Annotated in this window: 53 protein-coding genes and 7 tRNA genes (2 of these 60 running past the window's edge); 46 read left to right on the forward strand and 14 right to left on the reverse strand. The window is 73.7% G+C overall.

Annotated features, from left to right (window positions below; translation table 11 throughout):
• From ABD358_RS09880 to ABD358_RS09920, 9 genes are all read left to right on the forward strand, one after another.
• Positions 1-929, forward strand: the 3' portion of a protein-coding gene (locus ABD358_RS09880; RefSeq protein WP_344630514.1) for a methionine ABC transporter ATP-binding protein. It extends 136 nt beyond the left edge of the window; 929 of the gene's 1,065 nt are visible here — the last part of the coding sequence; its start codon lies off the left edge, out of view; it ends in the stop codon at positions 927-929.
• Entirely contained in the window at positions 926-1,597 is a 672-nt protein-coding gene (locus tag ABD358_RS09885) for a methionine ABC transporter permease (protein ID WP_344630515.1), read from the forward strand. The genes ABD358_RS09880 and ABD358_RS09885 overlap by 4 nt, the downstream gene beginning before the upstream one ends.
• Positions 1,598-1,687: 90 nt before the next feature.
• Entirely contained in the window at positions 1,688-2,539 is an 852-nt protein-coding gene (locus tag ABD358_RS09890) for a MetQ/NlpA family ABC transporter substrate-binding protein (protein ID WP_344630516.1), read from the forward strand.
• A gap of 111 nt (positions 2,540-2,650) precedes the next feature.
• Positions 2,651-3,286 (forward strand): GNAT family N-acetyltransferase, encoded by a 636-nt coding sequence (locus tag ABD358_RS09895; RefSeq protein ID WP_344630517.1) that lies wholly within the window; start codon positions 2,651-2,653, stop codon positions 3,284-3,286.
• A 144-nt stretch (positions 3,287-3,430) separates the two neighbouring features.
• Positions 3,431-4,666 carry a precorrin-6y C5,15-methyltransferase (decarboxylating) subunit CbiE gene (gene cbiE / locus ABD358_RS09900; protein WP_344630518.1) on the forward strand — a complete coding sequence of 412 codons (1,236 nt, stop codon included), beginning with the start codon at positions 3,431-3,433 and terminating at the stop codon, positions 4,664-4,666.
• Between the two features lie 255 nt (positions 4,667-4,921).
• On the forward strand, positions 4,922-8,362 hold the full coding sequence (gene cobT / locus ABD358_RS09905; protein ID WP_344630519.1) for a nicotinate-nucleotide--dimethylbenzimidazole phosphoribosyltransferase: 3,441 nt from the start codon (positions 4,922-4,924) through the stop codon (positions 8,360-8,362).
• Positions 8,363-8,584: 222 nt separating this feature from the next.
• Entirely contained in the window at positions 8,585-9,820 is a 1,236-nt protein-coding gene (gene cobA, locus ABD358_RS09910; protein WP_344630520.1) for a uroporphyrinogen-III C-methyltransferase, read from the forward strand.
• A gap of 49 nt (positions 9,821-9,869) precedes the next feature.
• Positions 9,870-10,685, forward strand: a complete 816-nt coding sequence (locus ABD358_RS09915) for a TrmH family RNA methyltransferase (protein ID WP_344630521.1) — start codon at positions 9,870-9,872, stop codon at positions 10,683-10,685.
• 251 nt (positions 10,686-10,936) lie between these two features.
• A complete protein-coding gene (locus tag ABD358_RS09920; RefSeq protein ID WP_344630522.1) occupies positions 10,937-11,149 on the forward strand; it encodes a hypothetical protein in 213 nt (70 codons plus the stop codon).
• 20 nt (positions 11,150-11,169) lie between these two features.
• Here the strand turns inward: ABD358_RS09920 and ABD358_RS09925 are convergent, their stop codons facing one another.
• The gene (locus ABD358_RS09925) at positions 11,170-12,531 is read right to left on the reverse strand and encodes a serine/threonine-protein kinase (RefSeq protein ID WP_344630523.1); all 1,362 of its coding nucleotides are present in this window, start codon (positions 12,529-12,531) and stop codon (positions 11,170-11,172) included.
• A 248-nt stretch (positions 12,532-12,779) separates the two neighbouring features.
• Here ABD358_RS09925 and ABD358_RS09930 point away from each other — a divergent pair, with 248 nt between their 5' ends.
• The 4 genes from ABD358_RS09930 to ABD358_RS09945 all read left to right on the forward strand — a co-directional run bounded on the left by ABD358_RS09930 (position 12,780) and on the right by ABD358_RS09945 (position 15,094).
• On the forward strand, positions 12,780-13,022 hold the full coding sequence (locus ABD358_RS09930; RefSeq protein WP_344630524.1) for a hypothetical protein: 243 nt from the start codon (positions 12,780-12,782) through the stop codon (positions 13,020-13,022).
• Positions 13,023-13,256: 234 nt separating this feature from the next.
• On the forward strand, positions 13,257-13,466 hold the full coding sequence (locus ABD358_RS09935; RefSeq protein ID WP_344630525.1) for a hypothetical protein: 210 nt from the start codon (positions 13,257-13,259) through the stop codon (positions 13,464-13,466).
• A 223-nt stretch (positions 13,467-13,689) separates the two neighbouring features.
• A complete protein-coding gene (locus tag ABD358_RS09940; RefSeq protein WP_344630526.1) occupies positions 13,690-14,667 on the forward strand; it encodes a phosphotransferase family protein in 978 nt (325 codons plus the stop codon).
• 148 nt (positions 14,668-14,815) lie between these two features.
• Complete coding sequence (locus tag ABD358_RS09945; protein ID WP_344630527.1) at positions 14,816-15,094, forward strand: TFIIB-type zinc ribbon-containing protein; 279 nt, start codon at positions 14,816-14,818, stop codon at positions 15,092-15,094.
• A 64-nt stretch (positions 15,095-15,158) separates the two neighbouring features.
• Here the strand turns inward: ABD358_RS09945 and ABD358_RS09950 are convergent.
• The 5 genes from ABD358_RS09950 to ABD358_RS09970 all read right to left on the reverse strand — a co-directional run bounded on the left by ABD358_RS09950 (position 15,159) and on the right by ABD358_RS09970 (position 15,592).
• Positions 15,159-15,230 (reverse strand) — tRNA-Val (locus tag ABD358_RS09950).
• A gap of 19 nt (positions 15,231-15,249) precedes the next feature.
• Positions 15,250-15,321: transfer RNA gene (locus tag ABD358_RS09955), tRNA-Val, on the reverse strand.
• A gap of 27 nt (positions 15,322-15,348) precedes the next feature.
• A tRNA-Val gene (locus ABD358_RS09960) sits at positions 15,349-15,420 on the reverse strand.
• Position 15,421: 1 nt separating this feature from the next.
• Positions 15,422-15,492, reverse strand: a tRNA-Cys gene (locus tag ABD358_RS09965).
• 27 nt (positions 15,493-15,519) lie between these two features.
• Positions 15,520-15,592: transfer RNA gene (locus ABD358_RS09970), tRNA-Gly, on the reverse strand.
• Between the two features lie 134 nt (positions 15,593-15,726).
• Between ABD358_RS09970 and ABD358_RS09975 the strand changes: the two genes are divergently transcribed.
• From ABD358_RS09975 to ABD358_RS09985, 3 genes are all read left to right on the forward strand, one after another.
• The gene (locus ABD358_RS09975) at positions 15,727-16,833 is read left to right on the forward strand and encodes a chorismate-binding protein (RefSeq protein ID WP_344630528.1); all 1,107 of its coding nucleotides are present in this window, start codon (positions 15,727-15,729) and stop codon (positions 16,831-16,833) included.
• On the forward strand, positions 16,830-17,651 hold the full coding sequence (locus tag ABD358_RS09980; RefSeq protein ID WP_344630529.1) for an aminotransferase class IV: 822 nt from the start codon (positions 16,830-16,832) through the stop codon (positions 17,649-17,651). The genes ABD358_RS09975 and ABD358_RS09980 overlap by 4 nt, the downstream gene beginning before the upstream one ends.
• Before the next feature lie 129 nt (positions 17,652-17,780).
• Positions 17,781-18,611, forward strand: a complete 831-nt coding sequence (locus ABD358_RS09985) for a GNAT family N-acetyltransferase (protein WP_344630530.1) — start codon at positions 17,781-17,783, stop codon at positions 18,609-18,611.
• A gap of 13 nt (positions 18,612-18,624) precedes the next feature.
• Here the strand turns inward: ABD358_RS09985 and ABD358_RS09990 are convergent, their stop codons facing one another.
• Positions 18,625-19,158 (reverse strand): DsbA family protein, encoded by a 534-nt coding sequence (locus tag ABD358_RS09990; protein WP_344630531.1) that lies wholly within the window; start codon positions 19,156-19,158, stop codon positions 18,625-18,627.
• A 142-nt stretch (positions 19,159-19,300) separates the two neighbouring features.
• Between ABD358_RS09990 and ABD358_RS09995 the strand changes: the two genes are divergently transcribed.
• Entirely contained in the window at positions 19,301-19,759 is a 459-nt protein-coding gene (locus ABD358_RS09995; protein ID WP_344630532.1) for a hypothetical protein, read from the forward strand.
• A gap of 75 nt (positions 19,760-19,834) precedes the next feature.
• Positions 19,835-20,035, forward strand: coding sequence for a hypothetical protein (locus tag ABD358_RS10000; RefSeq protein ID WP_344630533.1), 201 nt, complete (start codon positions 19,835-19,837; stop codon positions 20,033-20,035).
• Between the two features lie 55 nt (positions 20,036-20,090).
• On the opposite strand, the gene ABD358_RS10005 is transcribed toward ABD358_RS10000, so the two are convergent.
• Positions 20,091-20,651, reverse strand: coding sequence for a CGNR zinc finger domain-containing protein (locus tag ABD358_RS10005; protein ID WP_344630534.1), 561 nt, complete (start codon positions 20,649-20,651; stop codon positions 20,091-20,093).
• A gap of 192 nt (positions 20,652-20,843) precedes the next feature.
• Positions 20,844-21,257 (reverse strand): SsgA family sporulation/cell division regulator, encoded by a 414-nt coding sequence (locus tag ABD358_RS10010; protein WP_003959770.1) that lies wholly within the window; start codon positions 21,255-21,257, stop codon positions 20,844-20,846.
• A 121-nt stretch (positions 21,258-21,378) separates the two neighbouring features.
• On the opposite strand from ABD358_RS10010, the gene ABD358_RS10015 reads away from it, so the two are divergent.
• The 9 genes from ABD358_RS10015 (at position 21,379) to ABD358_RS10055 (ending at position 29,877) form a co-directional block, all read left to right on the forward strand.
• Complete coding sequence (locus tag ABD358_RS10015) at positions 21,379-21,843, forward strand: TIGR02611 family protein (RefSeq protein ID WP_344630535.1); 465 nt, start codon at positions 21,379-21,381, stop codon at positions 21,841-21,843.
• A 74-nt stretch (positions 21,844-21,917) separates the two neighbouring features.
• A tRNA-Val gene (locus ABD358_RS10020) sits at positions 21,918-21,989 on the forward strand.
• A gap of 232 nt (positions 21,990-22,221) precedes the next feature.
• Positions 22,222-23,493 (forward strand): ABC transporter substrate-binding protein, encoded by a 1,272-nt coding sequence (locus ABD358_RS10025; protein WP_344630536.1) that lies wholly within the window; start codon positions 22,222-22,224, stop codon positions 23,491-23,493.
• 16 nt (positions 23,494-23,509) lie between these two features.
• Positions 23,510-24,514 carry a carbohydrate ABC transporter permease gene (locus ABD358_RS10030; protein ID WP_425576289.1) on the forward strand — a complete coding sequence of 335 codons (1,005 nt, stop codon included), beginning with the start codon at positions 23,510-23,512 and terminating at the stop codon, positions 24,512-24,514.
• Positions 24,511-25,392, forward strand: coding sequence for a carbohydrate ABC transporter permease (locus ABD358_RS10035; RefSeq protein ID WP_344630537.1), 882 nt, complete (start codon positions 24,511-24,513; stop codon positions 25,390-25,392). Before ABD358_RS10030 ends, ABD358_RS10035 begins: the two co-directional genes overlap by 4 nt.
• A gap of 10 nt (positions 25,393-25,402) precedes the next feature.
• The gene (locus ABD358_RS10040; protein WP_344630538.1) at positions 25,403-26,065 is read left to right on the forward strand and encodes a hypothetical protein; all 663 of its coding nucleotides are present in this window, start codon (positions 25,403-25,405) and stop codon (positions 26,063-26,065) included.
• Between the two features lie 120 nt (positions 26,066-26,185).
• Complete coding sequence (locus ABD358_RS10045) at positions 26,186-28,942, forward strand: exo-rhamnogalacturonan lyase family protein (RefSeq protein WP_344630539.1); 2,757 nt, start codon at positions 26,186-26,188, stop codon at positions 28,940-28,942.
• A 305-nt stretch (positions 28,943-29,247) separates the two neighbouring features.
• Entirely contained in the window at positions 29,248-29,727 is a 480-nt protein-coding gene (locus ABD358_RS10050; protein ID WP_344630540.1) for an SRPBCC family protein, read from the forward strand.
• Positions 29,728-29,805: 78 nt separating this feature from the next.
• Positions 29,806-29,877 (forward strand) — tRNA-Val (locus ABD358_RS10055).
• 62 nt (positions 29,878-29,939) lie between these two features.
• Here the strand turns inward: ABD358_RS10055 and ABD358_RS10060 are convergent.
• Positions 29,940-30,665: a 3'-5' exonuclease gene (locus ABD358_RS10060; RefSeq protein ID WP_344630541.1), complete on the reverse strand. Its 726-nt coding sequence runs from the start codon at positions 30,663-30,665 to the stop codon at positions 29,940-29,942.
• A gap of 210 nt (positions 30,666-30,875) precedes the next feature.
• Here ABD358_RS10060 and thrS point away from each other — a divergent pair, with 210 nt between their 5' ends.
• A complete protein-coding gene (thrS, locus tag ABD358_RS10065) occupies positions 30,876-32,855 on the forward strand; it encodes a threonine--tRNA ligase (RefSeq protein WP_344630542.1) in 1,980 nt (659 codons plus the stop codon).
• Between the two features lie 109 nt (positions 32,856-32,964).
• Complete coding sequence (locus tag ABD358_RS10070; RefSeq protein WP_344630543.1) at positions 32,965-33,525, forward strand: HIT family protein; 561 nt, start codon at positions 32,965-32,967, stop codon at positions 33,523-33,525.
• A gap of 92 nt (positions 33,526-33,617) precedes the next feature.
• Here ABD358_RS10070 and ABD358_RS10075 read toward each other — a convergent pair whose 3' ends face one another.
• Positions 33,618-35,282, reverse strand: coding sequence for a hypothetical protein (locus ABD358_RS10075; protein ID WP_344630544.1), 1,665 nt, complete (start codon positions 35,280-35,282; stop codon positions 33,618-33,620).
• A gap of 131 nt (positions 35,283-35,413) precedes the next feature.
• A complete protein-coding gene (locus ABD358_RS10080; RefSeq protein ID WP_344630545.1) occupies positions 35,414-37,666 on the reverse strand; it encodes an elongation factor G-like protein EF-G2 in 2,253 nt (750 codons plus the stop codon).
• 305 nt (positions 37,667-37,971) lie between these two features.
• Here ABD358_RS10080 and pgsA point away from each other — a divergent pair, with 305 nt between their 5' ends.
• The 13 genes from pgsA to ABD358_RS10145 all read left to right on the forward strand — a co-directional run bounded on the left by pgsA (position 37,972) and on the right by ABD358_RS10145 (position 50,843).
• On the forward strand, positions 37,972-38,685 hold the full coding sequence (gene pgsA, locus ABD358_RS10085) for a phosphatidylinositol phosphate synthase (protein ID WP_344630546.1): 714 nt from the start codon (positions 37,972-37,974) through the stop codon (positions 38,683-38,685).
• Positions 38,682-39,614, forward strand: a complete 933-nt coding sequence (locus ABD358_RS10090; RefSeq protein ID WP_344630547.1) for a phosphatidylinositol mannoside acyltransferase — start codon at positions 38,682-38,684, stop codon at positions 39,612-39,614. Before pgsA ends, ABD358_RS10090 begins: the two co-directional genes overlap by 4 nt.
• A complete protein-coding gene (locus tag ABD358_RS10095) occupies positions 39,611-40,783 on the forward strand; it encodes a glycosyltransferase family 4 protein (protein WP_344630548.1) in 1,173 nt (390 codons plus the stop codon). Before ABD358_RS10090 ends, ABD358_RS10095 begins: the two co-directional genes overlap by 4 nt.
• A gap of 48 nt (positions 40,784-40,831) precedes the next feature.
• On the forward strand, positions 40,832-41,389 hold the full coding sequence (locus tag ABD358_RS10100; protein WP_344630585.1) for a hypothetical protein: 558 nt from the start codon (positions 40,832-40,834) through the stop codon (positions 41,387-41,389).
• Positions 41,390-41,620: 231 nt separating this feature from the next.
• Positions 41,621-42,550, forward strand: a complete 930-nt coding sequence (gene pdxS, locus ABD358_RS10105; RefSeq protein ID WP_344630549.1) for a pyridoxal 5'-phosphate synthase lyase subunit PdxS — start codon at positions 41,621-41,623, stop codon at positions 42,548-42,550.
• Between the two features lie 170 nt (positions 42,551-42,720).
• A complete protein-coding gene (gene pdxT, locus ABD358_RS10110) occupies positions 42,721-43,338 on the forward strand; it encodes a pyridoxal 5'-phosphate synthase glutaminase subunit PdxT (RefSeq protein ID WP_344630550.1) in 618 nt (205 codons plus the stop codon).
• Positions 43,339-43,396: 58 nt separating this feature from the next.
• Positions 43,397-44,149 (forward strand): YebC/PmpR family DNA-binding transcriptional regulator, encoded by a 753-nt coding sequence (locus ABD358_RS10115; protein ID WP_344630551.1) that lies wholly within the window; start codon positions 43,397-43,399, stop codon positions 44,147-44,149.
• A 136-nt stretch (positions 44,150-44,285) separates the two neighbouring features.
• Positions 44,286-44,855: a crossover junction endodeoxyribonuclease RuvC gene (gene ruvC, locus ABD358_RS10120; RefSeq protein WP_344630586.1), complete on the forward strand. Its 570-nt coding sequence runs from the start codon at positions 44,286-44,288 to the stop codon at positions 44,853-44,855.
• Complete coding sequence (gene ruvA / locus ABD358_RS10125; RefSeq protein WP_344630552.1) at positions 44,852-45,475, forward strand: Holliday junction branch migration protein RuvA; 624 nt, start codon at positions 44,852-44,854, stop codon at positions 45,473-45,475. Before ruvC ends, ruvA begins: the two co-directional genes overlap by 4 nt.
• A gap of 148 nt (positions 45,476-45,623) precedes the next feature.
• Complete coding sequence (gene ruvB, locus ABD358_RS10130) at positions 45,624-46,712, forward strand: Holliday junction branch migration DNA helicase RuvB (RefSeq protein WP_344630553.1); 1,089 nt, start codon at positions 45,624-45,626, stop codon at positions 46,710-46,712.
• 172 nt (positions 46,713-46,884) lie between these two features.
• Positions 46,885-47,325, forward strand: a complete 441-nt coding sequence (yajC, locus tag ABD358_RS10135; RefSeq protein WP_344630554.1) for a preprotein translocase subunit YajC — start codon at positions 46,885-46,887, stop codon at positions 47,323-47,325.
• A gap of 180 nt (positions 47,326-47,505) precedes the next feature.
• Positions 47,506-48,057, forward strand: coding sequence for an adenine phosphoribosyltransferase (locus tag ABD358_RS10140; RefSeq protein ID WP_344630587.1), 552 nt, complete (start codon positions 47,506-47,508; stop codon positions 48,055-48,057).
• A 260-nt stretch (positions 48,058-48,317) separates the two neighbouring features.
• A complete protein-coding gene (locus ABD358_RS10145; protein ID WP_344630555.1) occupies positions 48,318-50,843 on the forward strand; it encodes a RelA/SpoT family protein in 2,526 nt (841 codons plus the stop codon).
• Between the two features lie 113 nt (positions 50,844-50,956).
• On the opposite strand, the gene ABD358_RS10150 is transcribed toward ABD358_RS10145, so the two are convergent.
• Both ABD358_RS10150 and ABD358_RS10155 read right to left on the reverse strand, forming a co-directional pair.
• Positions 50,957-52,186 carry a DUF349 domain-containing protein gene (locus tag ABD358_RS10150; RefSeq protein WP_344630556.1) on the reverse strand — a complete coding sequence of 410 codons (1,230 nt, stop codon included), beginning with the start codon at positions 52,184-52,186 and terminating at the stop codon, positions 50,957-50,959.
• Between the two features lie 247 nt (positions 52,187-52,433).
• Positions 52,434-53,255, reverse strand: coding sequence for a peptidylprolyl isomerase (locus ABD358_RS10155; protein ID WP_344630557.1), 822 nt, complete (start codon positions 53,253-53,255; stop codon positions 52,434-52,436).
• A 181-nt stretch (positions 53,256-53,436) separates the two neighbouring features.
• On the opposite strand from ABD358_RS10155, the gene ABD358_RS10160 reads away from it, so the two are divergent.
• From ABD358_RS10160 to ABD358_RS10175, 4 genes are all read left to right on the forward strand, one after another.
• Entirely contained in the window at positions 53,437-54,159 is a 723-nt protein-coding gene (locus ABD358_RS10160) for an MBL fold metallo-hydrolase (protein WP_344630558.1), read from the forward strand.
• An 11-nt stretch (positions 54,160-54,170) separates the two neighbouring features.
• On the forward strand, positions 54,171-55,430 hold the full coding sequence (gene hisS / locus ABD358_RS10165) for a histidine--tRNA ligase (protein WP_344630588.1): 1,260 nt from the start codon (positions 54,171-54,173) through the stop codon (positions 55,428-55,430).
• A 55-nt stretch (positions 55,431-55,485) separates the two neighbouring features.
• The gene (locus ABD358_RS10170; RefSeq protein ID WP_344630559.1) at positions 55,486-56,142 is read left to right on the forward strand and encodes a vitamin K epoxide reductase family protein; all 657 of its coding nucleotides are present in this window, start codon (positions 55,486-55,488) and stop codon (positions 56,140-56,142) included.
• Between the two features lie 138 nt (positions 56,143-56,280).
• On the forward strand, positions 56,281-56,396 hold the 5' end (the start) of the coding sequence (locus ABD358_RS10175) for a replication-associated recombination protein A (protein ID WP_344630560.1). 1,279 nt of this gene lie beyond the right edge of the window; only the first 116 of its 1,395 coding nucleotides appear in the window; its start codon is at positions 56,281-56,283; the stop codon falls past the right edge of the window.

Here is a 56,396-nt window from a genome sequence, read left to right on the forward strand (position 1 = left end):
CCCTGATCCGCTGCGTCAACCTGCTGGAGAGACCCACCTCCGGCACGGTCGTCGTCGACGGGCAGGACCTCACCGCGCTGGCCGGACGCGGACCGCGGGCCGGCGCCGAACTGCGCCGGGCGCGCAGCCGCATCGGCATGGTCTTCCAGCACTTCAACCTGCTGTCCTCCCGGACCGTCCAGGGCAACGTCGAACTGCCCCTGGAGATCCTGGGGGTGCCCGGCCGGGAACGCGCCCGCAAGGCGCGGGAACTCCTCGGCCTGGTCGGCCTCGCCGACCACGCCCGCGCCTGGCCCGCGCAGCTGTCGGGCGGGCAGAAGCAGCGCGTCGGCATCGCCCGGGCGCTCGCCGGCGACCCCAAGGTGCTGCTGTCGGACGAGGCGACCTCCGCCCTCGACCCGGAGACCACCCGCTCGGTGCTGGAGCTGCTGCGCGACCTCAACCGGCAGCTCGGCCTGACCGTCCTGCTCATCACGCACGAGATGGACGTCGTCAAGTCGGTCTGCGACTCGGCGGCCCTGATGCGCGACGGGAGGATCGCCGAGTCCGGCACCGTCTCCGAACTGCTGGCCACCCCCGGCTCGGAACTGGCCCGCGAACTGTTCCCCCTCGGCGACCCGCCCCCCGCGCGGGACCGCACCGTCGTGGACGTCACCTTCCACGGCGACAGCACCGCCCGGCCGCTGATCTCCCGGCTGTCGCGCACCTACGACATCGACGTGTCGATCCTCGGCGCCGCCATGGACACCATCGGCGGCCGGCAGGTCGGCCGGATGCGGATCGAGCTGCCGGGCCGGTTCGAGGACAACGTCGTGCCGATCGGCTTCCTGCGCGAGCAGGGCCTGACCGTGGAGATCGCCGGAACCGGAGAGGACGCCGCCGCGGCCGCCGGCGCCGCGGCCCTCACGACAGCGGAGGAGGCCCGATGACCTGGCCGGAGATGCAGCCCATCCTGATCCAGGGCACCGTCGACACGCTCTACATGGTCGGCTGGTCCACCCTCGTCACCGTCCTGGGCGGACTCCCGCTGGGCGTGCTGCTGGTCCTCACCGACCGCGGCGGACTCCTGGCCAACCGGGCGGTCAGCAAGGTCCTGGGAGCCGTGGTCAACGTCGGCCGCTCCCTGCCCTTCATCGTCCTCGTCGTCGCCCTGATCCCCTTCACCCGCATGCTGGTCGGCACCTCCATCGGCCCGACGGCCGCCGTGGTGCCGCTGGCCATCGGCGCCATCCCCTTCTTCGCGCGGCTGGTGGAGACCGCCGTGCGGGAGGTGGACCACGGCCTGGTCGAGGCCGTCCTCGCCATGGGCGGCGGCACCGGCACGGTCGTCTTCAAGGCCCTGCTGCCGCAGGCCCTCCCCTCGCTCGTGGCCGGCCTGACCACCACCGTCATCACCCTCGTCGGCTACTCCGCGATGGCCGGGGCGGTGGGCGCCGAGGGACTGGGCAGCAAGGCCATCACCTACGGCTACCAGCGCTTCGAGACCGGCTTCATGGTCGCCACCGTCGTGGTGCTGCTCGCCATCGTCACCGCCGTACAGCTCCTGGGCGACGGCGTGGTGCGGCTGCTCTCCCGCCGGGAGCGCGCCGCCTCCTGAGACTTCCGCGTCCCGCGGAGACCCCCACACGAAGCCGGACACCTTGTCCGGCGCCACAGGAAACACGGAAACCGGAAAGAGGCACTCTTCGTGCACACCATCGCCAAGACCACCGCCGCCGCCGCGGCAGCCGCCGCCCTCACCCTGGGCCTGGCCGGCTGCGGCACCGACTCCGACCCCGCCGCCTCCACCGGAAAGGGCGACGCCGACGCGCCGCTGACCGTCGCCGCCTCCCCGGTCCCGCACGCCGACATCCTCGCCTTCGTCAAGGAGAACCTGGCCGAGGACGCGGGACTGAAGCTGGAGATCAAGGAGTTCACCGACTACGTCCTGCCCAACACCGCCACCGAGAACGGCGAGGTCGACGCCAACTACTTCCAGCACAAGCCGTACCTGGACGACTTCAACGCCAAGCAGGGCACCCACATCGTGCCCGTGGTGGACGTCCACCTGGAGCCGCTGGGCCTGTACTCCTCCACGCTGAAGAAGGCCTCCGACCTCGGCGCCGGCGACACCGTCGCGGTGCCCAACGACACCACCAACGAGGGCCGGGCCCTGCGGCTCCTGGACGAGCACGGCCTGATCGAGCTGAAGGAAGGCGCCGGGAACGACGCCACCCTCGCCGACATCGCCGACGCCAAGGGCCTGAAGTTCAAGGAGCTGGAGGCCGCCGCCCTGCCCCGCTCCCTGGAGGACGTGGACGCCGCCGTCGTCAACGGCAACTACGCCATCGAGGCCGACCTGGAGCCCTCGAAGGACGCCCTCGCCCTGGAGAAGGCGGAGGGCAACCCCTACGCCAACTTCCTCGCCGTCAAGGAGGGCAACGAGGACGACCCGCGGGTGGAGAAGCTCGCGAAGCTCCTCACCTCCGACGAGGTGAAGAAGTTCATCGAGGAGAAGTACCGCGGTTCGGTCGTCTCCGCCGCGGGCGCCGGGTCCTGACACGGGCGCACCGCGCCGGGCCCCGGCCGCAGCGGCCGGGGCCCGGCGCTGCACACCGTCCGGACGATGCTGCATGCTGGGGACCCGACCCCCTTCAGGCTGGAGCGGCGCATGACATCCACCTTCCCGGAGACCTCGATCAGTACGGAGCGGCTCGTGCTGCGTCCCCTCGAGGAGGCGGACATCCCCGCGTTCGCGGAGATGATGAACGACGAACTCGTCGCCGCCTGGACCTCCGTACCCGCCCCCTACACCGAGGACGACGCCCGGGAGTGGATCACCCGCCGGGCCCCCGCCGAGCGGACCGGGGGACGCGGCATCGTCTTCGCCGTCACCGAGTTCCTCACCCAGCGCCTGGTCGGCACCGTCCACCTGGGCGGGGTGGACTGGCGGGTGCGGTCCGCGGAGGCGGCGTACGTGATCGCCCCCTGGGCGCGCGGCGAGGGGTACGCCGCCGAGTCCGTGCTGGCCGCGGCCCAGTGGCTCTTCCAGGACCAGCGGTTCGAGCGGCTGGAGATCCGCACCGCCGCCGACAACACCGCCTCCCAGCGGGTGGCCCAGAAGATCGGCTGCGTCAGCGAGGGCGTGCTGCGCAACGCCTGGATAGCCCGCAGCCGCACCGAGGACGGCGGCTGGACCGACGTCCGCACCGACCTGATCGTGTGGAGCCTCCTGCCGGAGGACCTGGACGGAATGCCCGAGGAGACGGCCGAGGCCGGCTACTCCTCCTACGCGGAGTGGCGCTGACCGCCCGGCCCTCCCCTCACGGACGCGCCCGGCCCCGGGCGCGGTAACCTCCCTGCGGCGGACCCGCCGCCCCTCCCCGCCTCCGCAGACCCCGGTCTGCCCCGCTCCGTCCCCGCCCCCGCGACGCGCCCAGGAGACCCGCCGATGGCCGACCGTGTCACCGTGATCGGGTGGGACGGCTCGCCGCTGACGGAGGCCGCCCGGGCCGCCCTCGGGGCGGCCACCCTCGTCGCCGGCGCCGCCCACCACCTGGCCCTGCCCGAAGTCCCGCCCGGCGCCGAACGCATCCGTCTGGGCAGCGTGGCGCTGGCCGCCCGCCGCATCGCCGGGCACCGCGGCACCGCGGTCGTCCTCGCCGACGGGGACCCCGGCTTCTTCGGCGTCGTCCGCACCCTGCGCGCGCCCGAGTACGGCCTGGAGGTCGAGGTCGTCCCCGCGGTCTCCTCCGTCGCCGCCGCCTTCGCCCGCGCCGGGATGCCCTGGGACGACGCCCAGATCGTCGTCGCCCACGGCCGCACGCTCCGCCGCGCCGTCAACGTCTGCCGCGCGTACCCCAAGGTCGCCGTCCTCACCTCGCCCGGCGCCGGCCCCGCCGAACTGGCCCTGCTGCTGGAGGGCGTGCACCGGACCTTCGTCATCTGCGAGGCGCTGGGCACCGAACGCGAGCAGGTCACCGTCCTGACCTCCGACAGGGTCGCCGACCACGTCTGGCGCGACCCCAACGTCGTGATCGTCGTGGGCGGCCCGGGCTCCGGGACCGAGGCCGGCACCGACCGGGACGGCTGGCTGGCCGGACGCGGGCCCGCCTACCCGCCCCCCGTGCGCGGCTGGGCGCTGCCGGCCGCCGAGTACACCGGGCAGGACCCCGCCGCGCCCCCGCCCGGAAGCCGGGACTCGGCCCAGCTCCGCGCCGCCCAGCTCGCCCGGCTCGGGCCGCGCCCCGGCGACCTGCTGTGGGACGTCGGCGCGGGCAGCGGAGCCGTCGCCGTGGAGGCCGCCCGCTTCGGCGCCGCCGTCCTCGCCGTGGAACGCGACGCCGCCGCCTGCGCCCGGACGGCCGCCGCGGCACGGCGCTTCGGCGTCCAGCTCCAGATCGTGCGGGGAACGGCGCCCCTGGCCCTGGAGGACCTCCCCGAACCCGATCTGGTGCGCGTCGGCGGCGGAGGGGTGCGCACGGTCGCCGCGTGCGCCGACCGCAGGCCCGAGAGGATCGTCACGCACGCCGCCACCCGCGACGAGGCCGAGGCCGTCGGCAGGGTCCTGGCGGACGCCGGATACGCCGTGGAGTGCGCGCTGCTGCAGTCCGTCGAACTGGACACCGGGGCCTGGACGGAGCGGGAGCGCTCGGTCGTGTTCCTGCTGTCCGGCAGCCGGATGTGATCTCTTCCGGAAGGAACCATGACCAACCGGGGCCAGTCGTCCACCCCCGGCCCCCGCGGCGCGCGGTGCCGGGTAGGCTGATGGATCGTTGTGCCGCCACCGGGGTTGACGCTTCGTCCGTCAATGTCCGGATGGTTCAGGCGGGGGTGCGCACCGCACCGTGCCCACGCTCGTTGTTCCCGACGGGGTTCCCGGCGGGAGGGCGCGGCACCCGCTGGGGCTGGAAGGAGCACTACCGATGGGCGAGGGGTACGCATGACTGACACCGGCCAGGTCCCGGGCGAGGGACAGCCGGAGAACGCAGGCGGACAGCCGGAGCAGCCGGGCGCACCGGCTCCCGGCACGTACACCTTCGCGGGCCCGGTGGACGGTGTGGCGGCGGGCGACGAGGACGACCTGCTGCTGCCCGGCGCCCAGGGCGCGTGGAGCGAGGCGGCGGTGTCCGCGCAGCACGCGCACGCGGCGGGCCCGCACGGGACGGACGGCCACGGCGCGGCACAGTACCCGGCGCCTCCCGCGCGGCCGGAGCCGCCGCGGCCCGCCGCGGACCCGCAGGCGACCCACGTCCAGACGTCCCAGGCGCAGGCCGGGGCCGGCCAGACTCCGCCCCGGCCGCTGCACCTGGGCCCGCCCGTACCGGAGCAGTCGGGCGCGGTGCGCTCCCTCGCCGACCGGGGCCCGGCCCCGGCCCCCGGCACGGGAGTCCCGGTCACCCCGGTCGGGCCGATGCACACGCCTCCGCACGCCATGCCCGTCCGGCAGCCGGGGCCGCCCACCATGGGCCCCGAGTACTTCGACGTGGCCCACGAGGAGCCCGCCGCGCCCGCCGCGCCCGCGGCCCCTGCCGCCGAGGACCCCTCCTCGCTGCCCGGCCCCCAGCTCGCCGCGTTCCCCCAGGAGCCCGTCCAGCCGGGCGCCTGGGCGGCCGCCCCCGTCCAGGACTCCCCGCAGGCGTCCGTGGAGACGGCCGCCGGGCAGGCCGGGGCGGCGCCGCAGGAACCCGGTCTCGTCGCGGCCCCGGCCCCGGCTCAGGAGGCCGGCGGGGAGGCGTTCCCGGCGCCGCATCCGGCGCAGGAGCCGGGCCACGAGCAGGACGGGGCGCAGGCCCCCGCCGCCCCGGAGCCCGGGCAGCCGCACCAGGCCCCCGTCCCGGCGCCCGAGGGCGGGACGGCCGTGCCCGCGGGCGAGGCGTCTCCCACCGGGACGTCTCCCGTTGAGGCGTCCCCTGTTGAGGCGTCTCCCGTCGAGGCGGCTCCCGCCGGGGCTCCCGCGGCCGAATCCGTTCCGTCCGCCGAATCCGTTCCGCCCGCCGAGCCCGTTCCGTCGGCCGAGCCCGTCCCGTCGGCCGAGCCCGGGCAGCAGGGCGCGGCGCCGGAGGAGGGCACCGCGCAGCCGTACGCTCCGGCGGCCGAGCCGCAGGCCGGACACGAGGTCCCCACCGCGCAGGAGGAGACCGCCGTGGCCGCCGTTCCGCAGGCCGTGGCCGATGGGACGGGAGAGGCCGTCGCCGCCCCCGAACAGGACTCCGCCGAGCCCCGGCCCGAGCCGGTGGCCGAAACCGTGGCCGAGCCGGTGGCCGAAACCGTGGCCGAGCCGGTGGCCGAGCCGGTGGCCGAGACTCGCCCCGAGCCCGAGCCCGCCGGGGAGCCCTCCGCGCCGGAACCGGCCGCGCCCGAGCAGCAGCTCGCCGTGGCGGCGGTGCCCGGCGCCGGACCGCAGGTGATGGAGGCCGTGCCGGCCGCCGACCTCGCCGCCGCACAGGTCCCCTCGCAGGCTCCCGCCGAGACCCCGGCCCCCGCACCGGAGGACGGGACTCCGCCCGCCGCCGGTGCGGAGCACGAGGAGCGGCCCGCGTCCGACGGACAGAACGAGGAGGAACCGCGGCCGCAGGAGCCCGCCGGGGAGGCGTCCGCCGACCGGACCCCCGACCAGGCCCCTGCCCCGGCCCCCGCCGACAGCGGCCCCGCACCCGCCTACGGCGAGGCCGAGCGCGAGGCGCTCCACCGCGTCATGCGCGAGCGGCGCGACATCCGCAACGGCTTCCGTCCCGACCCGATCCCCGACGAGGTGCTGCTGCGCGTCCTGGAGGCGGCCCACACCGCCCCCAGCGTCGGCCACTCCCAGCCGTGGGACTTCGTCCTCATCCGCTCCGAGGAGACCCGCAGGACGATGCACGAGCTGGCCATGCGCCAGCGGGACGCGTACGCCCGGTCGCTGCCCAGGGCACGCGCCAAGCAGTTCAAGGAGATGAAGGTCGAGGCGATCCTCGACACCCCGGTCAACATCGTCGTCACCGCCGACCCCACCCGCGGCGGCCGCCACACCCTCGGCCGCCACACCCAGCCGCAGATGGCGCCGTACTCCTCCGCGCTCGCCGTGGAGAACCTGTGGCTCGCCGCGCGCGCGGAGGGACTGGGCGTGGGCTGGGTCAGCTTCTTCGACGAGCGCGAGCTGGTCCGGACGCTGGGCCTCCCCGAGCACCTGGAGGTGGTCGCCTACCTGTGCATCGGGTACGTGGACGCCTTCCCCGACGAGCCCGAGCTGGTGCAGGCGGGCTGGTCCAAGCGCCGCCCCCTGTCGTGGGTCGTCCACGAGGAGGCCTACGGCCGCCGTGTGCTGCCGGGCGCGGAGGAGCCGCACGACCTCCTCACCGAGACGCTGGGCGGCATCCGCCCGCTGGACGCCAAGGCGCTCGGCGAGGCCTGGGAGCGGCAGAAGCGGATGACCAAGCCGTCCGGCGCGCTCGGCATGCTGGAGATCATCTCCGCCCAGCTCAGCGGACTGGCCCGGCAGTGCCCCCCGCCGATCCCCGAACCCGCGGCCGTCGCCGTCTTCGCCGGCGACCACGGGGTGCACGCCCAGGGCGTCACGGCCTGGCCGCAGGAGGTCACGGCGCAGATGGTCGCCAACTTCCTCTCCGGCGGCGCGGTCTGCAACGCCTTCGCCAACCAGGTCGGCGCCGAGGTGTGCGTGGTGGACGTGGGCGTGGCGGGCGAACTGCCCAGCACGCCGGGGCTGCTGCCGCGCAAGGTGCGGCCCGGCACGGCGGACTTCACAGCCGGCCCCGCGCTCACGCGGGAGGAGGTGGTGCGCGCGGTCGAGGTGGGCATCGAGACCGCCCGCGACCTGGTCGCGGCGGGCAACAAGGCGCTGCTCACCGGCGAGATGGGCATCGCCAACACCACCGCGTCCGCCGCGCTGATCGCCGTCTTCACCGGCGCCGACCCGGCAGAGGTCACCGGCCGGGGGACCGGCGTCAGCGACGAGATGCACGCCCACAAGGTCGACGTCGTGCGCCGCGCGCTGGAGTTGCACCGGCCCGACGCCGCCGATCCCCTCGGCGTCCTGGCCGCGGTCGGCGGGCTGGAGCACGCCGCGATGGTCGGCCTGATCCTCGGCGGCGCCTCGCTGCGCACCCCCGTGATCCTCGACGGGGTGAGCGCGGGCGCGGCGGCCCTGGTCGCCCGGGCCATCGCCCCCGAGTCCCTGGCGGCCTGCATCGCGGGCCACCGCAGCGCGGAGCCCGGCCACGTCGCCGCGCTGACCAAGCTGGGCCTGCGCCCGCTGATCGACCTCGACCTGAGGCTCGGCGAGGGCACGGGCGCGCTGCTGGCCCTGCCGGTGGTGCAGAGCGCGGCCCGGGCCATGCACGAGGTCGCCACCTTCGACTCGGCGGGCGTCACCGAGAAGAGCTGACGCGGACGACGCCGCCCCGCGGGTCACCGGGAGCCACCGCTCCCGGTGACCCGCGGCACAGCGTGCCGGGCCGCCGCGTCGTAGGCTGCTCGTGCCCGCACCTCCCGTTCGCCGCTCCACCGCCGCAGCGGCGCAGGGCCCCTCCCGGCCGGTCAGGCCGCGGCGGGGCGCCTCCACCGTCCCCGCCAGGCCGGGGATCACCCTCCAAGGAGCCGCACAGCCATGTCCGACCGCCCCGAGCACCCCGCCTACCCCGTGGGACTGCGCCTGACCGGGCGCCGCGTGGTCGTCCTCGGCGGCGGCACCGTCGCCCAGCGGCGGCTGCCCGCGCTGCTGGCGGCGGGTGCCGACGTGCTGCTGATCGCCCCCTCCGCCACCCCCTCGGTGGAGGCCATGGCCGAGGCGGGCGAACTGCGCTGGGAACGCCGCGCCTACCGCCCCGGGGACCTGGACGGCGCCTGGTACGCGGTCGTCGCCACCGACGACGCGGAGGCCAACGCCGCCGCCTCCGCCGAGGCCGAGGAGCGCCGGGTGTGGTGCGTCCGCAGCGACGACGCCGGGGCCGCCACCGCCTGGACCCCGGCCACCGGCCGCAGCGAGGGCGTCACCGTGGCCGTGCTCACCGGCCGCGACCCGCGCCGCTCGGCCGCTGTGCGCGACGCCGTGGTCGAGGGCCTGCGCGACGGCACCCTGTCCGCGCCCCGGCACCGGGCCCGCAGGGCCGGTGTCGCACTGGTCGGCGGCGGGCCCGGCGACCCGGACCTGATCACCGTGCGCGGCCGCCGTCTGCTGGCCGAGGCGGACGTGGTGATCGCCGACCGGCTCGGCCCGCGCGACCTGCTGGACGAACTGCCGCCGCACGTCGAGGTGATCGACGCGGCCAAGATCCCCTACGGCCGGGCGATGGCCCAGGAGGCCATCAACGCCGCCCTCGTGGAGCACGCGCGGGCCGGGAAGTTCGTCGTGCGGCTCAAGGGCGGGGACCCCTTCGTCTTCGGCCGCGGCATGGAGGAGGCCCAGGCCCTGGCCGAGGCCGGGATCCCGGTCACGGTGGTGCCCGGCATCTCCAGCTCCATCAGCGTGCCCGGCGCCGCGGGGATCCCGGTCACCCACCGCGGGGTGGCCCACGAGTTCACCGTCGTCAGCGGCCACGTCGCCCCCGGCGACCCGCGCTCGCTGGTGGACTGGGCGGCCCTGGCGAAGCTGCGCGGCACGCTCGTGCTGCTGATGGCCGTGGAGCGGATCGGCGCCATCGCCCGCGCCCTCGTCGAGCACGGCCGCGACCCGCGGACGCCCGTCGCGGTGGTCCAGGAGGGCACCACGGCGGCCCAGCGCCGGGTGGACGCCACCCTGGCGACCGTGGCGGAGAGGGTCGGGGCGGAGGACGTCCGGCCGCCCGCGGTGATCGTCGTCGGAGAGGTGGTCGGCGTGGGACCGGCCGCCCCCGCGGCCCGGTGACGGCGCCGCGGCATCCGGCGGGGGAGACCGACGGGAGGCGGGAACGACCGTGACGAAGGAGCTCATCGCCGTGGAGGACCCCGGCGATCCGCGCCTGGCCGACTACACCGGCCTGACCGACGTCCAGCTCCGGCGCCGCCGCGAGCCGGCGGAGGGACTGTTCATCGCCGAGGGCGAGAAGGTCATCCGGCGCGCCCTCGGCGCCGGGTACGCGATGCGGTCGATGCTGCTGACGCCCAAGTGGGCCGAGACGATGCGCGACGTGATCGAGGAGGTCCCGGCGCCCGTCTACACCGTCTCCCCGGAGGTGGCCGAGGAGGTCACGGGCTACCACGTCCACCGGGGGGCCCTGGCCTCGATGCACCGCAAGCCCCTCCCGGCCCCGGCGGACCTGCTGGCGGACGCGCGCCGCGTCGTGGTCCTGGAGGCCGTCAACGACCACACCAACGTCGGGGCCCTCTTCCGGAGCGCCGCCGCGCTCGGCATGGACGCGGTGCTGCTCTCCCCGGACTGCGCCGACCCCCTCTACCGGCGTTCCGTCAAGGTCTCCATGGGCGCGGTCCTCCAGGTGCCGTGGACGCGGCTGGAGTCGTGGCCCGGGGACATCGCGGCGCTGCGCGAGGCCGGGTACGTCACGGCGGCGCTCGCGCTGGGCGAGGAGTCGGTGGACCTCCCCGAACTCGTGGCCCGCCGCCACCCCAGGCTCGCGCTGATCCTCGGCTCGGAGGGGAGCGGCCTGCGCCCGTCCACCGTCGCGGCCGCCGACGTGAGCGTGCGGATCCCGATGAGCGCCGGGGTGGACTCGCTCAACGTCGCCGCGGCCGCCGCCGTGGCCTTCTACGCCACCGGCCCCGCCTCGCGGTGAGGCCGGCCGCGGCAGACCGGCGACACCCATTCACCTGAAAAACGGCATTTTTGACACTCAGTGATAAAATAGCCGAAACCGCACTCGGTCGGCGGGGCGGCCGGCGAGAACGCAGGCCGCCCGCTCATGTCGGCAACCACAAGGTCTGTACCGGGGGCGCAGACCTCGGCTTTGCCCCGTCCAGAGGACGGTCGGGTCGAGACCTCCTCGGGCTCCGCCCACCGTCCTTCCGAAGGGAAGGAAGACGACCGGTGAGCACTGAACCCATCCCACACCCCCGTGCGGTCAAGGCCCTGTGGGTCCTGGTGACCGTCCTGTTCTCCGCCCTTGTCGCCGTGGTGGCGGGCATCCTCGCGGGAGCGACGGGGAGACCCTTCCCCGAAGTCGTCCTGCAGGCGGGAGGGGCCTTCGCCGTCACCCTTCCCCTGTGCCTGGCGGTCCTCTCCGCGCTCTCCGTCCTCTGAGCGGCCACGGTGACGGCACGTCAACCGTGCGGGGACTCCCCGGCACGGTAGGAACCGGAGGGCCCGAAGGAGGGGTCGGGGGCGCCGGGGACGGCGGGCCTCTCCAGCCCGCGGGCCGGTCCCTGGCAGCCCTGGGCCGCCGCGATGCCCAGCGCCACCAGCAGCGTCACCGTCACGAACACCACCAGACGCTGGCGCAGGAGCTGCCGGTTCGGAGCGGGCCGCCGCGCTCCGGTCCGGGGAGCGCCCCCGGTGCGCGCCGGACGCCGGGCGGACGGCCGCGCAGGCGTCCGCCCGGCGTCCGCGGCCCGCCCGCCACCGGACGGGCGCGGGGTGTTCCGGGCGGGCGTGTCGCGGGAGGGGGTGCGCGGGACGGCTCCCCTGGACGCGCCCGGCCGGTCCGGTTCCTGACGCCGCGGCACCCCCCGGGAGCCGCGGCTCCCCGAAGGGCGGTCGCCGTCGGGGGCGGTGCGCTGCCGCGCGTACCGCTCCGTGCGCCGCCCGGCCGACGGCCGCGCGGGACGCACGGCCGCCCCGGTCGCGGCGCCCTCCGGCAGTCCGCGCGCCTCACGGGCGGCGATCTCCCGCAGCCGCAGCGACAGTTGCAGCGTGCTCGGCCGGTCCTTCGGGTCCTTCGCCAGGCAGGCCCTGATCAGGGGCTCCAGAGCCGCGTGCACCCCCTGCAGCTGCGGCTCCTCGTGCACCACCCGGTACAGCATCACCTCCGAACTCCCCTGGCCGAACGGGGAGTCCGCGGTCGCCGCGTACGCCAGCGTCGCGCCCAGCGAGAACACGTCCGTCGCCGGGGTCACCGCCGCGCCCCGCACCTGCTCGGGCGCGAGGAAACCCGGCGAGCCCACCGCCGTGCCGACGTGGGTGAGCGTACTGGCCCCCGTCGCCCAGGCGATGCCGAAGTCGATGATGCGCGGGCCCTTGGGCGACAGCAGGATGTTCGACGGCTTCAGGTCCCGGTGCACCACACCGGCCTCGTGCACCGCCACCAGCCCCTCGGCCAGCGCCGCGCCGATCGAGGCGACCTGCGCCACGGGCAGCGGGCCCTCCTCGTTCACCTTGTCGTGCAGTGACGGCCCCGGCACGTACTGTGTCGCGAACCACGGGCGGTCGGCCTCCAGATCGGCCGCCACCAGCCGGGCCGTGCACCCGCCGCGGATCCGCCGCGCCGCCGACACCTCGCGGGCGAAGCGCGAACGGAACTCCGGGTCCTCCGCGAGATCCGGCCGGATCACCTTCAGGGCCACCCGCTGCCCGCGCCGGTCGGACCCCAGGTACACCACGCCCATGCCGCCCGCGCCCAGCCGCCGGTGGAGCCTGAACGAGCCGACGACTCGCGGGTCCTCGCGTCGGAGCCGCATCATCGCCATGTCCTTCCCCTGCCTCCGGCCGACAGGCCCGTCCCCGCCCCCGGCGGGTCGGCCCGGCACTGCCCGGTCCTCTGACGTGCCACAGCTTACGGACTGCGGCCGTTCGGTGCCGATAGGCCGCGCACACCGGGCCCTGCCGATTGTCAGTGCCCGGTGGGACACTCGAAAGGTGGGCGAGCGGGGGCCCACCGAGGGAGAAGTCCTGTTCAGAGGCGCTCAACAAGCCTTCGCAGAAGGGGGATCGCGCTATGAAGGGCGACTGGGTGGAGATCGTGGTGGACGCCGGGGACACCACCCGTACCTACGAGATGGCGGCCACACGTGCGGGCCGGAGGGTCGAGACGCAGGTGCGCAGGGGAGTGGTGGAGGTGAGCGAGGTGACCCGCAACGGCTCGGCCGTCCGCACGGCGCGTTTCATGGCCAACCGGGTGCTGGCCCTGGTGGAGCACCCGGTGCCCCGCGAGGACGGCGCCGCGGAGGGACCGCGCTGACCTCCGGCGGGGCACGTCCCCTCGGGGAAGTCCCGGGCCCGCGGGGGGCGGTCCTCCACCCTGGGGAGTACGCGGGGCGGAGCGGAGTCATCCTGCGGGAGGCCCCGAGTCGGTACGCGGGCATGACGCCGGCGGACCGGCGCCGCGCCTACCGTTGAGGTCAAGCGGCGGGTGCAGCACTCGTCCCCCGAGGTCAGGACACCCGCCGCCCCGAACCACGACAGGAGCGGAACCATGACGCGCACAGCAGGGCGTCCGACGGCTCGGACACACGGGAGCCTGGCGGAAGTCCCCGCCTTCGGCACCCGGCCGGGCAGCCGCCGCCACCCGCTGGTGGCGATCGCCATGGTCCTCCCGCTGGCCGCCCTCCTGGCCGTCGTCTTCGGCGGTGTGGAGGCGGTGGTCACTCAGGCGTCGTCCGTGGCCGGACTGCTGGGGCTCTGACGCTTCGGCGGCAGGGACCGGGCTCGGGAGAGCGGCCCGAGCCGGGGACATCCGGGCACTCACCCCGTGGGGACGGGGGTACGGCGGACGGCGCGGAGCCCGGGCAGCCCAAGGGCTGCCCGGGCGCCGCGCCGTCCGGGCACGTGCGCGCCCGCCGTCCGCCCGGCGCGGCCCGTACGATCCGTTGACGGCCCGCGCCGCGGGCCCACCACCGGGGGAGGCCATGGACGCACCGCTCACCGAGCACCTGGCGCGCCGGGCGGCGGCCGCCGCCCGCGCCGCGGCCACCGCCGCCGGCCGGCCGGTGGTGCTCGCACGGCGGGCCGACGCCACCGTCGTCCGCAGCGGAGGCGTCGTGGCCAAGGCCCACGCCCCCGACGGCGACCCGGAGCGGCTCGCCGCCCGGCTGCGCATCGCCGCGCACCCCCTGCTGAGCCACGTCCTGCTCGCGCCCCTGACCCGTCCCGCTCCGGGCGACGGGACGGGGACGGCGGGGACGGCGGAGGAGGGGGCGCTGCTGGAGATCCTCCCCGGCGGCCGTCCGGTGAGCCTGTGGCCGTACGGCGTCCCCGTCGATCCCGACGCTCCCGAGGCCGCGCCCTGGGAGGCGGCCGGCACGCTGCTGGCACACCTGCACACCGTGCCCGTCGCCGCCCTGCCCGGCCCGGTCCCCCCGGCGCGCGGCCCGGCCAAGGCGGCCCGCGCCCTGGAGGCGATGCGCCGCGCGGTCCGCCCCACCGCCGCCTCCCGGACCATCGGGGCGGCCTGGGCGTCCCTGCCCGCCCAAGTGCGTGCGACGGCTCCGCCCCCGCACGGGGGCGGCCTCTGCCACGGCGACCTCCACCTGGGGCAACTGGTCCGGCATCCGGCGCCGGGCGGGCCCTGGCGGCTCATCGACGTCGACGACCTGGGCCTGGGGGACCCGGCCTGGGATCTGGCCCGGCCCGCCGCCTGGTTCGCCGCCGGCCTGCTCCCGCCCGCTGCTTTCGGCCGCTTCCTGGACGCCTACCGGGCCGCGGGCGGCCCCGCCGTCCCCGGCGGCACCGAGGACCCCTGGCCCCGGCTGGACGCGCCCGCGCGGGCCCTGACCGTTCAGATGGCGGCCCGCGCCCTGATCGGAGCCGAGGCGGAAGGACGCCTCCCGGACGAGGTCGAGCGGGCGCTGCTCGACGCCTGCGCCCGCATCGCGGCCACCGCGTGAGACGGCGTCCCGCGCGGACCACGACCACCCTCCGCACGGATGGGTGCGAACGAATGTGCCCGGAAACGCATCCGGAACACCCCCTCCGCGCGTCACAACGGACATGACGGCCGCACAGCCGCCACGGACATACGAGGAGAGGCCGCAGATGCAGTGTCCCAAGTGCCGAGCACCCATGCAGACCTACACCCGCAGCGGAGTCCAGATCGAGCAGTGCAGCGGCTGCCGGGGGGTCTTCCTCGACTACGGCGAACTGGAGGCCCTCACCCGCCTCGAGGCGCAGTGGTCGCAGCCCGCCCCGCCCCCGCCGCCGGGCCCGGCCGCTCAGCCCTACCCGGCCCCGCCCGCCTGGGGAGCCCCGCACCACGGCCACCACGGGCACCACGGCCACCACAGGAGCTTCAGCCGGATGCTGTTCTCCTCCTGACCCGGGCATCCCGGCCCGGAACACGGCGAAGGGCCGGAGCGTCAGGCTCCGGCCCTTCGGGGTGTGGACGATACTGGGATTGAACCAGTGACCTCTTCCGTGTCAGGGAAGCGCTCTCCCGCTGAGCTAATCGTCCGCCAGGCGGTTGTTCCGCGTGCGCGATACTGGGATTGAACCAGTGACCTCTTCCGTGTCAGGGAAGCGCTCTCCCGCTGAGCTAATCGCGCTGGGCAAGGACCCCGCAGGGCCCTCAGTGGACGATACTGGGATTGAACCAGTGACCTCTTCCGTGTCAGGGAAGCGCTCTCCCGCTGAGCTAATCGTCCGAGGTGGAGACGGGATTTGAACCCGTGTAGACGGCTTTGCAGGCCGTTGCCTCGCCTCTCGGCCACTCCACCAGTGCGGGGGCCGGAAGACCCCCATCGAGCGGACGACGAGACTCGAACTCGCGACATCCACCTTGGCAAGGTGGTGCTCTACCAACTGAGCTACGTCCGCACTGCGACCCCCGGAGCACGCCCGGGAGCTGCCGCCTCCGGCCGCTCACGCGCCCGGTGACGTCATGAACTTTAGCGGATTCCCCGGCCAGCTCAAATTCCGTTTCCCCAGCGTGCCCGCCATAGACTCGCCGCGTGCACGATCCGGCCCCTCTCGCCCGCTTCGGAAACGTCGTCGCCTCCGGCCTGCGGGATGTCACCAGCGACCCCGGAGCCCTGGACTCCACGGGCTGGTGGGCGGTGGTCGCCGACTTCGAGGGACGCCTGGTCTGCGCCCGTTTCGACGACGTGCGGACCGCCGCCCCGCCCCGGCCGCGCCCCGGCGGCTGGCGGGGGCCGGCGGCGGGGGACTGGACGTCCTCCCTGGGCCGGGCCGCCTACGTGTCGGGGGTGCGCCGCATCCGCGAGCACATAGCCGCGGGCGAGGTGTACCAGGCCAACCTCTGCCGGGTGCTCACCGCGCCGCTGCCGGACCCGGACGCCGCCGACCCCGACGAGCTGACCGCGCTCCTCGCCCGCGGCAACCCGGCCCCCCACGCGGGCACCGTCCGCCTCCCCGCCCACGGGATCGAGGTGGCCACCGCCTCGCCCGAGCTGTACCTCGCCCGCCGCGGCCGCACGGTGGAGTCCCGCCCGATCAAGGGCACCGGGCGCGCCCCGGAGGACCTGCTGGAGAAGGACCGCGCCGAGAACGTGATGATCGTCGACCTGGTCCGCAACGACCTCGGCCGGGTCTGCGCCGCGGGATCGGTCACCGTCCCGGCCCTGTGCGCCGTCGAGCCGCACCCCGGACTCGTCCACCTCGTCTCCACCGTCCGCGGCGAACTGGCGCCGGGGGCGGGCTGGGCCGAGCTGCTGGCCCACACCTTCCCGCCCGGCTCGGTCACCGGCGCCCCCAAGTCCAGCGCCCTGCGCGTCATCCGCGCCCTGGAGACCGCCCCCCGCGGCCCGTACTGCGGCGGCATCGGCTGGGTGGACGCCGACCGCGGCACCGGCGAGCTGGCCGTGGGCATCCGCACCTTCTGGATCGACCGCGCCGCGCCCGGCGGCCCGGTGCTGCGCTTCGGCACCGGCGCCGGGATCACCTGGGGATCGGACCCGCAGCGGGAGTGGGAGGAGACCGAGCTCAAGGCGTCCCGGCTGCTCGCGGTAGCGTCGGGGGAGTACGGGACGGCGGCCCGGGAGGCCGCCGCGGTCCGTGCGACGGGCACGGCAGGCAGGACCGGAGGAGCAACACCATGACGCTGATCTGGGTGGACGGAGAGCTGCGCGACGCGGACGCCGCGCGGGTGTCCGTGTTCGACCACGGACTGACCGTCGGCGACGGGGTCTTCGAGACGCTCAAGGTCGCCGACGGCCGCCCCTTCGCCCTCACCCGCCACCTGGACCGGCTCGCCGCCTCCGCCCGGGGCCTGGGCCTGCCCGAGCCGGACGAGGACGAGGTGCGCCGCGCCTGCGCCGCCGTCGTCGAGGCCAACCCCGTGCCGCTGGGACGGCTGCGGATCACCTACACCGGCGGGCCGTCCCCGCTGGGCTCCGACCGCGGCGACGCCCCGCCCACCCTGGTCGTCGCCCTGAGCGGGATCGCGCCGAGGCCCGACACCACCGCCGTGGTCACCGTGCCGTGGGTCCGCAACGAGCGCGGCGCGCTGACCGGTCTGAAGACCACCTCGTACGGCGAGAACGTCGTCGCGCTCGCCCGCGCCCACCGGCAGGGCGCCTCCGAGGCCCTGTTCGCCAACACGGTCGGCCGGCTGTGCGAGGGCACCGGCTCCAACGTCTTCGTCGTCCTCGACGGGGAGCTGCACACCCCGCCCCTGTCCTCCGGCTGCCTCGCCGGCGTCACCCGCGCCCTGGTGCTGGAGTGGACGGGGGCGAAGGAGACCGACCTGCCGCTGGACGCCCTGACGCGGGCCGAGGAGGTCTTCCTCACCTCCACCACCCGCGACGTCCAGGCCGTCCACCGGGTCGACGGCCGCGAGCTGCCCGCCCCGGGACCGGTCACCGCCAAGGCGATGCGGGTCTTCGCCGAGCGCTCCGCGGCCGACATCGATCCGTGAGGCGATCCGTGAGGCGACCCGTGCGGCGACCCGTGCGGCGGCTCCCGCGGGACCTGTGGGACGGCCCCGCGGGACCCGCCCGCCCGGCGCCCGGTGACAGCGGCGCGCCGCCCGGGTAGGAACCGGGGGATGACCACGACCCTGCGCCCCACCGGACCCGAGCGGCGCGCCGAGGACGGCGCCCGCTCCCGCTCGTACGATATCTGCGTCAACGGCCGGCCCGTCGGCGGCGTGCGGCTGGCCACGGACGGGCGCTTCGGCCCGTCGGCCGGCCGCATCGAGGAACTCGCCGTCCACGGGCCCGACCGCCGCCGGGGCCGGGGCACCGTCGCCGCGCTCGCCTCGGAGGAGGTGCTGCGCGGCTGGGGCTGCCGCCGGGTCGAGGCGAGCGTCCCGGCGGACGCCGTCCCCGCCCTGCGGCTCGCCGCCGCCCTGGGCTACACCGAGCGCAACCGGAACATGGCCAAGGAGCTCTCCGAACTCCCCGCGCTGCCCGCCGGAAGCGAGCTGCGCCCGCTGGGGGCCGCGGAGTACCCGCAGTGGCTGGAGAGCCGCCGGGCCGGGTACGCCCGGGCCTGGGAGGAACAGGGCGTGCCTCCCGGGGAGGCCGGGCGCAGGTCCGAGGCCGACCACGCCGAGCTGCTGCCGGACGGCCCCGGCACCGCCGGCACCGCCCTGCGCGTCCTGGTCCACGACGGGGTGGACGTCGGCACGCTCTGGGTCGCGCACACCGGTCCGCGGTGGGAGGGCGGCTGGGTCCTGGACGTCGAGGTGGCGCCGGAGCACCGCGGCCGGGGCCACGGCCGCACCCTGATGCTCGCCGCCGAGCGCGAGTGCCTGGCGGCCGGGGTGCGCACGCTGGGCCTCAACGTCTTCACCGCGAACACCCCGGCGCTGCGGCTGTACGAGTCGCTCGGCTACCGGCCGACCGTCCACCACCTGTACAAGCCGCTGCTCTGACGGCCGGGCGGGGTCAGCGGTCCCGGCCGCTCCCCTCGGCCAGCAGGCGGTCGGCGATCTCCTCGATCCGCTCCAGCAGACCCTCCTGGCTCTTCCCGCCGTCCAGCCGCTCACCGCCGATCACATAGGTCGGAGTGCCGGTGACCCCGATCGCCCGGCCCTCGGCCTGGTCGGCGTCGACGACCAGCATGTGCCGCCCGTCGATCAGCGCGAGCTCCATCTCCTCGGTGTCCAGCTCCAGCTTCCCGGCCACCTCCAGCAGCAGCTCCTCACCCCGCCTGCCCAGCTCCTCGGCGCGGGCCAGGACAGCCGCGACGTACGCGTCGCCGCGCCCCTGCGCGTACGCCTCCTCGGCGGCCTGCGCGGCGGCGTAGGCGTGGCGGTGCTTCTCCAGGGGGAAGTGGCGCAGCCGGATCTCCAGGGCGTACCCGTAGCGCTCGCGCAGCGTGCGCAGGTCGGCCAGGGCCCGGTAGCAGTCGGGGCACTGCAGCTCGCACCAGACGTCCAGGACGGGGCGGGCGGGGTGGTCGGGGTGGGTGTCGTTCATGGTGCCAGTCTTCCAGCCCCGGCGTCCCCGCCGCCCTGAAGGGCGCGGGCCTCGGCCGGGAGGAGGAGGGCGTCCCGGAGATTCCCCCGAGGCGTTCCGCGGAGCATGGCACATATGGGGTGGAAGGCGGCACGATGGAGAGATGCTGACCACAACCGTCTGCGCGGCTCTCTCCGCGGCGGGCCTGGCCGTCGCCCTCCTGACGGCCTTCCGCCGCCGGTTCGCCGCCGCCACGCGTATCGCCGCCGTCTCCCTGGTGCCCGTCGGGCTGGCGATGTCCGGCCTGGTGGGACTCTTCGGCAAGGTGGGCGGTGCGGTGACGGCCTGGGCCTCCGACCTGGTGCTCAAACCCACGGTCTGGGCGGGCTTCGGCGTGCTCGCCCTCGCGGTGATGCTCTACGTGGCGGGCCGTGCCGCCGGGAGGCGGTCGCGCGGCCGTGCGGGCGGCCGGTCCGGGCGGGGGGAGCGGCAGGCGGCGGAGTCCGGCGCGTCGCGTCCCGCCCTGGGCGGCGACGACCGCGGGCGGCGGCCCGCCGCGGACACCGGCGACGCGGACGACTTCTCGGACATCGAGGCGATCCTGCGGAAGCACGGCATCTGAATCCGGTGAACCCCGGTGCCGCCGGGGTGTGTTGACGCCGTGCGGCGGCCCGTTCTGCGCCATGATCGCGGCGAGATGCAGCACACCACCGGGGACCGCCTCCCCAGCACCAGCACCGGCGCCCGGGCCGGATCCCGGCCCGACGGTCCGCCCGGCGGCTCCGCGGAGTCCCGCGGTTGCCTGTTCGCCCTCTCCCAGCCTCCGCTGATGATCTTTCTCGCCGTCGTGGCGACTCTGGTCCTCCTGGCGGCGGTGCACGACCTGTTCCTGCTGTGAGCGGCGGGGCGGTCCGGCCGGACCGTCGCGGGCGCCCGCGCGCCGCGGGACCGCGTCAGCTTCCGGCCGACCCGCGCTGCCGCGCCCGGTAGGCGGCCACGTGGAGACGGTTGCCGCAGGTGCGGCTGTCGCAGTAGCGGCGCGAGCGGTTCCGGGACAGGTCGATGAAGGCGCGGCGGCAGTCGGGGGCCGCGCAGCGGCGCAGCCGCTCCAGTTCCCCGGCGACGAGCAGGAAGGCCAGGGCCATGCCCCCGTCGGCGGCGAGGTGGTCGGCGACGGAGGCGCCCGGGGCGAAGTAGTGGATGTGCCAGTCGTAGCCGTCGTGGTCGGTGAGCTGCGGTGTGGTCCCGGCCGCGGCGACCAGTGTGTTCACCAGCTCGGCGGCGCCGCGCGCGTCGGGGGCGGCGAACACCTCGCCGAACCGCTCGCGCACGCCCCGCACGGCGGCCAGGTCCGTCTCGTCCAGGGCGTTCACACCGCTGATGGAGTTGCGGTCGACGAAGGCGCGCAGGGCCTCCAGGTCCGTGAGGGAGTCGGGCGTGTGCTCGTCGGGGGCGGTGTTGAGCAGGTCGACGACGCAGTCGAGCGCGCACCGGGTGTCGTGGTTGATCAGCACGGTCGTCGCTCCCTGGCCGGTGTCTCGTCGGCAGCCCTGCGGGCCCTGCTGCGGTGAGACTCTAGCCGCTTCCGGGCACGGCGAAGCCGCCGCCACGGGTCACCGTGGCGGCGGCGCGGCCGTCGCGGGCGGTCGGGAGCCGGGCCCCGAGCCGTCGCCCCGAGTCGGACGGCAGCGGAGCCCCCGGGTTCCTCAGCTCTCCGCGAGGATGTGGGAGAGCTCGGTGTCGAGGTCGAAGTGCCGGTGCTCGGTGCCCGGGGGCACCGCGGCATCGGTCCGCTTGAGGAAGGACTCCAGGGCCCGTGCGGGGGCCTCCAGCAGCGCCTCGCCCTCCGGGGAGCTGAGAGCGATGCAGACGACGCCCTGACCGTGGCTGCGGGACGGCCACACACGGACGTCACCCGTTCCGGTCGGGCGGTGCAGCCCCTCCGCGAGGAGGTCGCGGGCGAACACCCATTCGACGGTCTCCTCGGCGCCGGTGTGGAAGGTGGCGTGGACGGCGTACGGGTCGGCCGTGTCATACCGCAGGCCCGCGGGTACGGGCAGGGAGGACTCGCTCGATACAACGAGGCGCAGGTGCAGCTCGCAGCTGACCGTGGTGTTCATAAGCGCCAGGGCCTTTCGCTCAGTGTGCGCTCGGGGATTCGCACGTCGGCGAGTTCGACATGCCACCTACGAGACTGTTGTAAACCACTCTGCCCCTTTTGTTGCCCTTCATATCATTCAGATGGAGGAATGCGGTTTTGGGGAGATCGGCCGTTCGGGCGAGCGGTCGGACGGCTCGGGTAGTGTGGGGCGGGTGGAAACCGAGAGTAAGGAACGGGCCCTCGGTTCGCGGGCGCCGCGCTTCATCAGGTCCTCCCGCGCACTCCATCTGAGTTGGCAGGTGGGCGTCTTCCTGGTCGGGCTCGCCGTGGTGGTCGCCGGAGCGCTGATGCTCGTGCTTCCCGGACCGGGCTGGCTGGTGATCTTCGCGGGGCTGGCGATCTGGGCGACGGAGTTCGTCTGGGCGCAGATCGTCCTGCGGTGGACGCGGCGCAAGGTCTCGGAGGCGGCCAAGCGCGCGCTCGACCCGAGGGTGCGGCGGCGCAACATGCTCCTCACGGTGCTGGGCGTGGCCATCGCGGCGGTCCTGGTGGGCGCCTACCTGGTCTGGTACGGACCGGCCGTGCCGTGGGAGATCAAGGGCTGAGCGGATGCCGGCCCCTTCGGGGCGCGGGGGGTCACGAGCAGCCGCTGACATGCGGTAATGTTGGCGGCGCACCCGGGCGATTAGCTCAGCGGGAGAGCGCTTCGTTCACACCGAAGAGGTCACTGGTTCGATCCCAGTATCGCCCACCGCCACCGGGGTTCCGGGAGACGGCGACGTCTCCCGGAACCCCGGTTTTCCGTATCTGCGCCCGTGCGGTCGCGGGGGTGTCCGGGAGGGAATCGCGGGCGGTCGCCGGTGAATTCTGTCCGAACCGTTGACGCCCCTGTCACACGTCCTTAGGTTAGCCCGGCAAGCGCTTGCCTAAAACGTTTCAAGCACTCGGGGTGGCGGGACGTACCCGCCCGGGAGGGGCGTGTCATGAGTTCTCGACGGAGCAGGATCGCAGGTCTGCGGACGCTCGGCGCCGGTCTTGCCGCACTGGGGCTGCTCGCCTCCGGATGCGGCGGCGGCGACGGCGGCGCGGACGGCAAGGTGACGATCCGCTACTCCTGGTGGGGCGCGCAGGACCGGGCCGACCTGATCAACAAGACCATCGACCTGTTCGAGAAAGAGCACCCGAACATCGAGGTCAAGACCGACTTCCAGGAGTACGGCGACTTCTGGACGAAGTTCAACACCCAGGCCGCGGGCGGCAACCCGCCGGACGTCTTCCAGAACTCCCACGCCTTCCTGCGCAAGTACGGGCAGAAGAACCTGCTGCTCGACCTCAGCGCCCAGGTGAAGGCGGGCAACCTGGACCTCGGCGACTTCCGGCAGGGCCTGGAGAAGGCCGGCGAGGTCGACGGCAAGCTCCTGGGCATCCCGGTGGGCGCCAACACCTTCTCCCTCGTCTACGACGTGGAGGCGTTCAAGAAGGCCGGCGTCACTCCCGAGCCCGGCTGGACCTGGGAGGACTTCGACAAGGCCGTCGAGAAGATCGGCGACCCGGAGAAGGACTTCTGGGGCGCCAGCGACAACGGCGGCGTCATGTACCTGTACGACCTGTACCTGCGCCAGCAGGGCAAGGCGTTCTTCACCGAGAAGGGGCTCGGCTTCACCGAGGCCGACCTGAAGAAGTGGTGGGGCGACCACAACAGGAAGAGCAAGGAGGGGCTGCTCGTCCCGGCCAAGCAGTCCGAGCAGGTCAAGCCCAAGTCCTCGGTCAGCGCCGGCCTGTCGGCCGCCGAGTTCACCTGGGACAACTTCCTGGTCCGCTACACCTCCGAGACCGACAGGGAGCTCGCCCTGGCGCCGATCCCGACCACGGACGGCAAGAAGACCGGGCAGTACCTCTCCTCGCTGATGCTCAGCGCCTCCGCCCGCACCAAGCACCCGGAGGAGGTCGCCACGTTCATCGACTTCATGGTCAACGACCCCGAGGTCGGGAAGATCATGGGCTACAACCGCGGCGTCCTGCCGACCAACGCGCAGTTCGAGGCGTACAAGCCCAAGGGCCCCGACGCGCAGATCGCCGAGTACGAGAACAGCGTCACCGAGTACCTGGAGCCCATCACGCCGCACCCGGCCGGCGCCGACACCGTCGAGGCCGCCTTCCTGAGCATCTACGGTTCGGTCGCCCAGGGCACCACCTCGGTCGACGACGGGGTCGCCCAGTTCTTCGACGAGGCGAAGACCGCGCTCGGCTCCTGACCCAGAGGAAAGCTCCGTGACAAGCACCGACATCTCCGCCCCGGCCGTGGACGGCGAGGAGCGGGGCACCCGGAAGACCGGGCGTCCCGCGCCGTCCCCCGCGCCCGCCGCCACCGCGCGGCGGCGGGCCCGCCGGGAGACCCTGGCCGGCTACCTGTTCCTCTCCCCGTGGTGCATCGGCATCCTGCTGCTCACCCTGGGGCCCATGCTCGTCTCGCTCTACCTGGCGTTCACCGACTACAACCTCTTCGACTCGCCCCGCTGGGTCGGTCTGCGGAACTTCTCCGAAATGTTCTCCGACGACCGCTGGTGGCAGTCGGTGAAGGTCACCGGGGTGTTCGTGCTGATCGCCACCCCGCTCAAGCTCGCCGTCGCCCTCGGCGTGGCGATGCTGCTGGCCAGGCCCCGCAAGGGACAGGGGTTCTACCGCTCGGCGTTCTACGCTCCCTCGCTGATCGGGGCGAGCGTGAGCATCGGCATCGTCTGGCGGGCCCTGTTCCAGGACGACGCGGTGGTGGACCGGTCCCTGAGCCTGTTCGGCTGGTCCGGCGGCGGCTGGATCGGCGACCCCGACTGGTCGATGCCCACCCTGATCGTCCTGTCCGCCTGGCAGTTCGGCGCACCGATGGTCATCTTCCTGGCCGGGCTCAAGCAGGTGCCGCGCGAACTGTACGAGGCGGCCGAGGTGGACGGAGCCGGCGCCTGGCGGCGGTTCCGCTCCATCACCCTGCCCATGATCTCCCCGGTGGTCTTCTTCAACCTCCTGCTGGAGATCATCCACTCCTTCCAGATCTTCACCTCCGCGCTCGTGATCGCCGGCCCCGGCGGCGGACGCGCGGGCGGCCCCGGCGACTCGCTGCTCGTCTACACCTGGTACCTGTACGAGCAGGGCTTCTCCAACCTGCGCATGGGCTACGCCTCCGCCATGGCGTGGATGCTGCTGGCCGGGATCGCCGTGGTGACCGCCGTGCTGTTCTGGTCCCAGCGCCGCTGGGTGCACTACGAGGAGGGAGGCCGATGAGCGCCCCCGCCGGAACCGTCCGTCCCGCCCGCGCCGCCGCGCCGGGGAACCGGCTGAAGTCGGTCCTGTGGCACGCCGTCGCCCTGGCCGTACTGGGCGTCGTGCTCTACCCGGTGATCTGGGTGATCGGCGCCTCCCTCAAACCGGGCGACGAGATCGTGGGCAGCCTCGAACTGCTGCCCACCGACCCGATCACCGACAACTACGAGCGGCTCGCCGACGGCATCGCGGGCATCGGCATCGAGACCTTCTTCGTCAACTCCCTGGTCGTGGCGGTGGGGTCGGTGATCGGGGTGCTGTTCTCCTGCTCCCTGGCCGCCTACGCCTTCGCCCGCATCCGCTTCGCGGGCCGCAACCTGCTGTTCACGCTGATGATCGGCACCCTGCTGCTGCCCGTCCACGTCCTGCTGGTGCCGCAGTACGTGCTGTTCCAGAAGATGGAGCTGGTCAACACCTACGTGCCGCTGCTGCTGGGCAAGTTCCTCGCGGTGGACGCCTTCTTCGTCTTCCTGATGGTGCAGTTCATGCGGAACCTGCCCAAGGAACTGGACGAGGCGGCCCGCATCGACGGCTGCGGGCACTGGCGGATCTACTGGACCATCGTGCTGCCGCTGAGCCGCCCCGCGCTGATCACCAGCGCCATCTTCAGCTTCATCTGGGCCTGGAACGACTTCCTCGGACCGCTGATCTACCTCAACGAGCCCGAGAAGTACACCGTCTCGCTCGGTCTGAAGATGTTCATGGACCAGGACAGCCTCGCCGACTACGGGGGGATGGTGGCCATGTCGATGGCGGCCCTGCTGCCGGTGCTGCTGTTCTTCCTCGCCTTCCAGCGCCACCTCGTCGAGGGCGCGGCCACCTCCGGGCTCAAGGGATGAGGACGGGACGATGACCACGGGAACCGAGGCACACGCCGGGCGCCCCGCCGGCACGGGGACCGCGGACGGGACGGCCCCGGCCGCGGACCCCGCGGGACGCGGTCCCCTGGCGAACCGGTTCGCCCTCTTCGCCGAGTGCCTGCTCGCCGGTGTCTGGCTGCTGGTCGCCGCGCTGCCGCTGGTCACCGCGCTGCCCGCGTTCGCCGCGGCCTGCGGGCACCTGCGGCGGTACCTGGACGCCGAGCAGGCCGGCCTGCGGGAGTTCGGCGCCGATCTGCGGAGGGCCCTCCGTGAGGGCCTGCGGTTCTCGCTGCTGTGGTGGGCGGCCCTGGTGCTGCTCGCCTTCGACCTGCGGGTGGTCTCCTCCGGGATCCTGCCGGGCGGCCCGGCGGCGGCCGCGGTCGGCGCCGTCACGGCCGCCTGTGCGGTGGCCGTGGTGGTCACGGGGCTGCGCACGGCCGCCGCCCGGCGTCCCGGTGAGGACTGGCTGCGCACCGCCCGCCCGGCCGTGCGCCGTGCCTGGCGCACCGACCCGGGCGGCTCGCTCCTGCTCGCCGGAGGACTGGCCGTCGTGGCCGTCGCCACCTGGATGCTGCCGCCGCTGATCGCCCCGGCGCTCGGCGCCCTGGCCGCCTGCGCGGTGGCCGTCGAGCGGCGGTCCACCGGCCGCTGATCCGGTCTCCCGGCTTCCGTTCCCCTTCCCCCACGCCGTACCCTGCCGGCCCCCACGGGCCGGCAGGGTACGGGCGACACCTTTCTCTGTCATGCACTTGACATACGAATAGGAGTGTCCATGTCACCGATCCCCCGGCGCAGCGTTCTCCAGGCGGCAGCCGTCGCCGGCGCGTCCGCCCAGGCGTCCTGGCTGCTCGGCGGTGCCCCCGCCCACGCGGCCCACACCACCGCGGCCACCGCGGGCCCCAAAGGAACGGGCGGCCCGGTGAAGATCACCTGGCTGGAGGACGGCGGCCTCGGCGAAGCCCCCGGCAACACCTTCGGCGTGCCCTGGCCCAAGGGCGAGATCAAGGCCGGCACCGACTTCTCGCTCGCCACCGCCGACGGCGAGCAGGTCCCCGTCCAGACCTGGACCACCGCCTACTGGCCCGACGGCACCGTCAAGTGGACCGCGCACGCCGTCGGCCCCGAGGCCGGGAACGCCCCCTCCTACCGGCTCACCCCCGGCGCCGCCCCGGCCGCCCCCGCCAGGACCGTCACCGTCGGCCGCAAGGGCGGCGCCGTCGAGGTGGACACCGGCGCCATCACCGTCCGCATCGGCAAGGACGGCAAGTCCCTGGTGAAGTCCGTCCGCAGGGGCGACACCGAGATCGCCAGGGACGGCCGCCTCGTCCTCCTCCGCCAGGGGGAGATCGACGACGGCGACCAGGGCTCGCAGAAGTGGGAGCGCTTCGACGGCGACATCGAGAAGGTCACCGTCGAACAGGACGGCCCCGTAAGGGCGGTGGTCCGCATCGACGGCAGACACCGCAAGGGGAACCGCGGCTGGCTGCCGTTCGGCATCCGCCTGTACTTCCACGCGGGCGCCGAGTCCTTCCGGATGCTCCACACCGTCACCTACGACGGGAACGAGCACAAGGACTTCATCCGCGGCCTCGGCGTGCGCTTCACCGTCCCCCTGCGCGACGAGCACTACGACCGGCACATCCGCATCGGCGGCGAGGGCAGGGGCCTGCTGTCGGAGGCCGTCAAGGGCATCACCGGCCTCCGCCGCGACCCCGGCGCCCAGGTGCGCGCCAAGCAGGTCAGGGGCGAGAGACTGCCCGACCCCGCCACCTGGGACCAGCGCGTCACCAGCCGGCTGCAGTACATCCCCACCTGGGGCGACTACACCCTCAGCCAGCTCTCCGCCGACGGCTTCACCGTCCGCAAGCGCACCAAACCCGGCCACGGCTGGATCCCCGCGGGCGGCGGACGCCGGGCCTCGGGCTTCGGCTACGTCGGCGGCGTCAGCGGCGGACTCTCCTTCGGACTGCGCGACTTCTGGCGCAAGCACCCCGCCCAGCTCGACATCCGCGGCGCCGCCGGCGACGAGGCCGAGGTCACCCTCTGGCTCTGGTCGCCCGAGGCCCAGCCGATGGACCTGCGCTTCTACCACGACGGCCTGGGCCAGGACACCCACGCCGAACAGCTGGAAGGCCTCAACATCACCTACGAGGACTACGAGCCGGGCTTCGGCACCCCCTACGGCATCGCCCGCACCAGCGAGCTGATGTTCTGGGCCAACGCCGCCACCCCCGACGCGGAGACCCTCGCCCGCCAGGCCGAAGCCGTCCAGACCCCGCCCCAGCTCGTCGCGCCGCCCGAACACCTCGCCGCCACCGGCGTCTTCGGCGGCCTGTTCGCCCCCGTCGACCGCTCCACGCCCGCCAAGGCGAAGCTGGAGGACCACCTGGACTTCCTCTTCACCTACTACAAGGACCAGGTGGAGCAGCGCCGCTGGTACGGCTTCTGGGACTACGGCGACATCATGCACACCTACGACCCGGACCGGCACCAGTGGCGGTACGACGTCGGCGGCTACGCCTGGGACAACTCCGAACTCTCCCCGGACCTGTGGCTGTGGTACGCCTACCTGCGCTCCGGCCGCGCCGACATCTTCCGCTTCGCCGAGGCCATGACCCGCCACACCGGCGAGGTCGACGTCTACCACATCGGCAAGTGGGCCGGGCTCGGCACCCGCCACGGAGTCCAGCACTACGCCGACAGCGCCAAGCAGCAGCGCATCTCCACCGCCGTCTACCGGCGCCCGTACTACTTCCTCACCGCCGACGAGCGCTGCGGCGACCTCATGCACGCCCTCGTCGACTCCGACGAGACCTTCCTCGCCCTCGACCCCCTGCGCAAGATCCGCACCGAGCCCTACGAACCCGACCCCGGGGCGCTGGCCATCGGCCTGGGCACCGACTGGAGCGGACTGGCCGCCGCCTGGCTCACCGAGTGGGAGCGCCGCGGCCCCAAGGCGGAGAAGGCCGAGAAGAAGCTCAAGGCCACCATGCGGACCATCGCGCGGATGCCCAACGGCTTCTGCACCGGCGAGGGCCTCTACGACATCGAGACCGGGGAGTTCGCCGAGACGGGGAAGAAGGTCTCGATGAGCCACCTGAGCGCGATGTTCGGACAGGTGGAGATCTGCGCCGAGCTGATCCACATCACCGACGTCGAGGGCTTCGAGGAGGCCTGGCTCCAGTACTGCCGCCTCTACGGCGCCACCAGGGAGGAGCAGCAGGCCGAACTCGGCGGCTACGCCACCAACCTCATCCTCCAGCAGGGGCACTCCCGCCTCACCGCCTACGCGGCCTCCCGGCTGAAGGACGAGCGGGACAAGTACGCCACCCGCGCCTGGCGCGAGTTCTACACCAAGGACCAGTGGGGCTACGCCGAGTCCTCCCCCTGGAAGACGGAGAGGATCACCGGACCCATGGCCCTGGTCGAGGGCAGCGGGGCCTCCTGGGTGGACACCAACACCACGGCCCTGTACGGCCTGGCCGCCATCCAGAACCTGGCCCTGATCGGGGACCGCATCCCCGGGTGACCGGCGCGCGGCGGGGGAGGGGCCGGCCCGCGCCGGCCCCTCCCCCCGTCAGCGCGTCCGCCGCGGCCCCGCGCCGGTCTCCCGCGCCCGGTCCGGCGCCGGACCGGTGAGCGGTGGCGCGCACCGCGGACAGACCGGGCCCGGGCGCCGGCGGCGCATGGCGGGAGGCGGCCGGGGCAGTCAGTAGTGGGACGGCGGAACGTTCGGCGTGCGCGGAGCGCGGCGCGCACGGCGGGGACCGGGCACAGGCCCGCGGTGCCCGGCCGCGGCTGAGCACCGCGCTTTCGGGGGAGGGATCGGCGACCGTGGGACTGAACCACTACCGCTTCCGCAGCGTGTGGACCCTGGACGCCCCGCCGGACGCCGTCTACGCCGTCCTGGAGCGGGCCGAGGAGTACCCCGCCTGGTGGCCCCAGGTGCGCGAGGTCCACAGGCGGGACGACGGGCACACCGGGACCGCCCGCTTCCGCTCCCTCCTGCCGTACGACCTCAGGGTCGCCGTCCGGCTGGCGCTCCGCGACCCGGCGGCACGCGTCCTGGAGATCGCCATGACCGGGGACCTCGACGGCCGGGCCCGCTGGCGCCTGGCGCCGCGCGGCGGCGCGGACGGCGGCACCCGGGCCCTCTTCGAACAGGAGGTGGAGGTCCGCAGACCCCTGCTGCGGCTGCTGGCGGTGCCGGGCCGCCCCCTGTTCAGGGCCAACCACGCCCTGATGATGCGAGCCGGGCACCGGGGACTGCGCCGCCTGCTGGCGGAGCACCCGGGCGGGCACCGGCCGGGATGAGGGCCGTGCGGGAGGAGCGGTTTGGATGAAAGCCCGGCGGCCCTGTATGGTTCTCGTCGTGCCGAGGGCACAGCACCGGGGCGATTAGCTCAGCGGGAGAGCGCTTCGTTCACACCGAAGAGGTCACTGGTTCGATCCCAGTATCGCCCACCGCCCCACGAGGCCGGTTCCGTCCATCCGACGGAACCGGCCTCGTGCGTGTGGGCGCGGCCTCAGGCCGCGGCCCGGTCCCGCGGCCGCAGCGGCCACGCGGGATCGACCGCCTCGTCCGAGCCGTTGCGCGCGAACCACGCCTGGAGTCCCCGCGCCTGCGCCGCGTGCCAGACGGCCTGCAGGGTGTGGAGCTCGGCGGGGGAGAGCGACGACAGCCGCGGCGCGAAACGGCGGCCCACCTCCCGTACGACGCCCAGCGCCGCCGCGGCGTCGGCGGCGGCGTCGTGGGCCCCGTCCAGCCCCACGCCGTAGTGCCCGCACAGGGCGGTCAGCGTCCGGCGGCCCCTGCGGTAGCGGTCCAGGTGCTTGTCCAGGACCTTCGGATCGAGGACGCACAGCGGAGCGGACCCCGCCGCGCCCTCCAGCGAGGTGCCGCGGTGCCGCCGCAGCTCCCGGTCCAGCAGCGTCAGGTCGAACGGCGCGTTCATCACCACCAGCGGCCGCCCGGCGGCCCGCTGCCCGGCCAGCGCCCGGGCGATCTCCCCGAGCGCCTCCGCCGGGCGGCGCCCGTGCTCGCGCAGGTGCTCGCCGGTCAGCCCGTGCACCCCGGTGGCGGCCTCCGGCACGGGCACCCCCGGATCGACCAGCCAGCGCGTGGCCCGTACCGGCGCGCCCGGGGCGTCCTGGAGCACCAGTGCGGCCGAGACGATCCGGTCCCGCTCCGGGTCCACCCCCGTGGTCTCGGTGTCGAAGGCGGCGAGCGGTCCCTCGTACCACACCGTCATGTCCTGCTTCCCCTCCGTGCTCGTCCGGGCGTCCGTCCCGGCCGCAGTCCTCGTCGCCTCGGTGATACCGCGCCCGGCCAGGGGCCAACCCCGGCCGCTTCGCCCCGGCCGCACAACCGTTTCGCGGTCCGGGCACCGGGATCGGTACGATTCACGGTGCGCAGCGATCGCTGGCGCGCACCGAGACAGAAGAGCAGTCAGGAGAGACCGGTGACGGACGTCCGTGTGATCATCCAACGCGATTCCGAGCGGGAAGAGCGCGTGGTGACCACGGGCACCACGGCCGCCGACCTCTTCGACGGCGACCGCTCGGTCGTCGCCGCGCGCGTGGGCGGGCAGCTCAAGGACCTGGCCTACGAGCTCGCCGACGGCGACGAGGTCGAGCCGGTGGAGATCTCCAGCCCCGACGGTCTGGACATCCTGCGGCACTCCACCGCGCACGTGATGGCCCAGGCCGTGCAGGACCTCTTCCCGGAGGCCAAGCTCGGCATCGGCCCGCCCATCCGGGACGGCTTCTACTACGACTTCGACGTCGCCGAGCCGTTCACCCCGGACGACCTCAAGCGCATCGAGAAGCGGATGCAGGAGATCGTCAAGCGCGGCCAGCGCTTCTCCCGCCGGGTGACCAGCGACGAGGAGGCCCGCCAGGAGCTGGCGGGGGAGCCGTACAAGCTGGAGCTGATCGGGCTCAAGGGGAACGCCGCCGAGGCCGCCGAGGGCGCCTCCGCGGAGGTCGGCGCGGGCGAGCTGACCATCTACGACAACCTCGACGCCAAGACGGGCGAGCTGTGCTGGAAGGACCTGTGCCGCGGCCCGCACCTGCCCACCACCCGCAACATCCCCGCCTTCAAGCTGATGCGTTCGGCCGCCGCGTACTGGCGGGGCAGTGAGAAGAACCCCCAGCTCCAGCGGATCTACGGCACCGCCTGGCCGTCGAAGGACGAGCTGAAGGCGTACCTGGAGTTCCTGGCCGAGGCCGAGAAGCGCGACCACCGCAGGCTCGGCGCCGAGCTGGACCTGTTCTCCATCCCGGAGGACATCGGCTCGGGTCTGGCGGTCTTCCACCCCAGGGGCGGCATCATCCGCCGCACCATGGAGGACTACTCGCGCCGGCGGCACGAGGAGGCGGGCTACGAGTTCGTCTACACCCCGCACGCCACCAAGGGGAAGCTCTTCGAGAAGTCGGGCCACCTGGACTGGTACGCCGACGGCATGTACCCGCCCATGCAGCTCGACGAGGGCGTGGACTACTACCTCAAGCCCATGAACTGCCCCATGCACAACCTGATCTTCGGTGCGCGGGGCCGCTCGTACCGCGAACTGCCGCTGCGGCTGTTCGAGTTCGGCACCGTGTACCGCTACGAGAAGTCGGGCGTCGTCCACGGTCTGACCAGGGCGCGGGGCTTCACCCAGGACGACGCGCACATCTACTGCACCAGGGAGCAGATGGCGGACGAGCTCGACTCGCTGCTGACCTTCGTGCTGAACCTGCTGCGCGACTACGGCCTGGAGGACTTCTACCTGGAGCTGTCCACCAAGGACCCGGAGAAGTACATCGGGACGGACGAGAACTGGGCGGAGGCCACCGACACCCTGCGCCGCGCCGCGGAGAAGCAGGGGCTGGAACTGGTCATGGACCCGGGCGGGGCCGCCTTCTACGGGCCGAAGATCTCGGTGCAGGCGAAGGACGCCATCGGCCGGACCTGGCAGATGTCGACCATCCAGGTCGACTTCAACCTCCCCGAGCGGTTCGACCTGGAGTACACCGCCCCCGACGGCTCCCGGCAGCGGCCGGTGATGATCCACCGGGCGCTGTTCGGCTCCATCGAGCGGTTCTTCGCCGTCCTGCTGGAGCACTACGCGGGCGCCTTCCCGGCCTGGCTGGCCCCGGTGCAGGCGGTCGGCATCCCGATCGGCGACACCCACGTGCCCTACCTGGAGGAGTTCGCCGCGAAGGCGAAGGCCGCCGGCCTGCGGGTGGAGGTGGACTCCTCCTCGGACCGGATGCAGAAGAAGATCAGGAACGCGCAGAAGAGCAAGGTGCCGTTCATGGTCATCGCCGGTGACGACGACATGGCGGCCGGAGCGGTGAGCTTCCGCTACCGCGACGGCTCGCAGAAGAACGGCGTGCCCGTCGACGAGGCGATCGCGGAGATCGTCAAGGCCGTCGAGGACCGCGTCCAGGTCTGACGCCCCCGCCGCGGCGTGCCGCCGGGCCCCGGAGCGGGACCGCTCCGGGGCCCGGCGCGCACCGGCCCGCTCCCGCCCCCGGCGGCACGCCGCGGGCCGGTGAAGTCCTATGCTGGCCCGCATGAGCAGCGAGCCGGAACAGCAGATCGGAGTGGGGTCGCCGGACGCCTTCCAGCGCCTGTGGACGCCCCACCGGATGGCCTACATCCAGGGGGAGAACAAGCCGAGCGGCCCGGGCGCCGGTGACGGCTGCCCGTTCTGCACCATCCCGGCCAAGTCCGACGAGGACGGCCTGGTGATCGCCCGCGGCGAGCAGGTGTACGCGGTGCTCAACCTCTACCCGTACAACGGCGGCCACCTCATGGTCGTGCCCTTCCGGCACGTCGCCGACTACACCGACCTCAACGGCGCGGAGACGGCCGAGCTGGCCGACTACACCAAGCGGGCCATGAGGGCGCTGCGCGCCGCCTCCGGGGCGCAGGGATTCAACATCGGCATGAACCAGGGCGACGTGGCGGGCGCGGGCATCGCCGCCCACCTGCACCAGCACATCGTGCCCCGCTGGGGAGGCGACACCAACTTCATGCCGGTGGTGGGCCACACCAAGGTGCTGCCGCAGCTGCTGGCCGACACCCGCAGGATGCTCGCCGAGGCCTGGCCCGCCTCCTGAGGGACACCCCGCCCGGCCCCGTACGGACGGGAACGCCCCGGCCCTTCCGCGCGTGCGGAGGGGCCGGGGCGTTCCGGGTGCGCGCCGCGGGCTCAGGCGTCGTACACGTCGGCCCGCTTCGGTTCGGCGGCCTGCACCAGCCCGCTGAGCGCCCCCGAGCGGGCGCCGAAGTTCTCGGTGCTCACGCCGTTGTCCTTCAGCACCTTCAGGACCGCCGCGTGCACGGCGCGCAGCACCGGCGTGGCCGTGCGCAGGATGTCGTCGGCCATGAAGCGGTTGCTCCACGGCTTGCCGGCCCACACGTGCCGCAGCCCGAAGGGCTCGGGGAGGGTCAGCTTGCCGCCCAGGAAGTCCAGTATCGAGGGGAACCACGTCAGGGGGGCGCGTGCCGACAGTCGCACCACCTCGGGGGTGTCGATCAGCGGCAGGGTGATCTCCTTGGTCTCCCAGAACCTGACGGACTTGGAGACCGTCTTGGTCTTCGGCGACGGCTTGGTGGTGAACAGCGAGTGCACCGGACCCAGCGCGTGGCCGGTGACCTCGATGCGCAGGGTGTGGTGGAGGACGGTCACGGTGACCAGCATGGTGATCACGAGCTGGCCGTCCCACAGGACGAACTGGACGCCGAGGTAGTGGCGGTTGCCGCTGTCGAACTGCTGCTCGTTGCAGATCCGCTGGACCTCGAAGTCCTTGACCCGGTACGCGTCGACCTCCTGGCCCTCGGGTCGGGCCACCTCCGTGGCGCCCTCCCCGACGTGGGAGACGATCCAGTGCTGGACCGAGGGCTTGGGGAAACCGCCGGTGTGCAGCGGAGTGCGCTCCAGCATCCTCAGCTGGTCGTGGATGGCGCGGGCCACGTCCCAGCTCCGGAAGGGGTGGATCTCGGTGCCGGGCTCGGCGGGTGTCAGCTCCTCGGCGAGATGCCAGCTCCCCCAGCGGGTGCCCATGCCGAGGATGCCCTTGGTGCCCGCGTAGAAGGCGAAGTTGCTGCGCTGCTCGGCCGCCAGCTTGGCCAGGTTCAGCCGTATGGTCTCGGCGCCCGCGTCGCCGGGGGCGTGCGGCACGGCCTCGGGGATCTTCGCGCCGATCCCGCCGCCCGTGAGCAGCCCCTCCCAGCGGGAGCGCAGGTCCTTGGCGTAGCGCTCGCAGATCTGCTTCGCCCACAGCCAGCCGACCACCGGGGCGACCAGCATCACGCGCAGGTAGATCGCCCAGAACCCGGTGAACGGCAGCCGGATCACGAAGATCACGGCGAGGACGCCGAGCGCCGCGAGCACCACCGCGCCCAGCGCCCCCGTCCTCCTGCCCTGGGCGCCGGCCAGGGTCCGCCGCAGCTGGAAACCGCCGAGCCACAGCAGGACCCCGGGCAGGAAGAGCAGCCCGAAGATCCCCATCACGACGGTGAGCCGGGCGTCGCGCTGCCGGCGGATGCGATTGGCTGCCAGGCAGTGCTCGACCACGGTCTGCGGCTCGCAGCCGAAGGACTGGATCAGCGCCTTGCGGGCGCCGCCCAGCATCCGGACCTGGACGGCGCGGGCGAACGCCTCGCCCAGGTTCGGCTCGAAGAGCGAGAACTTCGGCGCCGACACCTTGGTCTCGGGGTTCGCCTCGACCAGGGCCGTCACCGGGCCGTCGCGGTAGGCGGCCGAGGCGAGCGCATGGGTGGCCGCGGTCTGGCCGCTGCCGGCCCCCGTCAACGGGACCTGTGCGCCGGGACTGAAGTCGTACGCGCCCTCGAGGTCGTCGAACCCCGCCAATGGTGCCCCCACTCCGTTCGCGCCGTCCGCCGACGGGCTCGTTCCCACCGTTCCCAACCGCGGCCCGCCGCACACCTGTTGAGGCGGGCCGCGCCGGTCGCCGTGCCGTTCAGCGTATCCCCATCCCGGCGTCACGCCACGCCGGTTTCGGCCTGTTCGCGCATCCTCCCCTCGACCTGCCGCGGCACCGGCTCGTGGCGGAGGTGGGAGCGGGCGAACCGGCCCGTGCCGTGCGACAGGGACCGCAGGTCCACCGCGTAGCGGCCGAGTTCCGCCGCCGGGACCTCCGCGCGGACCAGGGTGCCGCCGCCGGGAAGCTGCTCGGTGCCCACGACCCGGCCGCGCCGCCCGGACAGGTCGCTCATCACCGCGCCCACGTACTCGTCGGGCACCAGCACCCGCACCTCGTCGACCGGTTCCAGCAGGTGGATCCGCGCCTGGGAGGCCGCCTCGCGCAGGGCCAGCGCGCCGGCCGTCTGGAAGGCGGCGTCGGAGGAGTCCACCGAGTGGGCCTTGCCGTCGACGAGGGTGACCCGGACGTCCACCAGCGGGTTCCCGGTGGCCACGCCGCGCGCGGCCTGGGCCCGCACTCCCTTCTCCACCGAAGGGATGAACTGGCGCGGTACGGCGCCGCCCACCACCCTGTCGACGAACTCGATGCCGGAACCGGCCGGCAGCGGCTCCACGGTGATCTCGCAGACGGCGTACTGGCCGTGGCCGCCGGACTGCTTGACGTGCCGCCCGCGTCCGGCGGCCGGCCCGGCGAAGGTCTCGCGCAGCGCCACCCGGTGGGGCACGGTGTCGACCCGGACGCCGCAGCGGGTGCGCAGCCGCTCCAGCGTGACGTCCCGGTGCGCCTCGCCCATGCACCACAGCACCACCTGGTGGGTGTCGGGGTTCTGCTCCAGGCGCAGGGTGGGATCCTCGGCGACCAGCCGGGCCAGCCCGTGGGAGAGCTTGTCCTCGTCGGCCCTGCCGTGGGCCTCGACGGCGACCGGCAGCAGGGGGTCGGGCATCACCCAGGGCTCCATCAGCAGCGGGTCGCCCGGGTCGGAGAGGGTGTCGCCGGTCTCGGCCCGGGAGAGCCTGGAGACGCAGGCCAGGTCGCCGGCGACGGCCATGGGCAGGTGCCGCTGCTGCCTGCCGAAGGGGGAGGACAGGGCGCCGACGCGTTCGTCCTCCTCGTGGGTCTCCCGGTGCCCGGAGTCGGCCGCGGGCAGCGGGCCCTGCCCGTCCCCGGAGGGGTCCGCGCGGCGTGCCGCGCCGTGGCCGCAGACGTGCACGCCCGCGTCCGGGCGCAGGGTGCCGGAGAAGACCCGCACCAGCGAGATCCGGCCGACGTAGGGGTCGGAGGAGGTCTTGACGACCTCGGCCGCCAGCGGGCCGTCGGGGTCGCAGGCCAGCGGGGGCCTGGGACGGCCGTCGGGGGTGGTGACCGGGGGGATCTCGCGCTCGGTGGGGTCGGGGAAGGCACGGACGATCAGGTCCAGCAGCTCCACGGAGCCCAGCCCCTGCCGGGCGCCCTCCGGCGCGGGCGCGGCGGCCAGCACGGGGTGGAAGGAGCCGCGGGCGATGGCCTTCTCCAGGTCCCGGACCAGGGTCTCGGTCCCGACGGCCTCGCCGCCGAGGTAGCGGTCCATGAGGGTCTCGTCCTCGCTCCCGGCGATGACGCCCTCGATGAGCCGGTTGCGGGCCTCCCCGATCAGCGGGCGGTGCGCGGGGTCCGGGGCCCGCTCCACGTGCTCGCCGGAGGAGTAGTCGAAGACGCGCTCGGTCAGCAGCCCGATCAGCCCGGCGACCGGCTCGTGTCCGTCGCTGCGCGCCCGCCCGTGCAGGGGAAGGTACAGCGGGAGCACGGCGTCGGGGTCGTCACGGCCGAAGGTCCGGCGGCAGGTCTCGGTCATCTCGTCGAAATCGGCGCGCGATGCCTCCAGATGGGTGACGACCAGCGCGCGCGGCATGCCGACCGCCGCGCACTCCTCCCACACCAGCCGGGTCGAGCCGTCCACCCCGTCGGCGGCCGAGACGACGAAGAGGGCCGCGTCCGCGGCGCGCAGTCCCGCCCTCAGCTCTCCGACGAAGTCGGCGTAGCCCGGTGTGTCCAGCAGGTTGATCTTGACGCCGTCCCACTCCACGGGGACCAGCGACAGCTGCACCGAGCGCTGCTGCCGGTGCTCCGTCTCCTCGTAGTCGGACAGGCTGTCGCCGTCCTCCACCCGTCCCGCGCGGTTGACCGCGCCCGACGCCAGGGCCAGGGCCTCCACCAGCGTCGTCTTCCCCGAGCCGCTGTGGCCGACCAGAACCACGTTCCGGATGGAACCGGGGCGGTCGGCCACCGGTGCCCTGCCCGCGGCCCCTGCGTGTGTGCTCGTCCTGTCGCCCATGTCTCCCGCCTCCCGGGTCGCTGCCTCTGGGTCGGATGGCGGATCGCACACGATGCGCCGTCTCCGAGCTTTCCACCGGGAGCGGAGTCCGTCCATACGGGGCATATCCCAGCACTCGGTGCATACAGGGCGTTTCACAGCGCAGCGGTCGGCGCGGGACGGAACCGGCGCGGCCCCGGCCCGGTGCCGGAGGCGGCCGGAGAGGGTCCTTCGACGCCCTGGCGGCCGGAGGGCGGGGGCTGGCTACGATGGGCGCGCCGATGGCCCCCATGGCCACCGGCCCACCTCGACCCCCCGGGAAGGCCATGCTGAACAAGTACGCGCGTGCGTTCTTCACGCGTGTCCTCACGCCGTTCGCCGCTCTGCTCCTCCGGCTGGGGGTCAGCCCCGACACGGTCACCCTCATCGGAACCGGCGGCGTCATGGCGGGAGCGCTGGCCTTCTTCCCCCGCGGCGAGTTCTTCTGGGGCACCGTCGTCATCACTCTGTTCGTCTTCTCCGACCTGGTCGACGGCACCATGGCCCGCCAGTCGGGCCGGTCCAGCCGCTGGGGCGCGTTCCTCGACTCCACCCTCGACCGCGTCGCCGACGCCGCCGTCTTCGGCGGCATCGCGCTGTGGTACGCGGGCGGCGGCGCGAACCCGGTGCTGTGCGCGGTGGCGATCTTCTGCCTGGCCGGCGGCCAGGTGGTGTCCTACACCAAGGCGCGCGGCGAGAGCATCGGGCTGCCGGTGAACGTCAACGGCCTGGTCGAGCGGGCCGAACGACTGGTGATCACCCTGGTGTGCGCCGGCCTCGCCGGGTTCGAGACGGCCTTCGGCGTCCCCCGCATCGGGATCCTGCTCCCCGTCGCCCTGTGGGTGGTGGCCGCGGGCAGCCTGGTGACGATCCTCCAGCGGATGGTGACCGTCCGCCGCGAGGCCGCCGAGGCGGACGCCGCGGCGCGGGCCCCTGCGGACGGCGGGACGTCCGGACGGGACGGGGCCGCCGCGGCCGGGCAGGGGAGCGATGCCTCATGAGGGACCGGCTGACCGACGGCCTGTACGGGCTCGGCTGGAGCGCGGTCAAGCGGCTCCCCGAGCCCGCCGCCGCGGCCCTGGGCCGCGCGATCGCCGACGCCGCCTGGCGGCGCCGCGGCCAGGGGGTGCTGCGCCTGGAGGCCAACTACGCCAGGGTCGTCCCCGGCGCGGGGCCCGAGCGGCTGGCGGAGCTGTCCCGCGCCGGGATGCGCTCCTACCTGCGCTACTGGATGGAGTCCTTCCGGCTGCCGGTGTGGAGCGCGGAGCGCATCCGCGACAGCGTCGAGGTCGAGAACCTCCACCGGCTCACCGACACCCTCGGCTCCGGCCGCGGCGTGGTGCTGGCCCTGCCCCACATGGGCAACTGGGACCTGGCCGGCGCCTACCTCACCACCGGCCTGGGCATCCCGTTCACCACCGTCGCCGAGCGGCTCAGACCCGAGAGCCTCTACGACCGCTTCGTCGCCTACCGCGAGGGCCTGGGCATGGAGGTCCTGCCGCACACCGGCGGCGCCGCCTTCGGCACCCTGGCCCGGCGGCTGCGCGCCGGGGGACTGGTGGCCCTGGTGGCCGACCGCGACCTGTCCTCCTCCGGCATCGAGGTCGACTTCTTCGGCGAACCGGCCCGCATGCCCGCGGGCCCCGCCATGCTGGCCCTGCAGACCGGCGCCGTGCTGCTGCCGGCCCACCTGTGGTTCGACTCCACGCCCGTGATGAAGGGCCGCGTCCTCGAACCCGTCGAGGCGCCCGCCGAGGGCACCCGGCGGGAGAAGGCCGCCGCCATGACCCAGGCGGTGGCCGACGGCTTCGCCGCGGGCATCGCCGAACACCCCGAGGACTGGCACATGCTGCAGCGGCTGTGGTCGGCGGACCTGGAGCCCGGGGCCGGGACGCGCGGCGGGACGAGTCCGGAAACGGAGAAGCGTTGAGGATCGGCATCGTCTGCCCGTACTCCTGGGACGTCCCCGGCGGCGTCCAGTTCCACATCCGGGACCTGGCGCAGCACCTCATCGGCCTCGGACACGAGGTGTCCGTCCTCGCCCCGGCCGACGAGGGGACCCCCCTGCCGCCGTACGTCGTCCCCGCCGGGCGGGCCGTGCCCGTCCCCTACAACGGCTCGGTGGCCCGGCTGAACTTCGGCTTCCTGTCCGCTGCGCGGGTGCGCCGCTGGGTGCACGAGGGCGCCTTCGACGTCCTCCACATCCACGAGCCGGCCACGCCGTCGCTCTCCCTGCTCGCCTGCTGGGCGGCGCAGGGGCCGATCGTGGCCACCTTCCACACCTCCAACCCGCGCTCGCGGGCGATGATCGCCGCGTATCCGATCCTCCAGCCCGCGCTGGAGAAGATCAGCGCGCGGATCGCCGTCAGCGAGTACGCCCGGCGCACCCTGGTGGAGCACCTGGGCGGGGACGCGGTCGTCATCCCCAACGGGGTGGACGTCTCCTTCTTCGCCGGCGCCGAGCCCCGGGCCGAGTGGCAGGGGAGCGGGGAGGCGGACACGATCGGCTTCATAGGGCGCATCGACGAGCCGCGCAAGGGCCTGCCCGTGCTGATGCGGGCCCTGCCGCGCATCCTCGCCGAGCGGCCCGGCACCCGGCTGCTGGTGGCCGGACGCGGGGACGCGGAGGAGGCCGTCGCCGGCCTGCCGCGCGAACTGCGCGGGCAGGTGGAGTTCCTCGGCATGGTCAGCGACGAGGACAAGGCGCGGCTGCTGCGCAGCGTGGACCTGTACGTCGCCCCCAACACCGGAGGCGAGTCCTTCGGCATCATCCTGGTCGAGGCGATGTCCGCCGGGGCCCCGGTGCTCGCCAGCGACCTGGACGCCTTCGCCCAGGTGCTGGACGGGGGCGAGGCCGGGGAGCTGTACGCCAACGAGGACGCCGACGCGCTGGCCGCCGCCGCGGTGCGGCTGCTGGGCGACCCGGACCGCCGAGCCGGGCTGCGCGAGCGCGGCAGCCGCCACGTCCGCCGCTTCGACTGGTCCACCGTCGGCTCGGACATCCTCGCCGTCTACGAGACCGTCGCCGACGGCGCCGCCGCCGTCGCGCCGGACGAGCGCGCCGGGCTGCGCGCCCGCCTCGGACTGGTCCGTGACTGACGGCCGGGGCGGGCGGGACGACCGAGCGACCGAGGGAAACCAACCGTGATCACCACGATCGTCTGGATCGCGGCGGCGCTGCTGGCGGCCGCCGTCTACCTGAGCTGGACCGCCGGCCGGCTGGACCGGCTGCACGCCCGGATCGACGCGGCGCGCGCCGCCCTGGACGCGCAGCTGCTGCGGCGTGCCTCCGTCGCCCAGGAGGTGGCCACCTCGGGGGTGCTCGACCCGGCCGCGTCGATCGTCCTGTACCAGGCGGCCCACGACGCCCGGCAGGCCGAGGAGGACCAGCGGGAGGTCGCCGAGAGCGAACTCAGCCAGGCCCTGCGGGCGGTGTTCGCCGAGAGCGCCCAGCTCGAGGCGGTGCGGGCGGCGCCCGGCGGCGAGAAGGCCGTCGACGAGCTGACCGCCGCGGTGCGCCGGGTGCCGATGGCGCGGCGCTTCCACAACGACGCCGTGCGGGCCGCCCGCGCCCTGCGCCGCCACCGGACGGTGCGCTGGTTCCGGCTGGCGGGGCACGCGCCCTTCCCCCTGGCGTTCGAGATGGACGACGAGCCGCCGGCCGTGCTCGCGGACCGCTCGGGCCTGCCGGGGGAGAGCCACTGACTTCCGATTGGCTCTTGCACAAGAGCCAGTCGGCCCGTTTCATCGGTCCTGTAGTGCGGATCACTGCGAAGTGGACCGGACGGCTGACCCGGAAGCGGATCGAACGGCCCTACGATGGTCGCATCGGCTTTCACCGCGGAGTACGCCCGTGCCCGCGTCCGCCGTCCGGCGCCGCCCGCTGCCGTCCGTCGCCGTTCACCGTCCCAACCGTCGTCGGAGTGAGGTCACACCTTGTCCAGCACGTCTCCCAGCACGCCCGAAACCGCCAACGCCCCGACGCCCGAGACCGGCACCGCGCGCGTCAAGCGCGGCATGGCCGAGCAGCTCAAGGGCGGCGTGATCATGGATGTCGTCACCCCCGAGCAGGCGAAGATCGCCGAGGACGCCGGCGCCGTCGCGGTCATGGCCCTGGAGCGGGTGCCCGCCGACATCCGCAAGGACGGCGGCGTCGCCCGCATGTCCGACCCCGACATGATCGAGGGGATCATCAACGCCGTCTCCATCCCGGTGATGGCCAAGTCCCGCATCGGCCACTTCGTCGAGGCCCAGGTGCTCCAGGCGCTGGGCGTGGACTACATCGACGAGTCCGAGGTCCTCACCCCGGCCGACGAGGTCAACCACAGCGACAAGTGGGCCTTCACCACGCCCTTCGTCTGCGGCGCCACCAACCTGGGCGAGGCCCTGCGCCGGATCGCCGAGGGCGCGGCCATGATCCGCTCCAAGGGCGAGGCCGGCACCGGCAACGTCGTCGAGGCCGTCCGCCACCTGCGCCAGATCAAGAACGAGATCGCGCGCCTGAAGGGCCTGGACAACAACGAGCTGTACGCCGCCGCCAAGGAGCTGCGCGCCCCCTACGAGCTGGTCAGGGAGGTCGCCGAGCTGGGCAAGCTGCCGGTCGTGCTGTTCTCCGCCGGCGGTGTGGCCACCCCGGCCGACGCCGCGCTGATGCGCCAGCTCGGCGCCGAGGGCGTCTTCGTCGGCTCGGGCATCTTCAAGTCCGGCGACCCGGTCAAGCGCGCCGCCGCCATCGTGAAGGCCACCACCTTCTACGACGACCCCAAGGTCATCGCGGACGTCTCCCGCGGCCTGGGCGAGGCCATGGTCGGCATCAACTGCGACACCCTGACGGACTCCGAGCGCTTCGCCGGCCGCGGCTGGTGACGCTCCCCGCGTGACCGCGGCGGACGGCCCCGCGGGGCCGTCCGCCACCGGGACGGAACCGCCCGGCCGGGCGGGGAGTCCGGGAAGCCCGGGAGATCCGGGGGACCGAGAACACCCGGGAAATCCAGGACGCCCAGGACACCCAGGAAATCCAGGAAGGGGCAGACCCTGTGACCGCAACCACCACCGGAGGAACCGCCGACGTCACCGTCGGAGTCCTCGCCCTCCAGGGCGACGTGCGCGAGCACCTCGCCGCGCTGACCGCGGCCGGCGTCGAGGCCCGCCCGGTCCGCCGGCCCGGGGAACTCGCCGAGGTCGACGGCCTGGTCCTCCCCGGCGGGGAGTCCACCACCATCTCCAAGCTGGCCACGGCCTTCGGGCTGATGGAACCCCTGCGCGAGCGGATCCGCTCCGGCATGCCCGCCTACGGGTCCTGCGCGGGCATGATCATGCTCGCGGACAAGATCCTCGACCCCCGCGCGGGCCAGGAGACCATCGGCGGCATCGACATGATCGTGCGCCGCAACGCCTTCGGACGGCAGAACGAGTCGTTCGAGGCGGCCGTGGAGGTGGCGGGCGTCGAGGGCGGCCCGGTCGAGGGCGTCTTCATCCGCGCGCCCTGGGTGGAGTCCACGGGCGCGGAGGTGGAGGAGCTGGCGGTCTTCGACGGCCACGCCGTCGCCGTGCGCCAGGGGCGGCTGCTGGCCACCGCCTTCCACCCCGAACTCACCGGCGACCACCGCGTGCACCGGCTCTTCGCGGACATGGTGCGCGCGTCGGCGCGGTGAGATCGGCTGTAGGATCGGCGCGTTGACTTCCCGTTGGTGACATCGAAGGAGCGAGGCTGTGTCCGGCCACTCTAAGTGGGCAACCACCAAGCACAAGAAGGCCGTGATCGATGCCAAGCGCGGCAAGCTCTTCGCCAAGCTGATCAAGAACATCGAGGTCGCGGCCCGGCTGGGCGGCCCCGACCCCGACGGCAACCCGACGCTGTACGACGCCATCCAGAAGGCGAAGAAGAGCTCGGTCCCCAACAACAACATCGACCGCGCGGTCAAGCGCGGCGCCGGCCTGGAGGCGGGCGGCGCCGACTACCAGACGATCATGTACGAGGGCTACGGCCCCAACGGCGTCGCGATCCTGATCGAGTGCCTCACCGACAACCGCAACCGCGCCGCCTCGGACGTGCGCGTCGCCATGACCCGCAACGGCGGCTCCATGGCCGACCCGGGCTCGGTGTCGTACCTGTTCAACCGCAAGGGCGTCGTCATCGTGCCCAAGGGCGACCTGACCGAGGACGACGTGCTGGCGGCCGTCCTGGAGGCGGGCGCCGAGGAGGTCAACGACCTCGGCGAGACCTTCGAGGTCATCAGCGAGCCCGGCGACCTGGTGGCGGTGCGCACCGCCCTGCAGGAGGCGGGCATCGACTACGACTCGGCGGACGCCAACTTCGTGCCCACCATGCAGGTGGAGCTGGACGAGGAGGGCGCGCGCAAGATCTTCAAGCTGATCGACGCCCTGGAGGACAGCGACGACGTGCAGAACGTCTTCGCCAACTTCGACGTGCCCGACGAGATCATGGCGAAGGTCGACGCCTGACCCGTCCGGCTCCGAGCGGCCCCGCACCGGCCCCTTTTCCCGCGGCACCCGGCGCCACCCGGCGGCGTTGTCGGTGGCACCCGATAGCCTGCGGGAACAGGTGACCGAACGACGAGGTGGACGAGAGGGGGCCGTCGTGCGCGTGCTCGGCGTGGACCCGGGACTGACCCGCTGCGGCATCGGCGTGGTGGAGGGGGCCCCGGGGCGCCCCCTGCGGATGGCCGGGGTCGGCGTCGTCCGCACCCCCGCCGACGCCGAGGTGGCCGAGCGGCTGGTGCTCGTCGAGCGCGGCGTCGAGGAGTGGCTGGAGGAGCACCGGCCCGACGTCGTCGCCGTGGAGCGGGTGTTCAGCCAGCACAACGTCCGCACGGTGATGGGCACCGCGCAGGCCAGCGCGGTCGCCATGCTCTGCGCGGCGCGGCGCGGGCTGCCCGTCGCCCTCCACACCCCCAGCGAGGTCAAGGCCGCCGTCACCGGCAGCGGACGCGCGGGCAAGGCCCAGGTGGGCGCCATGGTGACCAGACTGCTGCGGCTGGACGCCCCGCCCAAACCGGCCGACGCCGCCGACGCCCTGGCCCTGGCGATCTGCCACATCTGGCGAGCCCCCGCCCAGGACCGCCTCCACCAGGCCCGTCTCCAGGTCCTCGCCGCCCGGCGCACCGCCCCTCACGCACCCGCAGCACCCACCCCGAAGGGCACCCGATGATCGCCTTCGTCTCCGGACCGGTCGCCGCCCTCTCCCCGGACACCGCCGTGATCGAGGTCGGCGGCGTCGGCATGGCCGTCCACTGCACCCCCGGCACCCTCGCCGACCTGCGGGTGGGCCACCACGCCCGGCTGGCCACCTCGCTGGTGGTCCGCGAGGACTCCCTCACCCTGTACGGCTTCGCCGACGACGACGAGCGGCAGGTCTTCGAGCTGCTCCAGACGGCCAGCGGGGTCGGGCCGCGGCTGGCCCAGGCGATGCTCGCCGTGCACAGCCCCGACGCGCTGCGGGCGGCCGTCTCCACCGGGGACGAGAAGGCGCTCACCGCGGTCCCCGGCATCGGGAAGAAGGGCGCGCAGAAACTGCTGCTGGAGCTCAAGGACCGGCTCGGCGAACCCGTGGGCGCCGCACCGGCCCGGCGGGGCGCCGCCGGCGCCCCGCCCGGCTGGCGCGAGCAGCTCCACTCCGCCCTCGTCGGGCTCGGCTACGCGGCCCGCGAGGCCGAGGAGGCGGTCGAGGCCGTCGCCCCGCAGGCCGAGGCGGCCGCCGCCGAGGGCGGCCGGCCGCCGGTGCCGCAGCTCCTGCGCGCCGCCCTGCAGACCCTGAACCGCGCACGCTGAGGCGGCTCCGCCCCGCCCCGGCCGCCGCGGACGACACCACCGACGAGAGACCCGCCATGACGCCCCGCTCCCCGCTCCCCGTCCCCCGTACCGAGCAGACGCCGGCCCCGACTCCCGCCGCGGCGACCGGCGCCGGGAGGCGGTCCGCATGACCCGCGACGACCACCACGCCGACGGGTACGGCCCGGCCGGGAGCGCCGAGCGCCTCGTCGGCGCCTCCGCGGACTCCGAGGACACCGCCATCGAGGCGGCCCTGCGCCCCAAGGACCTGGCGGAGTTCATCGGCCAGGGCAAGGTCCGCGAGCAGCTCGACCTGGTGCTGCGCGCCGCCCGCGCCCGCGGCGGCACCGCCGACCACGTACTGCTCTCCGGAGCCCCCGGCCTCGGCAAGACCACCCTGTCGATGATCATCGCCGCGGAGATGGGCGCCCCCATCCGGATCACCTCCGGTCCGGCCATCCAGCACGCGGGGGACCTGGCCGCGATCCTGTCCTCGCTCACCGAGGGCGAGGTGCTGTTCCTCGACGAGATCCACCGGATGTCCCGGCCCGCCGAGGAGATGCTGTACATGGCGATGGAGGACTTCCGGGTGGACGTCATCGTCGGCAAGGGGCCCGGCGCCACCGCGATCCCCCTGGAGCTGCCGCCCTTCACCCTGGTCGGCGCCACCACCCGCGCCGGACTGCTGCCGCCGCCGCTGCGCGACCGCTTCGGCTTCACCGCCCACATGGAGTTCTACGAGCCGCACGAGCTGGAGCAGGTCGTGCACCGCTCCGCCCGCCTGCTGGACGTCGAGATCGACGCCGAGGGCGCGGCCGAGATCGCCGGACGCTCCCGCGGCACCCCCCGTATCGCCAACCGGCTGCTGCGCCGGGTGCGCGACTACGCCCAGGTCCGGGCCGACGGCGTGATCACCCGGGAGGTCGCCGCGCAGGCGCTGGCGGTCTACGAGGTGGACGACCGGGGTCTGGACCGGCTGGACCGCGCGGTGCTGGACGCGCTGCTCAGGCTGTTCGGCGGCGGTCCGGTCGGGCTCTCCACCCTGGCCGTGGCGGTGGGGGAGGAGCGGGAGACGGTGGAGGAGGTCGCCGAACCGTTCCTCGTCCGCGAGGGCCTGCTGGCGCGTACCCCCCGCGGCCGGATCGCCACTCCCGCCGCCTGGAAGCACATGGGCCTCACCCCGCCCCAGCAGCCGGCTTCGGGCGGACCGGGGCAACAGGGGCTCTTCGGGACGTGACGGGAAAGCGGCGACCGCGGTCGCCGGAGCCGGAACCCCGGTGCGATGCTTGACGTTGTTCCCCTGGTGCGGGCTCGCTTAGACTCCGCCGATGCCCTCCGAACCGGAGGGCACGACCACCCCCGAATACCAGGCCGCTTCTCCAGCGGTCGTGCGAAGGAAACCTTCCGCCGTGGATATTGGACTTCTCTTTCCCCTCATCGTTCTCATCGGGTTCATGTTCCTGATGACCCGCTCGGCCAAGAAGAAGCAACAGCAGGCCATGCAGATGCGCGACCGGATGCAGCCGGGAACGGGCATCCGGACCATCGGCGGCATGTACGCCCGGGTGAAGGAGGTCCACCCCGACACGGTTCTCCTGGAGGTCGCGCCGGGCGTGCACGCCGTCTACGCCAAGAACGCCGTCGGCGCCGTCCTGGAGGACGACGAGTACGACCGCATCGTCCACGGCGACCCGGAGGCCGACGGCGACGGCCCCGCGGTTCCGGACGACGCCTCCTCGCTGACCTCCGGCGAGGACGGCTCCGTCACCAGGGCCGACCTGCGCAAGAAGGACGGTGCGTCCGACGACGCGGAGCCCGGGGACGCCAGGCGGAACGGCGACGCCGAGTAACCACGGGCGACCACGACGCCGCCGGGGCCTGGAAAGGACCCGGCGGCGTCGTATTCCTCCCGGCCGCCCCGGGCGCAGGACGCCCGGGCCGGGCGCCGACCCCGCCGGCGGCACGGACATCGCGCCCGCGGCCGGGCCCAGCGCCCGGCGCGCCGGCGGTAGGGTGATCCGGTGACCTCCGTGACTCTCCACTCCGACGAACTGCGCAGTCTGCTGCTCAGCCGCATCCGCGACGTGCCCGACTATCCCAAGCCGGGCGTGCTGTTCAAGGACATCACCCCGCTCCTGGCGGACCCCGAGGCGTTCGGCGCGCTCACCGGCGTGCTGGCCGGGCTGTGCCGGGAACGCGGAGCCACCAAGGTGGTGGGCCTGGAGGCGCGCGGCTTCATCCTCGCCGCCCCGGCGGCGGTGCAGGCGGGCATCGGGTTCGTCCCGGTGCGGAAGGCGGGCAAGCTGCCCGGCGCCACCCTGGCGCAGGCGTACGAGCTGGAGTACGGCAGCGCCGAGATCGAGATCCACGCGGAGGACCTCACCCCCGAGGACCGGGTCCTGGTGATCGACGACGTACTGGCCACCGGCGGCACCGCCGAGGCGTCCCTGCGGCTCATCCGCCGCTCCGGGGCGCAGGTGGCGGGGGTGGCCGTCCTGATGGAGCTGAGCTTCCTGCCGGGCCGGGTCCGGCTGGAGCCCGCCCTGGAGGGCGCACCGCTGGACGTCCTGATCACCGTCTGAGAGAACGAACCGGCCGCGCCCCCGCGGGGACGCGGCCGTCCCGCGCGAGGGGCCGTCCGGAGCAGTCCGGGCGGCCCCCTTCATCGTGCTACGTCGTGCCCTGTCGTGCCCGTCGCACGGCACCCCCGCTTCCGTTCCCCGGCACGAGGTCCGGCCCGTTCCGGGGCCGGGGTCGATACCATGGCAGTCCGGCCACTGCCCGGCCGGAAACTCCCTCCTCACCCGCCGCCGGCGAGGAGAGGCCCACCGAGGAGTTGCCCTTGCCAGACGAGGCCCAGCCGCTCACCGCAGCGCAGCACCAGGACGCCAGGCCGGCGAAGCCCTCCGCAGGCAGCGGCACGGCCGCCGGAGCGAACGGCGGTACCCCGAAACCGAAGCCGTCCGCGGGGTCGCCGGGCCGCACGGGCGGGTCCTCGCCGGCGGGCGGGAAGCGCGACGACCCCGGACCGCGCGACCGGAACCCGGCCCCGCGCGCCATCTCCGGCGTCTCCGGCCGCTCGGGCTCCTCCAACCGCGTCCGCGCCCGGCTGGCCCGTCTCGGCGTCCAGCGCTCCAGCCCGTACAACCCCGTCCTGGAACCGCTGCTGCGGATCGTGCGCGGCAACGACCCCAAGGCCGACACCTCCACACTGCGCCAGATCGAGCGCGCCTACCAGGTCGCCGAGCGCTGGCACCGCGGGCAGAAGCGCAAGAGCGGCGACCCGTACATCACCCACCCGCTGGCCGTCACCACCATCCTGGCCGAGCTGGGCATGGATCCGGCCACGCTGATGGCGGGCCTGCTGCACGACACGGTCGAGGACACCGAGTACGGCCTGGACACCCTGCGCCGCGACTTCGGCGACCAGGTGGCCCTCCTCGTCGACGGCGTCACCAAGCTGGACAAGGTCAAGTTCGGCGAGGCCGCCCAGGCGGAGACGGTCCGCAAGATGGTCGTCGCCATGGCCAAGGACCCGCGCGTGCTGGTCATCAAGCTGGCCGACCGCCTGCACAACATGCGCACCATGCGCTACCTCAAGCGGGAGAAGCAGGAGCAGAAGGCGCGGGAGACCCTGGAGATCTACGCGCCCCTCGCCCACCGCCTGGGCATGAACACCATCAAGTGGGAGCTGGAGGATCTCGCCTTCGCGATCCTCTACCCCAAGATGTACGACGAGATCGTGCGGCTGGTGGCCGAGCGGGCCCCCAAGCGGGACGAGTACCTGGCGAAGGTCATCGACGAGGTGCAGGCCGATCTGCGCGGCGCCCGCATCAAGGCGACCGTCACCGGCCGCCCCAAGCACTACTACAGCGTCTACCAGAAGATGATCGTGCGGGGCCGCGACTTCGCCGAGATCTACGACCTGGTGGGCATCCGCGTCCTGGTCGACACCGTCCGCGACTGCTACGCGGCGCTGGGGACCGTCCACGCCCGGTGGAACCCGGTGCCGGGGCGGTTCAAGGACTACATCGCGATGCCCAAGTTCAACATGTACCAGTCGCTGCACACGACGGTCATCGGGCCGGGCGGCAAGCCGGTCGAGCTGCAGATCCGCACCTACGACATGCACCGCCGCGCCGAGTACGGCATCGCCGCCCACTGGAAGTACAAGCAGGACGCCGTGGCCGGCGCCTCCAAGGTCCGCACCGACGCGCCCGCCGGGAAGGGCGACGCCATCAACGACATGGCGTGGCTGCGGCAGCTGCTGGACTGGCAGAAGGAGACCGAGGACCCGGGCGAGTTCCTGGAGTCGCTGCGCTTCGACCTCTCCCGCAACGAGGTCTTCGTCTTCACGCCCAAGGGCGACGTCATAGCGCTTCCGGCGGGAGCCACCCCCGTGGACTTCGCCTACGCGGTCCACACCGAGGTCGGCCACCGCACCATCGGCGCACGGGTCAACGGGCGGCTCGTCCCGCTGGAGTCCACACTCGACAACGGCGACCTGGTGGAGGTCTTCACCTCCAAGTCGCCCGGCGCCGGGCCGTCCCGCGACTGGCTGAGCTTCGTCAAGTCGCCCAGGGCCCGCAACAAGATCCGCGCCTGGTTCTCCAAGGAGCGCCGCGAGGAGGCCATCGAGCAGGGCAAGGACGCCATCGTGCGGGCCATGCGCAAGCAGAACCTGCCGATCCAGCGCATCCTGACCGGCGACTCCCTGGTCACCCTCGCGCACGAGATGCGCTACCCCGACATCTCGGCGCTCTACGCCGCGATCGGCGAGGGGCACGTCTCCGCGCAGCACGTCGTCCAGAAGCTCATCCAGGCCATCGGCGGCGAGGAGGCGGCCAACGAGGACATCGCCGAGTCCTCCCCGCCGCTGCGCAGGCGCTCCAAGCGGCGCTCCAGCGCCGACCCGGGCGTGGTCGTCAAGGGCGTGGACGACGTGTGGGTCAAGCTGGCCCGGTGCTGCACGCCCGTGCCGGGCGATCCGATCATCGGCTTCGTCACCCGCGGCAACGGGGTCTCCGTCCACCGCGCCGACTGCGTCAACGTCGACTCGCTCTCCCGCGAGCCGGAGCGCATCCTCGACGTCGAGTGGGCGCCGACCCAGTCCTCGGTCTTCCTGGTGGCCATCCAGGTCGAGGCGCTGGACCGCTCCCGGCTGCTGTCGGACGTCACCCGTGTGCTGTCCGACCAGCACGTCAACATCCTCTCCGCGGCCGTCCAGACCTCCCGGGACCGGGTGGCGACCTCCCGCTTCACCTTCGAGATGGGCGACCCCAAGCACCTGGGGCACGTCCTGAAGGCGGTGCGCGGGGTGGAGGGCGTCTACGACGTGTACCGCGTCACCTCGGCCCGCCGGTCGTAAGGCCCGCCCCTTCCCGGCCCGTGCTCCACGGGCCGGGAACAGGGGAGGCCCCGGCGCCGCACGGCGCCGGGGCCTCCCCCTCCCACGTCCGGGCCGTTCCCGGGGCCGGAGCCTCAGCCGGTGAACTCCCGCAGCCCCTTGAGGGCCTGGTCCAGCAGGGCCTGGCGGCCCTCCAGCTCCTTCTCCAGCTTCTCCGCCTTGGCGGTGTTGCCCGCCTCGCGCGCCTTGTCGATCTGCGCGCGGAGCTTGTCCACCGCGTCCTGGAGCTGGCCGGTGAGCCCTTCCGCCCGCGCCCGGGCCTCGGGGTTGGTGCGGCGCCACTCGGCCTCCTCGGCCTCCTGGATCGCCCGCTCCACCGCCTGCATCCGGCCCTCGATCCGCGCCCGGGCGTCCCTCGGCACATGACCGATGGCGTCCCAGCGCTCGTTGATGGCGCGGAAGGCGGCACGGGCCGCCCTGAGGTCGGTGACCGGGAGCAGCTTCTCCGCCTCGGCGGCCAGCTCCTCCTTGCGGGTGAGGTTCTCCCGCTGCTCGGCGTCCCGCTCGGCGAAGGCCTCGCCGCGGGCGGCGAAGAACACGTCCTGGGCGCCGCGGAAGCGCTGCCACAGCTCGTCCTCGTGCTCGCGCTGGGCGCGGCCGGCGGCCTTCCACTCCTGCATCAGCTCGCGGTACCGCGCGGCCGTGGGGCCCCAGTCCGTCGAGCCGGAGAGCGCCTCGGCCTCGGCGACCAGCTTCTCCTTGCGGCGCCGTGCCTCCTCGCGCTGGGCGTCCAGCGACGCGAAGTGCGCCTTGCGCCGCTTGGAGAAGGCCGAGCGGGCGTGCGAGAAGCGGTGCCACAGCTCGTCGTCGGACTTGCGGTCGAGCCGGGGCAGGCCCTTCCACGTGTCCACCAGGGCGCGCAGCCGCTCCCCGGCCGTCCGCCACTGGTCGCTCCGGGCCAGCTCCTCGGCCTCGGCGACCAGCTCCTCCTTGGCCCTGCGGGCCTCCTCGGCCTGCCTGGCCCTGGCCGCCCTGCGCTCCTCCTGGCGGGTTTCGATCAGCTCGGTGAGCTGGTCCAGCCGCTTGCCCAGCGCCGCCAGGTCGCCCACTGCGTGCGCCTCGTCGACCTGCTGCCGCAGGTGCTCGACGGCCGTCAGCGCGTCCTTGGCCGACAGGTCGGTGGTCCTCACCCGGCGCTCAAGGAGGTCGATCTCCACGACCAGGCCGTCGTACTTGCGCTCGAAGTAGGCGAGGGCCTCCTCGGGAGAGCCCGCCTGCCACGATCCGACGACCCTCTCGCCGTCGGCGGTACGCACGTACACGGTCCCCGTCTCGTCGACGCGGCCCCACGGGTCGCTGCTCACAGCGCCTCCTCCACATGACGCCGGCGGGAGGCGTGCGCTCCCGGGCATCGTCCACAGTTGTCATCCGGCCGACAGTTGGTTTTGACCGGCCGGACCGGAATTGACCGGTCCGACCAGGGGTTTCGCCGGGCCGTCGGCGCAGGCACCCTACCCAACGCCCAACATAGGCGACCGGTGCCCGCGCTGTCCGCATTCCGCGCGGCCGAAATCGCGGCTCCCGCGGCCGCCGCCCCGGCGCCCCCCGCCGTCACCCCTTGGACACGGTCGCCCTGTCGATCACGACGGTCGCGTTCGGCGGGGTGTTGCCCGTCTGCGGGTCCATCGTGGAACCGGCCTCGGCGATCTTCTCCAGCACGTCCATGCCCTTGGTGACGGTGCCGAACGGGGTGTAGTTCGGGGGCAGCTTGCTGTCCTTGTAGACCAGGAAGAACTGGCTGCCGTTGGTGTCCGGGCCCGAGTTCGCCATGGCCACCGTGCCCGCCGGGTAGGTGCCGTCCTTGACCCTGGGGTCGTCCAGGTTCTCGTCCTCGAACTTGTAGCCGGGGCCGCCGGTGCCGGTGGCGGTCGGGTCGCCGCACTGCAGCACGTGGATGCCCTCGGTGACCAGGCGGTGGCACTTGGTGTGGTCGAAGTAGCCCTCACCGGCCAGGAACTCGAAGGAGTTCACGGTGCGCGGCGCCTCGGCGGCGTCCAGCTCGACCTCGATGTCGCCGCAGGTGGTCTCCAGCTTCATCGTGTAGGAGGCCGAGGTGTCGATCGACATCTTCGGCTCCTTCTTCCACTGCTTGTCGCCCGGCTTGCCCTTCGCCGGCTTCTCGCAGGGGTCCGGGGCCTTGCTGGTGGCCGCGGCCGAGGGCTCCGCCGTCGCGCTGTCCGACTTCTTCTCGTCGTCCGCCGCCAGCCCGCCGGCGGCGGCGTAGGCCCCGCCGGCCGCCAGCACCAGGGCCAGGCCGCCCGCGATGGCCGCGTTGCGGATCCGGGCCTTGCGCCGTGCTTCGGCCCGCCGCTGCTGCTGCCGCAGGTACTTCTCGCGGGCGAGCTGCTTGCGCCGCTGCTCACTGCTGACCACGGGTCGTCTCCTTCGAGTGCTTCGGGGCGTGCGTACGCACATCTGTGCCACAGCTTGGGCCGTACCGTATACGGGATATGGGTTCGCGGCCTCCGTCCCGTCGCAGGTAGGCTCTGTGACCGCCGGTTCCGCACCGGCGCACACGGCCGCAACCTCCCTGACGGACGACTGAAGGACGATCGTGCTCATTGCCGGGTTCCCCGCCGGGGCCTGGGGGACCAATTGTTATCTGGTCGCCCCCGCCGCCGGTGAGGAGTGCGTGATCATCGACCCGGGCCACCAGGCCGCCGAGGGCGTCGAGGAGACCATTGCCAGACACCGGCTCAAGCCCGTCGCCGTCCTCCTCACCCACGGCCACATCGACCACGTCGCCTCCGTGGTCCCGGTGTGCGGCGCGCACGACGTGCCCGCCTGGATCCACCCGGAGGACAGGGAGATGATGAGCGACCCCGAGAAGTGGCTCGGGCGCTCCATAGGGCAGCCGCTGATGGGCGAGATCACGGTCGGGGAGCCCGACGACGTCCAGGAGCTGACGGACGGGGCCTCGCTGTCCCTGGCGGGTCTGGAGCTGACCGTCGCGCACGCGCCGGGCCATACCAGGGGGTCGGTGACCTTCCGGCTGCCCGAGCAGGCCGACGTCCCGCCGGTGCTGTTCTCGGGCGACCTGCTGTTCGCCGGCTCCATCGGACGCACCGACCTGCCCGGCGGCGACCACGCCGAGATCCTGAGGTCGCTGGCACGCGTGTGCCTGCCCCTGGAGGACTCGACCGTGGTGCTGTCCGGCCACGGCCCCCAGACCACCATCGGCCGCGAGCGCGCCACCAACCCGTTCCTGAGGGAGGTGGCCGCCGGCCGCCCGTTCGGAACGGGAGGCGGCACCGCCGCCCCGCGACGAGGAATGTGACGACGCAGAACGTGAGCACCTTCACCGCCCCCAGGGGCACCTACGACCTCCTCCCCCCGGAGTCCGCCGACTACCTGGCGGTCCGGGAGGCGATCGCCGCGCCGCTCAGGCGCGCCGGCTACGGCTACATCGAGACCCCCGGTTTCGAGAACGTGGAGCTGTTCGCCCGCGGCGTGGGCGAGTCCACGGACATCGTGACCAAGGAGATGTACACCCTCACCACCAAGGGCGGCAGCCGTCTGGCGCTGCGGCCCGAGGGCACCGCGCCGGTCGTCCGCGCGGTCCTGGAGCACAACCTGCACCGCGGCGCCCTGCCGATCAAGGTCTGGTACTCCGGCTCGCAGTACCGCTACGAGCGCCCCCAGGCCGGCCGCTACCGCCACTTCTCGCAGGTCGGCGCCGAGGCCCTGGGCGCGGAGGATCCGGCCCTGGACGCCGAGCTGATCATCCTGGCCGTGGACGCGTACCGCTCGCTGGGCCTGAGGAACTTCCGGCTGCTGCTGAACTCCCTGGGCGACCGCGAGTGCCGCCCGGCCTACCGCGCCCGGCTCCAGGAGTTCCTGCGCGGACTCGACCTGGACGAGGCCACCCGCGCCCGCATCGAGATCAACCCGCTGCGGGTGCTGGACGACAAGCGCGAGTCCGTCCAGAAGCAGCTCGCCGGCGCCCCGATGATGCCCGACCACCTGTGCGAGGCGTGCAAGGAGTACCACGAGCAGGTGCGCGAGCTGCTGACGGCGGCCGGGGTGGCCTTCGTCGACGACGAGAAGCTGGTGCGCGGCCTGGACTACTACACCCGCACCACCTTCGAGTTCGTCCACGACGGGCTCGGCTCGCAGTCCGCGGTCGGCGGCGGCGGCCGCTACGACGGCCTGTCGGAGATGCTCGGCGGGCCCCCGCTGCCCTCGGTGGGCTGGGCGCTGGGCGTGGACCGCACGGTGCTGGCCCTGCGGGCCGAGGGCGTCGAGCTGCCCGAGCCCTCGCCCACGAAGGTCTTCGCGGTCCCCCTGGGCGACCAGGCGCGGCGGACGCTGTTCGGCGTCGTCACCGAGCTGCGCCGCCAGGGGGTCGCGACGGACTTCGCCTACGGCGGCAAGGGCCTGAAGAACGCCATGAAGTCGGCCAACCGCTCCGGGGCGGCCTACGCCCTGGTGGCGGGGGAGCGGGACCTGGCCGAGGGCGTCGTCCAGCTCAAGGACCTCGACAGCGGTGAGCAGAGCCCGGTGCCGCTGGACCGGGTGGTGGAGGAAGTGCGACGGAAGCTCGCCTGAGTCGTTGGGCGTTGTGCAGAATGAAAACCCCGCCCGAGACGACAGGATGACCGCCATGACGACGACCACGGCACCACGAGAAGACCTGGCGCCCGCCGGTGAGGACTCGCCCGTACGGCGTGGTGCCGTGGGCGCGGGGCGCGCCTACGCCCTGCTGCTGGTGATCACCGGCCTGGCCGGGGTGCTCGCGTCGTGGGTGATCACCGTCGACAAGTACCGGATGCTGGAGGCGCAGATCTCCGGCGAGGTGTTCGACACGGCGTGCAACCTCAACCCGATCGTCTCCTGCAGCGACGTGATGAAGAGCGCGCAGGCCGAGGTGTTCGGGTTCCCCAACCCGGTGCTCGGCCTGGTCACCTACGGGATCGTCGTCTGCGTCGGGATGAGCCTGCTGGCCGGGGCGGGCTTCCCCCGCTGGTACTGGCTGACGATGAACGCCGGGATGCTCTTCGGCGTCGGCTTCTGCACCTGGCTGATGTACCAGGCGCTGTACAACATCGGCGCGCTGTGCCTGTGGTGCAACCTGGCCTGGATCGCCACGCTGCTGATGTTCTGGTACACGACCTTCCGGAACATCCGCAACGGCTTCCTGCCCGCCCCCGCCTGGCTCCGCAACGGGGTGGCGGAGTTCCACTGGGTGATCCCGGCACTCCACATCGGCGTCATCGGCATGCTGATCCTGACCCGCTGGTGGGACTTCTGGACCAGGTGACCGGCCGGGCGCAGGACACCACGGCACGACGGGCCGCCCCGCACCGCGGGGCGGCCCGTCGGCGTTCCCGGCCCCCGGCCCCTCGGCGTCCTCCGGCTCTCCCGGCACTGTCGGCGAGGTGGCTTAGGGTTTCGTTCCGTGGAAGACGATCTGTTCACCGCCGCCGCAGAGGAACGCCGGGAGAAGGATCCCGCCAGCACTCCGCTGGCGGTCCGGATGCGCCCGCGCACCCTGGACGAGGTCGTCGGCCAGCA

The organism is Streptomyces glaucosporus (assembly GCF_039533345.1).
GTDB lineage: Bacteria > Actinomycetota > Actinomycetes > Streptomycetales > Streptomycetaceae > Streptomyces > Streptomyces glaucosporus.

Bases quoted from the DNA above. Each gene is read 5' to 3' on its own strand.
- ABD358_RS09885 (WP_344630515.1), top strand. From the start codon at position 926: ATGACCTGGCCGGAGATGCAGCCCATCCTGATCCAGGGCACCGTCGAC.
- ABD358_RS09895 (WP_344630517.1), top strand. From the start codon at position 2,651: ATGACATCCACCTTCCCGGAGACCTCGATCAGTACGGAGCGGCTCGTG.
- cbiE (WP_344630518.1), top strand. From the start codon at position 3,431: ATGGCCGACCGTGTCACCGTGATCGGGTGGGACGGCTCGCCGCTGACG.
- cobT (WP_344630519.1), top strand. From the start codon at position 4,922: ATGACTGACACCGGCCAGGTCCCGGGCGAGGGACAGCCGGAGAACGCA.
- cobA (WP_344630520.1), top strand. From the start codon at position 8,585: ATGTCCGACCGCCCCGAGCACCCCGCCTACCCCGTGGGACTGCGCCTG.
- ABD358_RS09925 (WP_344630523.1), bottom strand. From the start codon at position 12,531: ATGGCGATGATGCGGCTCCGACGCGAGGACCCGCGAGTCGTCGGCTCG.
- ABD358_RS09930 (WP_344630524.1), top strand. From the start codon at position 12,780: ATGAAGGGCGACTGGGTGGAGATCGTGGTGGACGCCGGGGACACCACC.
- ABD358_RS09935 (WP_344630525.1), top strand. From the start codon at position 13,257: ATGACGCGCACAGCAGGGCGTCCGACGGCTCGGACACACGGGAGCCTG.
- ABD358_RS09940 (WP_344630526.1), top strand. From the start codon at position 13,690: ATGGACGCACCGCTCACCGAGCACCTGGCGCGCCGGGCGGCGGCCGCC.
- ABD358_RS09945 (WP_344630527.1), top strand. From the start codon at position 14,816: ATGCAGTGTCCCAAGTGCCGAGCACCCATGCAGACCTACACCCGCAGC.
- ABD358_RS09980 (WP_344630529.1), top strand. From the start codon at position 16,830: ATGACGCTGATCTGGGTGGACGGAGAGCTGCGCGACGCGGACGCCGCG.
- ABD358_RS09985 (WP_344630530.1), top strand. From the start codon at position 17,781: ATGACCACGACCCTGCGCCCCACCGGACCCGAGCGGCGCGCCGAGGAC.
- ABD358_RS09990 (WP_344630531.1), bottom strand. From the start codon at position 19,158: ATGAACGACACCCACCCCGACCACCCCGCCCGCCCCGTCCTGGACGTC.
- ABD358_RS09995 (WP_344630532.1), top strand. From the start codon at position 19,301: ATGCTGACCACAACCGTCTGCGCGGCTCTCTCCGCGGCGGGCCTGGCC.
- ABD358_RS10000 (WP_344630533.1), top strand. From the start codon at position 19,835: ATGCAGCACACCACCGGGGACCGCCTCCCCAGCACCAGCACCGGCGCC.
- ABD358_RS10010 (WP_003959770.1), bottom strand. From the start codon at position 21,257: ATGAACACCACGGTCAGCTGCGAGCTGCACCTGCGCCTCGTTGTATCG.
- ABD358_RS10015 (WP_344630535.1), top strand. From the start codon at position 21,379: ATGGAGGAATGCGGTTTTGGGGAGATCGGCCGTTCGGGCGAGCGGTCG.
- ABD358_RS10025 (WP_344630536.1), top strand. From the start codon at position 22,222: ATGAGTTCTCGACGGAGCAGGATCGCAGGTCTGCGGACGCTCGGCGCC.
- ABD358_RS10035 (WP_344630537.1), top strand. From the start codon at position 24,511: ATGAGCGCCCCCGCCGGAACCGTCCGTCCCGCCCGCGCCGCCGCGCCG.
- ABD358_RS10040 (WP_344630538.1), top strand. From the start codon at position 25,403: ATGACCACGGGAACCGAGGCACACGCCGGGCGCCCCGCCGGCACGGGG.
- ABD358_RS10045 (WP_344630539.1), top strand. From the start codon at position 26,186: ATGTCACCGATCCCCCGGCGCAGCGTTCTCCAGGCGGCAGCCGTCGCC.
- ABD358_RS10060 (WP_344630541.1), bottom strand. From the start codon at position 30,665: ATGACGGTGTGGTACGAGGGACCGCTCGCCGCCTTCGACACCGAGACC.
- ABD358_RS10070 (WP_344630543.1), top strand. From the start codon at position 32,965: ATGCTGGCCCGCATGAGCAGCGAGCCGGAACAGCAGATCGGAGTGGGG.
- ABD358_RS10080 (WP_344630545.1), bottom strand. From the start codon at position 37,666: ATGGGCGACAGGACGAGCACACACGCAGGGGCCGCGGGCAGGGCACCG.
- pgsA (WP_344630546.1), top strand. From the start codon at position 37,972: ATGCTGAACAAGTACGCGCGTGCGTTCTTCACGCGTGTCCTCACGCCG.
- ABD358_RS10090 (WP_344630547.1), top strand. From the start codon at position 38,682: ATGAGGGACCGGCTGACCGACGGCCTGTACGGGCTCGGCTGGAGCGCG.
- ruvA (WP_344630552.1), top strand. From the start codon at position 44,852: ATGATCGCCTTCGTCTCCGGACCGGTCGCCGCCCTCTCCCCGGACACC.
- ruvB (WP_344630553.1), top strand. From the start codon at position 45,624: ATGACCCGCGACGACCACCACGCCGACGGGTACGGCCCGGCCGGGAGC.
- ABD358_RS10170 (WP_344630559.1), top strand. From the start codon at position 55,486: ATGACGACGACCACGGCACCACGAGAAGACCTGGCGCCCGCCGGTGAG.